The following is a 57671-nucleotide window of genomic DNA, read 5'->3' as shown; positions in this document are numbered from 1 at the left end:
AAGGCGCCGAGAGCCATTGGCCGCGGTCGCCTTCGGGTTGCACGTCGTGGTGCGCGTACAGCAGCACGGTGGGCGCGCCGTCCGGCGCCGGATGATGGGCGATGACCGCGGGTGCCCCGCCCTCGCTGACAATGCGGACATCGCCAAAACCGGCCTGCGACAACAGGTCTGACAGCGCCTGCGCACTGCGGTGCACCTCGTCGCGCCGGCCGGGGTCGGCCCACACCGACTCGATCCGCACCAGGTCCTCGAGGTCTTTCCGGACCGACGGCAACACGTCGCGGACGCGCTCAACCAGATCGCTCATGGGCTCGAGGCTAGTCGAGGGATTCAGCCCTCGGTCGTCTCGAGGATGGCCACCGCGGCGGCGGTGTCCCCCTCGTGACACAGCGAGACGTGGATCGTCACGTCGGCCAGATGCTTAGCGATGTCGCCGGTCAACCGCACCCGCGGCCGTCCCCACATGTCGGTGACGACTTCGATGTCGCGGTGGATGTCCTCCCGCAACACCGGCCGCTGCGAGAAGCGCGATCCGGACCACGCCTTGATCACGGCCTCCTTCGCCGCCCAGCGGGCCGCCAGGTGGCGTGCGGCCGACGAACTCTTGTCCGACGCGTCGCGGCGCTCACCAGGGGTGAACGTCTCGGAAAACGCCGTTCCCGGCTGGTCGACCTGCTCAGCGAAATCAGGAATGGAGACGAGGTCGATCCCCACTCCGACGATGCCCATGGCTAGCCAGGCTAACGGATGACCGAAGTCATCCGGTGTAGGCCTCGTCTTCACCCAGCCGGGCGGCCTCGTTCAACAGCATCATGGCCTCCTGACGCTTCTCCGGTGAGTCGTGGTCGAAGCGACGGTCCGGCGGCCGCTGGTACATCGGCTCGCCGCCGGCGATCGCCGACACCAGCCGGCGTTGGCCGGCCAGCAGACGAGCATCGGCACGCTCGCGGTAGTCCTCGCGCTGCTCCGGGTCCAGCGAGGCGATGAACGCCTGCGGGTGGACCAGCGCGACCAGGCCGGACACGTGACCGAACCCGAGGCTGGTCAACATCCCGGCCTTGAGCGGGAACTTGCCGCCCAGCCGCAGGGTGTCGCGCACCCAGACGAAGTGCGCCGAGCCGGCCAGTTCGTCGTCGACGCAATCCAGGCTGCGGTTCGGCGGGATGACCCCGTCGCGCAGCATCTGGCACAGCCCCATCATCTGGAAGACCGCCGCGCCGCCCTTGGCGTGCCCGGTGAGGCTCTTCTGCGACACGATGAACAGCGGAGCACCCTCGGAGCGCCCCAGCGAGTCGGCAAGCCGCTCGTGCAGCTCGGTCTCGTTGGGGTCGTTGGCCAACGTCGAGGTGTCGTGCTTGGAGATCACCGCGATGTCGTCGGCGCCCACACCGAGCTTGGCCAGTTCGCGCGCCAGCACCGAGTCCTTGCCACCCCGGCCCGCACCCAGCGCGCCCAGCCCGGGGGCCGGGATCGAGGTGTGCACTCCGTCGCCGAAGGACTGCGCGTACGCCACCACCGCAAGCACCGGCAGGCCCATCTTGAGGGCCAGATCGCCCCGGGCCAGCAGGATGGTGCCACCACCCTGCGCCTCGACGAAGCCCAGCCGGCGCCGGTCGTTGGGCCGGGAGAACTTCGAGTCGTGGACACCCCGGCCGCGCATCATCTCGGTGTCGGCGGTGGCCGCCATGTCACCGAAACCGATGATGGCCTCGAGCGTCAAATCGTCCAGACCGCCGGTCACCACCAGTTCTGCCTTGCCCAACCGAATCTTGTCGACGCCCTCTTCGACCGAAACCGCCGCGGTCGCGCACGCCGCGACCGGGTGGATCATCGAGCCGTAACTACCGACATAGGACTGAACCACATGCGCGGCAACAACATTCGGCAGCACTTCCTGCAGGATGTCGTTCGGCTTGTTCCGGCCCAGCAGGTTGCCGTGGTACATGGTCTGCATCGACGTCATGCCGCCCATACCGGTGCCCTGGGTGCTGGCGACCAGGCTCGGGTGCACCCACCGCATCAGCTCGGTCGGGCTGAAGCCGGCGGACAGGAAGGCGTCGACGGTCGCGATGATGTTCCACACCGCCACGCGGTCAATGGAACTCGCCATGTCCGGGCTGATCCCCCACACCGTCGGGTCGAACCCGGTCGGGATCTGTGCCCCAACCGTCCGCGACAGCTTGGTCTTGCGTGGCACCCGGATCTCGGTGCCCGCCTTGCGGACCACCTGCCAGTCCGCGGAGTCGGGCACGGGCCGGATGGCCGTGTGCTCGGGATCGAACTCGGCGAACGCGCGGGCATCGGCCTCCGACGACACGACGAAACTGAAGTCCTTGTCCAGGAACACCGAGACCAGCAGCGGCGACGCGTGATCGGGATCGATCGCGCCGTCGTCGACAAACTCACGGATGCCGGTTCGTTCCACCACGGCGTCGTGGTAGCGCTCGACCAGCTCGGCCTCGTCGACCAGATCACCGGAAGCCGTGTCGTACCAACCCGGTTGGGGGTCGTCTTCCCAGCGGATCAACCCGGTGGTCCAGGCCAGCTCCAGTACGCCAGCCGCCGACAATTCGTTGTCGACCTCCATCTCGAACCGGGTGCGCGACGAACCGTACGGGCCGAGTTCGGCGCCGCCGACGATCACCACCAGGTCGGCCGGGTCGACGTCGAGGTCGTCCCATTCCGGCGGCGGTGCCGGGGTGTAACCGCGCGGCGGCGACGGCAGCGCGGCGATGGTGCCCTCGGCCGCGGTGTCCTCGGCCTCGTCGTCCGATGCCGACGTCGCCTGCTCGCGCGCCTTTGCGGCCAGCTCGGCCATGTCGAGGTTGGCCTCGCCGAGCCCGCCGGTCAGGTCCGCCTCGATCGGCTTGCCGGCCGCGGCGACCTTGGATTCCACATCGCACAGGCTCAGCAGCATCGCAGCCATCTGGTCGGTGGAGTAGGTCGTGACACCGGCCTCTTCGACGGCGGTGACGATGGCGTCGTTGTGCCCCATCAGCCCGGTGCCGCGGGTCCAGCCGATCAGCGCGTGCGCCAGGCTGACCCGGGCCGCCCACGAAGACTCGGCGTGCCAACGACTCACCAGCGCGTCCAACGCCGACTTGGCCTCACCGTAAGCGCCATCACCGCCGAACATTCCGCGGTTGGGCGAGCCGGGCAGCACCACGTGCAACCGCGATGCGATGTCGCGCTCGGCGCCGATGGTCGATAGACCAGCGATCAGCCGCTGCACGGCCCACAACAACACCTTCATCTCCATCTCGGAGCGTGAGCCCGCCTCGGAGAGGTCGCCGACCACCCGCGGTGCCGCGAACGGGAACAGCAGCGTTGGGGTCTGCGCGTCCTTGACGTGAATCGACTGTGGCCCAAGGCTTTCGATTTGCTCGTTGCCAACCCATTCGACCAGTGCGTCGATGTCGGAGTAGGACGCCATGTTGGCCGCCAACACCCACAGCGTCGCGCCATAGCGGGCGTGGTCGCGGTACAGCGCGCGGTAGAAGGCCAGTCGCTCCTCGTCCAGCTTTGAGGTGGTCGCGATGACGGTGGCACCGCCGTCGAGCAGTCGTGCTGCCACTGACGCGGCGATCGAACCCTTCGAAGCTCCTGTCACGACGGCGATTTCGCTGCTGTGCGGGCCGGGATCCGGGTTCTCGGCTCCCGCGGCGATGCGGCCGTACAGCGACGCGTGGATCTGACGACCCGCGGCCAGCGACTTGCCCTGCCACCAGGTGGCTTGAGTGGCGACCACATGGCCGGCACCCTCGAACCTTTCCGACAGCCGCAGCCAGTCGGAGTCGATGTCACCTTCATCGGACAGCCACAGCTTGACCAGGTCCTCGCGGGCGCTGGCCCAGCGGTCGTCGAACACGACGGCCTTCTTCGAGTCGAACACCGGCGCCACCAAACGTGGCCAGTCGGCACCCAATTCGCCGGTGACCAGGTCGATGAGCTCGGCATCGGTGGCCGCAGGCAGCGCCCCGGCCGGCTCGTCGAGACCCAACTGACCCAGCACCAGGCGGGCCGCCGACGCGAGCACACCGTCGCGCCCGGTGATCTGATCGGTGAATTCGGAGAGCGCGGCGGCGTCGACGGTCGCTCCACCGCCACCGCCCGCCGACGGCAACGCCACCGAGATGCCTTGCCGTGCAGCGACGGCGGCGACCGCGGCGTCGACGACCTTGTCGACCGACCCCGCATCGGTCAGGGCGCCCTCGTGCAGATGGCCCATCGCACCGCCACGAACACTGGTGCCTTCGCGGGTTCCCAGCGCGACTTCGACGGTCACGTGTTTGGCCCACCCCGCGCCGAGCTCCCAGGTCTTGGTGACCCGCTCGGTGATGGCGGCAGGCCGCTTGCCCGACGGCCCGAGAACCGTCTTGAGCTGATCGTTGATGGCGTCGGAAAGCACTGGGCCGTAAGGCTTGTAGGTGCGTGCCAGCTTGGTGACCTGCGCCCGCAGTCCCGCCAGGTCGGCCTCGGCGGCACCGTCGATGGCTCCCAGGTTCAGCTCAGAACCCAGGTCGACCAGCAGCTGGTTTCGCCGCGATGACGCCCCGTCGGTGATGGACTCGATGGAGTCGAGTTGCTCGATCTGGTCGATCCGCATCTTGGCCGACAACGCGATCAGCGCCAGGGTGGCGTCGGCGGCGTCGAATCCGATGTCGTCGGGGGCCGCACCCGAGGGGGCCGTGGGCGTGGGGGCCGGTGCGGCCTGCACGCTGGCGGCACCTTCCGCCGCGGCCGACTCGGCGGCGGGCTCCGACGCGTCGTCGGGCTCGGGCTCGGGGTCGGTGTCGTTGGCGAACAACACCGCGGCGTCACGCTCGGCGTTGAGCACTTCCACTGTGCTGTGGGCGTATTCGGGCAGCTTGAGCGTATTGGCAGCCAGTCCGGCGACGGTCGGCGCGGTCTTCACACCGATCTCGACGAACCGCTCCACACCGAGACCGCTCGCGGCCTCTTCGATGAACAGCAGGTCCTGGGTCTCGATCCAGCGCACCGGGCTGGCGAACTGCCATGCCAGCAGCTCGATCAACACCGTGCGGGCCATGTCGCGCGGCCGGTCGCGCAGCCACGAGTCGTAGTCGGCGAGGATCTCGTCGAGCGGTTCGGCGGGCACCAGGTCGCGGATCTCCTGGATGAAGTCGCGGTCCAGGGTGAACGGCCGCGGCACCAGGTTGGGAATATAACGCCCGATGATGATGTCGGGGTCCTTGTCGCGCGGCATGACCCGCTCCAGCGAGCGGCGGAAGTCGGCCACTCCGACCCGCAGCACGCGGGAGTGGAACGGCACGTCGATGCCGGGCACCAGAATGAAAGAGCGCTTCCCACCGCTGATTTCGCGGCGGCGCTCCACCTCGGCCTCGAGCGCCTCCAAGCCCCGCACCGTGCCGGCGATCGCGTACTGCGAACCACGCAGGTTGAAGTTCACGATCTCTAAAAACTCACCAGTATTCGCCGCGATTTCGGCGACGAAGTCGGTGACCTCGTCGTCCGGCAGGTCGATCTGCGACGGCCGGATCGCCGCCAACCGGTAGTTGGAGCGGCCCAGCTCGTCGCGCGGCACGATGTCGTGCATCTTGGAGCCGCGGTGGAACACCATCTCCAGCAAGGCTTCCAGCTTGTAGATGCCCGTCACGCAGGCCAGGGCGGTGTACTCACCGACCGAGTGGCCGCAGGCGATGGCGTCCTCGACGAAGGCGCCCTGCTCACGCATCTCGGCGACCTGCGCAGCGGCCACGGTCGCCATGGCGACCTGGGTGAACTGTGTCAGGTACAGGACACCTTCGGGGTGGTTGTAGTGCACGCCGCTGGCGATGATGCTGGTCGGGTTGTCGCGCACCACGTGCAGCACCGAGAAGCCCAGCGTGTCGCGGGTGAACTTGTCGGCGGTGTCCCACACCTTGCGGGCGGCCTTGGACCGGGCCCGCACCTCCATGCCCATGCCCTTGTGCTGAATGCCCTGACCCGGGAAGGCGTAGACCGTCCTGGGCGCGGCCAGCCGCGCGGTGGCCGACATGACGAGGTCTGTTCCGATCTTGGCGGTGACCTCCAAAATCTCTGCGCCCTGGTCGATTCCGACGCGGTCGACGCGGAAGTCGACCTGATCGCCGGGACGCACCATGCCCAGGAATCGCGCGGTCCAGCCGACCATGCGGGCCGGCGGGCGGGCCTGGCCGTCGGCGGCGGTCACCGCGTGCTGCGCGGCGGCCGACAGCCACATGCCGTGCACGATCGGCGATTCCAGGCCGGCCAGCAGCGCGGCGGCCCGGTCGGTGTGGATCGGGTTGTGGTCGCCGGACACCACCGCGAACGGGCGCATGTCGACCGGCGAGGTGATGCTGACGTCGCGGCGGCGACGGCGCGGGGTGTCGGTCGCGTTCTCCGACACCGCGCCACCGGCCCGGACCGGGTCGGTGAGCTCGGCGGCACCGGTGCGGCCGAGGATCGCGAAGCGCTCCGCGAGGGTGGCGATCGTGGCGCCGTCGGGACCGGTCACCGTCACCGAAACGGGAACGACCCGGCCCATGTCGGTGTCGATGGCCGCCGAAGCCGTTGCGGCGACCGTCAATTGGGCCGGCGTCGCCGGCAACCGGCCGACCATGTCCGCGGCGTGGTCCAGATGCACCAGGCTCAGCAGGCCTTCGACCACCGGCACACCGGCCTCGGTGATCGCCGAGCCGATGGTGGCGAAAACCGCCGGCCAGCAATGCCCGACGAGCGCGTCGGGCACCGTGGTGAGGCTGGGCGCCAACGGCTCGCCAAAGGTCGCGGTCACACCGGTGTGGTCGGCGACGCGCTCGGGGTCCCAGTCCACCGTCGCGGTGGCGGTGCCGTCGGTGACCGGCGGCAGGAACTCCGGCCCGTCGACGCCCGCGGCGATCGCCAGGACCGCGCGCATGGCGGTGGCGGCGTCGTCGGTGGAGACCATGGGAATGCCACCGTCAATGGTGTTGGCGCGCAACGTGAATGGGATGTCGATCCAGACGCCGGAGATCGGCACGCTGAGGACGACGTGCTCACCATCCGGGTTGACCTGCAACCGTGCCCCGGTGGACGAGTGGGTGGCCCGCTGGCTTTCGGGTCCGTCGTGCACCAGCCACTCGGCCGGCTCCGCGATGCGGTGCACCGGGTTGGTGGTGGTGCGCCCGGCCCACAGCACGTCGGGCGCGTCGAGCACGACTGCCAGCGGCCCGGTCACATCCGGACGGCCCAGCCGGCGCGACCGGACGGCCTTCGGCTCGGCCCCGGACTCCAGCACCTCGTCGACGGCGGCCTGCTCGAAGCGGTCGAGCAGCTCGCCGACCGGCTCGTCGAGTCGGGTGATGCCCGCGACCGCTGCGGTGCCGGGGATGATGCAGACCTGGTCGGCGTCGTAGCGGGCATCGTGTGCCTGCCACAGCGAGTCGCTGCGCCACCAGCGCCGCACGTCCTTGTCGATGACGGGGACGAAGTTGACCGGCTTGCCCAGCGTCTTGCACAGCGTGACGAAGAACGGCACGTCGGCGGGGTGCAGCACGGCGGTGTCGGCGTCGGGGTAGCCCGCGAGCAGCGCGGCGATCGCGGCCTCCGGGTTCTCCAGCAGCGCCTCGTCGTTGTACAGGGTGTCGATCGGACCGTGGTCCTGGGCGTGCAGGCGCGCCTCGGCGCGCTGCAGCATCTGCTGGAACCGGTCGCGCCAGGTGTCGGCCAGCCAGGGGCTGCCGGGCGACGCGGTGTCGGCGGTCGAGTCGCCCTCCCCGATGGCCAGTTCGACGTAGCGCCGCAGCCACTGCAGGTAGGTCATCTCCTTGACGTCACCGAAGTACGGCTTGGCGGTGTTGGCCATCGCCGCGATGATCTCGTCGCGGCGCTCGGCGACCGCGTCGGCATCACCGGCGACCTCGTCGAGCAGCCGGCCGCACCGCGAGGCGGAGTTGTCGATCTCGTGGATGTCCGCGCCGAGCTGGCTGCGGCTGGAAGCCATGCCGCCCTGGGCTTTTCCGGCGCCGATCCACTGGTCGGTGCCGTTGGTCTCGACCAGCATCCGCTTGACCGACGGCGAGGTGGTGGCCTCCAGCGTGGCCATCGCCGCGGTGCCGACGAGGATGCCGTCGATCGGCATCGACGGGAAGCCGTAGGACTGCGACCACCGACCGGACAGGTATTCGGCCGCCCGCTCGGGGGTGCCGATGCCGCCGCCGACGCAGACGGTGATGTTCGCGCGCGACCGCAGCTCCGAGTAGGTCGCCAGCAGCAGGTCGTCCAGGTCTTCCCAGGAGTGGTGGCCGCCGGCCCGCCCGCCCTCGATGTGCACGATCACCGGCTTGGTGGCCACCTCGGTGGCGATGCGGATGACCGAGCGGATCTGCTCGATGGTGCCCGGCTTGAACACGACGTGGCTGATGCCGACGTCGTTGAGCTCGTGGATCAGGTCCACGGCTTCCTCGAGGTCCGGGATGCCGGCGCTGATCACGAGGCCGTCGACGGCCGCGCCGGACTGGCGGGCCTTCTGTACCAGCCGCTTGCCGCCGACCTGCAGCTTCCACAGGTACGGGTCCAGGAACAGCGTGTTGAACTGGTAGGTGCGGCCCGGCTCGAGCAGCCCGGACAGCTGGTCGGTGCGGTCGGCGAAGATCTCCTCGGTGACCTGCCCACCACCGGCGAGCTCGGCCCAGTGCCCGGCGTTGGCCGCGGCGGCGACGATCTTGGCGTCGACGGTGGTCGGGGTCATGCCGGCGAGCAGGATCGGCGAGCGCCCGGTCAGCCGGGTGAACTTGGTGGAGAGTTTGACCCGGCCGTCGGGCAGGCGAACCGCGGTCGGGGCGTAGCTGGACCAGGCGCGGGCCACCTCGGGGGTGGCGCCGACGGTGAACAGGTTGCGCTGACCGCCGCGGGTCGCGGCAGGCACGATGCCGACGCCGAGGCCGCGGATCACCGGCGCGGTCAGCCGGGTCAGGATGTCGCCGGGACCCAGGTCCAGGATCCAGCGGGCGCCTGCGTCGTGCACCCGGGTGATCTCCTCGACCCAGTCGACGCCGCTGACCAGGATGGCGTCGGTCAGGTGGCGGGCCAGCTCGACGTCCAGGCCGACCTTCTCGGCCCAATTGCCGACGATGTCGATGCCGTCGGCCAGCCGCGGCGTGTGGAAGCCCACCTCGACCTGAACCGCGTCGAAGACCGGCGCGAAGACGTCGCCGCCCCGCAGCTTGTTCTTGCGGTCGGCTTCTTCTTTCTCGGAGATCTGCTGGCAGTACAGCTCGAAGCGGGACAGCTGCTCGGGGGTGCCGGTGATCACGACCGAGCGCCGGCCATTACGGATGGACAGCACCGGTGGCAAAACGGTCCGCACGTCCTGCGCGAACTCCTCGAGCAGGTGGCGGATGCGCTCGGGGTCGGCGTTGGTGACCGACACCATCGGCGAGCGGTCGCCCAGGATGGAGATGCCGCGGCGACGGGCCACCAGCGTTCCGGCCGCGCCGATTAGCTGCGCCATCGCCAGCAGCTCCACGTCGCGAGCCCCACCGGCCTTGAGCGCCTCGACAGCCAGCACGCCCTGGGAGTGCCCGGCCACCGCCACCGGCGGCGTCTCGACGAGGTCCAGGCCCTGGCGGCTCAGCGCCCTGATCGCCGCGATCTGGGTGAGCAGCACGCCCGGCACCGACACCGCGGCGGAGGTCAGGTGCTTGTCCGACGGAACCGGGTCCTCGGCCGCCAGCGCGCGCACCCACCGCAGCGGCTCGAAGCCGATCGGACGCACCACGACGAGTTCCTTGGCCACCGGCTCCAGCAGCAGTTCGACCTCGCCGACCAGCGTGGCCAGGTCGGTCTCGATGCCCGCCGAGGACACCAGCTCTTCCAGCGTTTCCAGCCAGGCGCTGCCCTGTCCCCCGAATGCGACTGCGTACGGTTCGCCGGCCGCCAGACGGTCGACCAGAGCGTGGGTGCTCTGCGGACCACTTCCGTCGCGGTCTGCGGACACCCGGCCATGCTCGTGGATCGTCACGTTCTGTATCTCCCTGTATGCGTCTTTACGTATCGGTTCTTCAGCCGGTGCAGGACCGGCGGGCAGTACCTCGTCGATTCCGCTCTGAATCGCAGCCAAAAAGCAGGTGACCGGTGAGTTGTCGGTGGGCCACTCAGGTGAGCCGGGCGGCGTGGCCGACTCCATCGGCTGTACTAAGAGTGTCATAAGGATTCGCGCGCTTTTCGCGTGCTGATCGGTTACTGGTGAGTTCTACGCGCGGGTAACCGTGTCGTGGGTAACACCGCGATTAACCCCGCCCGTGGGCGTCTCGAACAAACGTCCTGCGTGCAGGTGGTTACGGTCGAGTAGCTATAACTTCGCTGTTCAAGGCCGCATTGTTATCAAATCGTTATGTGAAAATTTTCCACTTCGCGCCGCGCGAGACCGGCCGTCTACTTCGCGCTCGAACGCGCGAGGGCGTTGGCGGCGCCGGACGAACGGCGAACGAGTGTTTGCTGGAATGCGGCCGACGGAGGCGGTGTGGGCGCGATGCGGTACGGGACGGGCCCCGCGATGGTGTACGGGGCTTGTCTAGAACTCAGGCCCACTGCCCGTATTGGGGCTTGAGGATTTCGTTGATATCCACTCCCACCCCGCCGACGCTGCGCTTATCGATCTCCACCTGGTGCAGATTCGCGGCCGGATGGGCGTATCCCTTGGGCGATCCCCAGTTGTGCTGCCAGAAGTAGGAGCCCAGCCCGTCGTGCAGCGCCCAGTCGATGGTCTTGGAGTTGGCGTAAACACCCGTCCGCTGGTGTCCGACCACCGATTCCCAGGCGCGCAGGTACGGCGCCACTTGGTTCTTGTACTGCTCGTAGGACGGGTCGTCGTCGATCGAGGCATAAATCGGGGCGCTGGCGGGGCCGCCGGCCGCGGCGTGCAGCTGCATGCCGCGTTGTGCGTGCTGCTGACCGGCGCCGGCGCCGCCCAGCCAGTCGGAGGTGCTGCCCTTGCCGTACTGGTAGCAGGAGACGATTTGCAGGCCGTTGCTGTTCAGGTCCCGCGCCTCGGAGACCAGAATCGGCTTGCCCAGCATCCAGTTGCCGCCCGGCCGGCGATCCGACACGTACCGGATCGACCCCACCGCGCCGGCGGCCCGGATCTGGCTGGCGGGGATGACCCCTGCCGCGTAATCCAGCAGGGTGCCGAGGGAGGCCGACGCGGGCGCGGCGTGCAGCGACGAGGCCGCGACGCCGACACCGACGAGGGCAGGGGTCGCGGCGGCGAATTTCAGCACGTCACGGCGGGTAAACGACACAGCGATAGGGTACGGCAGAAATAACACTGGACACATTAGACACAGTGGTCACATCTGCATCACATCTCGTGCAGCGCCGGTTTAGCCGCTGGCAGCACGATGACGCTCACGGTTTCCAGGCCCCGCTGGGCCGTTCGGGTGGCGATCTCATCGATGCAGAGCTCAGCGGCCGGGTTGATCGATCGCGCCCAGGCCCGGAACCCCTGCACGATCACGGGGTCATGTTCGAGCAGCGGCCGCACACCCCGCAGCACACGGATCACGTCGTCGGGCAGCGGATCGGCCAGCTGTTGCTCAATCCAGGTGTGCGCGAGTTCTGTTGCAGCCGAAAGATTCTCGCCTAGTGCAATCACATCGCCCGCGAGGGTGCGCAACCGGTCGAACAGCACCCCGCGCCCCGGCGTCTCGGCGAGCTGCTTTAGCAACGTGGTGGCCGCCGGCGGCAGCACCATCTGCCCGAATAGCGCGGGGACCGGCAGTTTCCACTCTTCGAAGAGGTCGGCGTACATCGCGGCGATGGGCGCCGATAGCGGAGCGCTGAGCCGCCCGATGACGCCGATGCTGTCGCGGTGCGTGGTCGCCAGGGTGCGCAAGATGTGTTCGTTGACACCCCCGTCGCCGCAATCGGTGGCCGCATCGATGGCTGCGATCAGCTGGTCCAGCCGGTCCCGCTGATGCACCAGCAGCGTGCGGTGCTCGTCCAGCAGGTCGGCCAAGGTGGTCTGCCCGCCGTCGACGAGTCGTTGGATGTCGTTGATTCCGACGCCGAGGCTTCGCATCAGATCGATGCGTAACAAGTCGAGGACCTGCTCGACATCGAAGACTCGGTAGCCGTTGCTCAGATACTCCGCGCGCAGCAACCCGATTTTCTCGTAATGGCGGATCCGGCCCGCAGCGATGCCGGTCAAGGCCGTGACGTCGCCGATCAGCAACTTCTCAGCCACCCCTTGACCTTACAACTGTGACAAGGTCTGTACTGGGCCGATGGACCACGACCAGCTTGTCGACCTGACCCGACGGGCTTTGAAGTTGGCGCGCGACAAGACGACCGACCTCGCCGCAGGCCAGCACACGGTCGATGCGCGGGACTACTCCTCCCCAGAGCGGCATCACAGCGACCGGGCCCTGATGCTGGCCAGCCCGCAGCTCGTCGGCTACGCCTCCGAACTGGCCGGACCCGGCGCGTACTGCACCAAGACGGTGATGGGGCGGTCCGTCCTGCTGACCAGGACGTCCGACGGGTCGGTCAAGGCGTTCGACAACGTCTGCCTGCACCGGCAGTCGCAAGTGGTAACCGGATGCGGCACCGCCAAGCGCTTCAGCTGCCCGTACCACGCCTGGACCTACGACAACAGCGGCAAGCTGGTCGGGCTGCCGGGCCGCGAGGGCTTCCCCGACGTGGCCGTCAGGTCCGCCGGTCTGACCGAGCTGCCGGCCGCCGAGTTCGCCGGTTTTCTCTGGGTGGCGCTCGACGCCAGCGCCACGCTCGACGTCGCCGCCCACCTGGGGCCGCTGGCCGAGGAGTTGGAGTCATGGGGCATCGGGCACTGGTCGCCGTTGGGCGAGAAGGTGCTCGACACCCCGATCAACTGGAAGCTGGCCGTCGACACCTTCGCCGAGAACTATCACTTCGCGACGGTGCACCGGGACACCTTCGCCACCATCGCCCGTAGCAACTGCACGGTGTTCGACGCCTACGGACCGCACCACCGGCTGATCTTTCCGCTGAACGCGATCCTCGACCTGGAGGACGTCCCCGAGGAGCAATGGGATCCGTTCCACAACATGGTCGTGATCTACGCGCTGTTCCCCAACATCGTGCTGTCGGTGACCATCGCCAACGGCGAGCTGTTTCGCATCTACCCGGGCGACGAGCCCGGACGATCGATCACGGTGCATCAGAATTCGACCCCGCTGGACCTCTCCGAGGAATCGGTGGCCGCCGGCGCCCAAGCCGTCTTCGAGTACGCGCATGCCACCGTGCGCGACGAGGACTACCGCTTGGTCGAGGGTCTGCAGGCCAACATCGAATCGGGCGCGCACGATCATCTGGTGTTCGGGCGCAACGAACCGGGATTGCAGCATCGCCACCTCAGCTGGGCCGCGGCGCTGGAAGCCGCGTCAACCGCCGGCTGACTACTTCTCGGACAGCGCGGCGATCAGGTCATCGAGAAGCGTTGCGAGCGCGCCGTTTTGCGCGGGTGCCGCGCCGGTCAACAGCTCGACCGCTTCGCTGCGACGCCCGGCGGCGACCAACGGCACCAGCCGATCGACCACCGACTGTAAGCCGGAGTCGACGTCGGCGACCGTGGTGGCCAGCACCTCGACCAGCTCCCAGTCCCGATACATCGCCAACGAGCGTTCGTTGAACGCGAACCCGGTCACCGGCTTGCCCCACAGCGTTCCGGTGTAGCGGTACGGGCCTTCCATGTATTCGATCGGCAGGCCGTGCGCCGGGGCGGGCACCAGCGGCTCACCGACCAAGTCGAGTTGCATTGTCGCGCAGGTTATCCGGTGCCGGTCGGGCATGTAGCGGGCCGAGGAAGGGGGGCGCACCAGCGGCCGCACGTTCTCCGGCCAGCGCACATAGCTGCTGATCGTGACCTCGACGTCCTCGGCGCATTGCGGCGGGATGTCGGGATCGGGGTGGCTCATCGTCACACCGGTAAACGGTTGCAGCGCATTGTCGTTCGTGCGGTCGAACTGACGCCAGATGCTCACGTCGACGCCATTGTCGAAGTTGATGGTGCGCCACTCGTGCGACCTGGCCCGCGGGTCTCCGTCGGTTCCTCCCCCGCCCGCATACCTCGGGAACCACTGCCGGTCGACGTGGCCGGCGTCGCCGCTGACCTGCTGGACGACATCGCCCCACCGCAGCGTTCCCGTCATCGCCATCCCGGTCTGGAAGTAGGAGTAGGTGTCGGGTTGGCCGAAGCAGGCGATCTTGCCGTTGTACGTCGACGCGCCCAGCGGCGTCGGCGGGCGCGTCGGGGTGACGACCAGGTCCAGCCGCATCGGCCGCTGCTGATGATCCGTGCCCACCAGGCTGACCCGATAGGTGTAGGGCAGTAATTCGCCGTCACCGTCGAGGCAGGTGGTCCACGACGCGGCGCCGGCGCCGCTCTGGTAGCTGATGTCGAGATGGCCTGCGGCCATGGACATTTTGCGCTGGGATCCCGGCTCCATGTTCTTTGGCGGCATGTCGTAGTCGGTGTAGGTGCCGTAGTCGCCGGTGTCGAGATCGAACAGCGCCAACGTGTAAAAGTCGGCGACGACCGTTCCCCCGGGTTGGTTCTTGTTGAAGATGGTCAGGAAGGCGAACGACCGGTCGCTCTCGGCGGCCTGCAGTTGACCCGCGATGAACCAGGTGTCGGACTCCTGGTCGGGGTGCTCGCCCTCGGCGGCCGGGAAGTCCAGCTGCGGGTCACCCGGCACCAACTGAAACGGGTAACGGCGCCAATCGTTTTTCATGCCAACCTCGTTCTTGCAGGACACAGTGACAGCCGGGGCCTTTTTTCGCTATGTTAGCGTCAATAGCGAATTTACGGCCACGCTCCAGCCCCTTCCGTAGGAAGTGCCCCGATGACAGACAATTCCGGCCACCGTTCCTATAACGAGTTGTTCGTCGGGGGGCAGTGGCGTAAGCCCGCCAATCCGCAGCAGCTCGCCGTGATCTCGCCGCACTCCGAAGAGCCGATCGGGCACGTCCAAGTGGCCGGCCCCGAAGACGTCGACGTCGCTGTCGCGGCCGCGCGGCAGGCCTTCGACCACGGCCCCTGGCCGCGGCTCACGCACGCCGAGCGGATGGCCAAAGTCGAAGAGCTCGCCGCGATTTACGCCGGGCACGTCGACGAGATGGCCGACCTGATCACCGACGAGATGGGGTCGCCGCGCAGCTTCTCCCGGATGGGCCAGGGTGCGGCTGCCGCGGCGATGATTCACCTCACGCTCGCCGCGGCTCGGGAGTTTCCCTGGGTGGAACGCCGCCAGGGTGTGCTCGGCGAAGTGCACCTGCACCGGGCCCCAGTCGGGGTGGTCGGGGCAATCGTGCCATGGAATGTCCCGCAATTTTTGATCATGCCGAAGCTGATTCCGGCGCTGATCGCCGGCTGCGCGGTCATCATCAAGCCCGCGCCCGAAACACCTTTGGACGCTTTGTGGCTGGCCGAGATGATCGAGCAGCTGGGCCTGCCCGACGGGGTGGTATCGGTGCTGCCCGGCGGCACCGACGTGGGCGAGGCACTGGTGCGCCACCCGGGTGTCGACAAGATCGCATTCACCGGCTCCAGCGCCGTCGGTCGCCGCATCGCCACGCTCTGCGGCGAGCAGCTCAAGCGGGTCAGCCTGGAACTGGGCGGCAAGTCGGCGGCAATCGTCCTCGACGACGCCGACTTCGGCAAGACGGTGGCGGGACTGAAGTCGGCCAGCCTGATGAACAACGGACAGGCCTGCGTCGCGCAGACCCGCATCCTGGTCAGCGAAAAACGCCACGACGAATTCGTCGACGCACTGGCCGGGATGATGTCGGAACTGAACGTCGGCGACCCCACCGACGAGAACACCGACATCGGACCAATGTTCGCGAAACGGCATCAACACCAGGTGCAGGAGTACATCCGGTCGGGGCAGAGCGAGGGCGCCCGCATCGTGCTCGGTGGCGTCAACACCACCGAAGAGCGCGGCTGGTACGTGCGCCCGACGCTGTTCGTCGACGCCACCAACGACATGCGCATCGCCCGCGAGGAGATCTTCGGCCCGGTGCTGACGGTGCTGCGTTACCGCGACGAAGAAGACGCGCTGCGCATCGCCAACGAGACCGATTACGGCCTGGCCGGTTCCGTGTGGACCGCCGACATCGCGCACGGCCTGGAGGTCGCCGCACGGGTGCGCGCCGGCACCTACGGCATCAACATGTACACCCTCGACATCGGCAGCCCGTTCGGCGGTTTCAAGCATTCCGGCATCGGGCGCGAGTTCGGGCCGGAGGGCCTCGACGAGTACGTCGAGCTGCAGACGGTGATCGCCGGCGGAAAGCTGCCTCCGCTATAAAGCATTCGGCCAGAACGGATTCCGGCCGAGCAGCGCGAGCAGCCGCACCTGCGGATCGCCCTCGCCGCTCACCGCGACCGGGGCGCTGAACATTCCGGACGCGATCAAGGCGTCGTGATCGGGCGGCAAGCCGGCGCAGAACGATTCACACCAGCCAGGGTCCAGCCGGTCGTCGGCCCCGACCGCGCGGGCAAGATCCCAGGTGTGCACCAGCACGTCGCGCGTCAGATTCGGCAGCAGCGGGTAGGCATCCGAGCGCACGGCCCGGCCGGAATCGAAGGCCGCCGCCAGCGCGGCGTAGGTCGCCCGCCACCGCGCCTGCGGGTCGTCTCGCGGTCGTTCGGGTTTGAGCCCCAAGGGCCGCAACAGAAGTACGTCGTGAAAGCCGATCACGTGTTCGAGGACTCCCCTGGCGTCCCACTCCTCGCAGGGCGAGCGACGCTGCCAGTTGCCGTCCGCCGCCGCAACCGCGTCACCGAACCGCCGGCATACCGCCAAGTGCCTTAAGGCGAAGTCATCCATCGCCCGGCAGCTGCAGCGTGAGTTCGACCGGACAGCACAGCGCGCCGTGCTGGTTGGTCACCTCGATCTGGATGTCGACCAGGCAGCGCGGCGGATCCACCGACTCGTCGCAGCGCTTGGCCACCGCGCGGCCGCGGCCGATCATGGTGTCCCCCGCATACACCGAGGCGGCCAGCCGCAGGGATCGGCGCACCACCCGACTGCGGGGGCCCGCCCAGTCGGTCGCGACCCGGTCGGCGAACCCGGCCAGGTGCATAGTGTTGACGTAAATCGTTGGGCTGCCTTGGCTTTGGGCGTAGTTGGGATCGAAATGCCCGGGGAAATAATCCCACGTGGCCCCGGGGTTTTCGACCACGCGCTGATAGCTGATGTGGTCCACCACCTCGGGCAGCTCTACGGGAACGGCGATCTCGCTCCAATTCAGGTCCGCGGCGCTCATCCCGGCGCCCCGGGGGTGAAGCGGAACAACGTGTTGCGGCAGGTGGCGACGACGGTCCCGTCCTCGCGCCGATAGGTCTCCAGCGTTTCGACGAAATGGCCGACGCCCAGGCGCGTCCGCTTCTCCGGCGACACCGACACCAGCTCCTCGACCGCGGTGAGCACATCGCCCTCGAGGATCGGATGCGGAAACTCAACGTCGTTGGCCGCGTTGATGAATGTGGTCCCCGGCAACGGCACCCGCAGGACGAGGGATGCCGCCGGTGGCCTGCCGCCCGGCTGCCACGGCGGGGGTATCAGCCAGCCCATCAACAGGGCCGGCGGGGCCAGCAGGCCGCCCCAGGTTTGGCGCGCGAACTCGGCATCCCAATACGAACGGTTGCCGTCTTGCACCATGGCGGCGAACAACTGGATGCGCGCACCGCTGACCGGTGTCGCAGCGGTGCGTGGCGGGCTCGCCTCGCCCACCATCCGCAGCGCATCCTCGTAACTGCCAAAGGCCATTTGGTAGCTGAGGTCCTGATCCACGTATCGGACCTCTTACATGACGAGCGGGTGCCGGCTGGGCACCAAGTCCCACGCCAACTGGCGGGACGTGAAGTACCAGCCGCCGCGCTCGTAGGTCAGTTCGTCGGTGTACGTCCCGGTGGCCCGCAACGTGGTGTCGCCGTAAACGGCCGCGAAAAGCACAGCGACACAACGCTGAGTGGCGTTGACGCCGTCGACGTGAATCTCATGATCGACGGTGACCAGCCGCGCACCCTCGCCGCCATCGAAGGCCTGGCTCAGGTCGGTAAACGACTCGCCGTCACGCACATACGAGGCGCCGGAGTGGCGGAAGGTGGCGATCCAGCGATCGCGGTCACCGGCGGAGTAGGCCCGGTTGTGCCGCGCGTCGAGGTTCAGGATGCCGTCTCGGCCCATCGCGCCCTGCAGGAATTGTTCTTGCTGATACGTCAACGTCATCGCGGCACGCCGGCCTCTCTACGAAATGCCATGGAACAACTCATATGTAACCTCAATTTAACTCATGTCAGCGGCTCACGATATAGCCGCAACTTTCCCGATCCCAGGCTCCCGGAGTCAATCCTTGAGCGCGCAACAAGTCTTTACGTACGCGCCCAATAACGTTCTTCGGAAGTTCATTTACCGCCTCGACGTAGCGCGGCACGCAGAAGTAGGGCATGCGCGCGGCACAGAAGTCGAGCAGCTCGACGCAGTCCAGCTCGGCCCCGGGCCGCAAGACGACGACCAACAGGATGTCGTCTTCGCCCAGCTCGCTGGGCACCCCGATCGCGGCGGCCTCGGCGACGGCCGGATGGCCCATCACCACCGTCTCCACTTCGACCGAGGAGACGTTTTCGCCGCGCCGGCGCAGCGAATCCTTAATCCGGTCCACGTATGTCAGGTTCTGATCCGAATCGAGCCGACCGAGGTCGCCAGTGCGAAACCATTCCGGATGGGCATCCAGTCGCGCACCGTCGCCGACATAGCCCTCGCTCATCACGTGCGGATACCTTGGCCGGCAGGCGATCTCGCCGACCGCGCCCGCGGGCAGCGGATTGCCATCCGCGTCGACGATGCGCACGTCGAAGTTCGGGTTGGCTTGACCCGACGTTCCCGGAACTCCGTCGTCGGCAACGCCTTTGACGGCGATCGGAAAGGCCTCGGTCATCCCATACATCGTGACGATGCGACAGCCGTAGCGCCTTTCGATCTCGCGATAGGAGTCCGCGCCGATCGGCGCGGCCGAGATGAACCGCAGCGGCAGCTGGGCGTCACGCGGATCGGCGGGCAGATTCTGCAACATCGACACCATCGCCCCGGCGCCGGCGAAACCGACCGCGCCCCGGGCCCGCACGTCATCCCAGACCTCGCCGGGATGAAAAGCCTGCGCCAGCACCGTCGTTCCGCCGACCAGCATCGGGGCCAGCACGCTGGGCGCCGCGCTCAGATGGAACAGCGGCATCGCCGTCCACAGCGCCTCGCCCGCCGCGAACTGCCACGCCGAGGCGGCCGTCGCGGCCACGGTGAACAGGTAATTCCAGGTGGTGGCAACGGCTTTCGACGGCCCGGTGGTACCCGACGTGTAGAACAGCGCCCCCACCTCGTCGGGCGTCACGCCGGCGTCGGGCCCGGGGCCGGTGGCACCGCGCTCCAGCGCGTCGCACAGCGAATCATCCGCCACCACAACGTCTGTCACAGTGTCCAGGGCGCCGGCGACCTCGTCGACGCGGGGCCGGCGTTCGGCGTCGGTGAGGATGACCTTGGCCCGCGACAGCCGCAGGGTGTGCAGCAGGAACTCGCCCTTGTTGGCCGCGTTGACGGCCGCGCTCACCGCCCCGATGCGGGCCGCACCGAGCCAGAAATACACCCATTCCGGGCAGGTGCCGGTGAACAGCGCCACGCCGTCGCCGCGGCCCACACCCAACGAGGTCAGCACGGTCGCCGCCGCGACGGAACGCTGCCGCATCTGCTCGAAGGTCACGTCCGTTCCGGCAATCGACATCATCACGCGGTCGGGGTACTGCTCGGCGCGGCGATCGAGCACCGCGGGCACGGTGAATCGGTCGACGCCGAAATCGGCGGGCCCGGGCGGTCCGCTCCGGTCAGCGCACATCAGGCCTTCGCGGCCGCCGGGTCCGGGTCGCCCGACGCCGTGTAGCCGAAATCGGTGGACGAGGGCTCGGTGCCCGGGTAGAAGCGATGGGCCCAGCGGCGCAGGGCGGCGTAGTCGTGTGCCTCTTCGGGGGCCAGGTTCGGCTTCTCCAGGTACTTCATGTTCTCCCAGGTGAAGAAGTCCTGCTTGATGACCTCTTGCTGCAGCGCCAGGAATTTTCCGGCGCGCCCGGTGGGCACCTCACCGCTGTCGCCGGGCTCGCGGATGGACGCCTGGGTGAAGAAGTAGTCGGTGTAGTCCTCGTCCACCGGGGTCTGTCCGGTCACCTCGATGGTGGCCACCAATTCGCTGGGGAAGCGGACGATTCCGAGGCCCAGCGAGTAGTTGTCGTAGATGATCTTTGCGTCGACCGGGCCGTCGGGGGTCAGCCACGTCGCCTCGCGGCCGCCGCCGAAGTGGGCGCTGACCGTGGCGTGCAGGTGATACCCCGAGACCTCGAACGACGTGGTGTTCGCCGGGTTGGCGGCCTTGTGCACGTATTGCACGTGATACGGGTCGGCGGCGTTCTCGATGATCATCTGCGCGTGCACCTTGACCCTGTTCAGCATGCGGGTGTGCGGGTGCAGCGGGTAGTACTCGCCGGTCTCCAGTTCGGGCAGCACCGGCGGCTGCCAGTACGGCGCCCTGCCGTGGCGTTCGTGCCAGACCAGGATGTAGCCGTACCACTCCACGGTCGGGTAGGTGCGGACGCGGATGTTGTTCTTGCAGCCGATCTTGCTGTACGGGATCAGCGCGTTGGAGCCGTCGCCGCGCCACTGCCACCCGTGCCAGGGGCAGACGATGTTCTCGCCTTCCACTGTGCCGCCGACACCCATGTTGGCGCCCAGGTGCAGGCAATAGGCGTCCATCACCTGGACCTTGCCCGATGCGGTCCGGAACGCCACCAGTTCCTCGCCGAAATAGTGCATGCGCTTGACCTGACCGACGGCCAGCTCGGAGGCGAAGGAAACGATGAACCACCCCGTCGGAAATCGGTAGGTGGACAGCGCTATGCCGGTCGGACCGAACTCACGTTCCGACGGGTCTTGCTCTGACAATGTATCTGTCACGACTGCTCCGTATCCCACGCGGCCCGAGCGCAACTGGGCCGCCCTTGACTCACCGCGGTTCGACCGCAAGGTCTATTTTTACTATTTTAAGCATTGAACGTCAACGCGGGCGCCAGCGGGTGGCGCCTCGAGGTGCAAGTGTCGAGTGGAGTGTGGTTGACATGACAGCGGCTGCCGCGGTGGACCTATCCGATTTCGCCCTGTGGCGCAACGGTTTTCCCGACGAGTTGTTCGCCGACTTGCGGAGTACCAGGCCGCTTTTCCGGCACGAGCTGACGCCGGGTGTCGCCGACACGGTGAAGCGCCAATTCTGGGTGACCACCAAGCACCGGCATGCGGTCCGCCTGCACCGCGACGCCGACTCGTTCACCGCGGCCGACGGCCCGCTCATCCAGCCGGTCGCCATGTTCTCGTCGTTCCCGACGATCATCACGTTGGACCCGCCGGACCTGAACAAGCGCCGCAAGCTCATCTCGAACGCCTTCAATCCGCGGGCGATCGCCAAGCTGGAGGACGGCATCCGGGCGCGTGCGGCGCGGATGATCGACGCGCTGCTCGCCAAGGGCGGCGGCGACTGGATCGACGACGTCGCCGACGCGTTGCCGATGACGGTGATCGGCGACATCATCGGAATCCCGGACGACGACCGGTCGCGAATCTTCGATATCTTCGACCGCATCCTGAAGGTGCTTGCGCCCGAGGCGGGCCCGAGCGGACAGGTCGAACTCGAGCTGTTCGGCTCCGTCTTCGCGTACGCGATGGAGCTCACCGCCGACAAGCGGGGCAGCCCGACGGACGATATCTGGAGCACGCTGGCGACCGCGGTGATCACCGGCGACGACGGCGAGCAGTTCAGCCTGCCCGAAAACGAGCTGGAGTTCTTCTTCTTCGTGCTGGCCTTCGCGGGCAGCGACACCACGAAGAACGCGTTGGCCACCGGGCTGCAGGCGTTCGTCGCCAACCCGGAGCAGATCGAGCGGTATCGCGAGCAGGAAGCGTTGCGGCCCAGCGCTATCGAGGAGGTGCTGCGCTGGGCGTCACCGGTGGCGTACTGGACGCGCTCGGCCAAGGTCGACGTCGAGATGGACGGCCAACTCATTCCCAAGGGCGACCGCATCGTGTCGATGCTGCGGTCGGCCAACCGCGACGAGGAGGTCTTCGACTCACCCTTCGCGTTCGATATCGGCCGTCAGCCCAACCCGCACGTGGCGTTCGGCGGCGGCGGCCCACACCACTGCCTGGGCGCCATGCTGGCGCGCGCGGAACTGCGGGCGGTCTTCGACGAGCTGCTGCTGCGATGCGACGACATCACGCTCGGGCCCGCGAAGGTCGCGCATCCGAACCTGCTGACGAATATGTCGATCTACGACGAAATGGCGATCTCGCTGACCGAGCGGCGCTGATTCACTCCTGGATTCGCAGCGCGGCCTTCGGGCATTGCTCGACGGCGGCACGGACATCGATCTCGCGGTCCGGCGCCACCGGGCCGTCCGCGATCTGCACCACGTCCTCGTCCCCCAGCTCGAACACGTCGGGGGCGAGGGATTCGCAGAAGCCCTGGGCCTCACACAAGGTCTCGTCGACGGTCACGCGCATAGTTGCCTCACTCTCATAGACCCTTGGGGCGGGTCCCGATCACTTCGGTGGTTGCAAGGTTGGCGAGTTCTTCATCCGTCAGCCCGCAGCGATCGCGCAGTACCTCCCCATTGTGCTCCCCCAGGGTCGGCGGAGGCCGCAGCAGCCACCGGTCCTGGCCGGCCAGCAACGCGAACGGTGGGCAGGGATACAGCGCGGACCCGATGCTGGAGTGGTTCAGCGTCTCGAAGAATCCCCGGTCGCGCAGCTGCGGATTCTCGGTGACCAGCGAGGGCGACAGCGCGGGCGCGGCGGGAATGCCCGCGGCGGCCAGCCGCTCCACCGAGGCGGCGAGCGGCTGCCCGGCAAACCATTCCTGCAGCCGCAGGTCGACGTCGTCGGCGTGTCCTCGGCGCCCGGCGACCGTGGCCAGGCTCGCGTCACACCACGCCGGCCGCCCCATCAGTTCGACCAGCGCCGCCCACTGCTCATCGTCGCGGACGGTGACCGCGATCCAATCGTCGTCGCCGGCGCAGCGATAGAGGTTCTGGATCGCGTCGCCGAAGCCGCGATTGCCGCGGCGGCTCAAGGTGACTCCGAAGACCTCGGACTCGATCGCCTGAATTGCCGTGGCATTCAACACCGTTTCGAGCATCGGCAGTTCGACCAGCTGGCCGGTTCCCGTGCGTTCCGCGAAGCTCAGCGCGGCCAGCACCGCGAACGCGGCATGCACGCCGGCCAGCGGATCGCAGGCGCCGCGCGGCGTCACCGGCGGACCGTCGGGCAGGCCGGTCACCCAGGCAAGGCCGGCGATCTGTTCCATGGTGGGGGCGAACCCGACGCGCTCGCGCCACGGGCCGTCCAGCCCGAACGCCGGCATCCGCGCGACGACGAGCTTGGGATTGACCTTCAGCAATTCGTCTGCGGTCAGCCCGAACTGGTCCATCACCCGCGGGGAGAAGTTCTCGATGACCACGTCGGCGTCGGCCACCAGCCGCAGGAACAGCGCGCGTCCCGGCTCGGAACCCAAATCCAGGGTGACCGAACGCTTGTTGGTGTTCATCGCGTGGAACACCCAGCCGTACTCCCACCAGTCGTCCACGTCCTTGCGCATCCCACCCGAATACCGGATGCCGTCGGGACGCTGGATGGACTCGACCTTGAGCACGTCGGCGCCGAACGCGCCCAGCAGGTGTGTCGCGGCCGGCCCCGCCCAGAAGGCGGTGAGGTCGACGATCCGAACGCCCTCCAGCGGCCGGCCCGGGGCGGCCCCCAGGGGACCGAGTTCGCGTCGCTGCCAAGGAGATTCGTCGTCGTGGGCGCCGGCGGTCGCGGTGTCGCGCACCGGCGCGGCCGCGCATGCCGCCATCAGCCACGGCGCGCGTGGCTGCCGGAACCCGGCGGGGTTGTCGACGAACACGTCGCGCTGCCGCACGTACTCCGAATCCCGGATCGTCGAGCCGTTGCCCAGCGCGGCGATCGGGAGCCGGAACAGCTGCCCGAGTTCGACGATCTCCGCAACGGTCCGTGCGGTGAGCCAGGGACCGATCTGTTCGCGGATCAGGTCGCGGTAACCCCAGCGACCGATCTGAAAGCGCAGCTGCTCAATCTCTTCGAGCTGCGGGCACTCGACCATCGACAGGAAGTCGAGCCACTGCTGGCCAGTGACCATGGTGATGCCGACGTAGCCGTCCTTGGCCGGCTCGATCGACGGTACCTCGGTGGTGCGACGGACCGGCGGCACGCGCAGCAGCTGCGAATGCAACCATTCGCTGCTCTGCATCAGCGTCATCGCCTCGAGCATGGACAGGTCGAGATGCTCGCCGGGGCCGCCGTGCTCGACGCGGCGGCGCACCGCTAGGGCACCGAACGCGGCGAACACGCCGCCCATGTACTCCCCCAGGTCGCCGCCGATCGAAATCGGGGGGCCGGCGGGATCGCCGCGAAAGCCGGGCGAACCCGCCCACGCCTGCAAGGTGAATTCGCTGGCAGCGCGGTCGGCGAACGGCCCGGTCCAGCCGAAGTCGGAGATGGAGACGACGATCGCCTGTGGCGAATCGGCCAGCAACTGCCCCGGATCGATGCCCAGCGCGGCGGCCCGGGATCGACCGGCCGTGACGACGACCACGTCGGCGCCGGCCAATTCGGCGCGCAGCCGCCCCGGGTCTCCCGCGATGGCCAGGCTCTGCTTGCCGGCGTTGAGGTAGCTGTAGAACGGCGAGCCGGGCCCATCCGGGATCGGGGAACCGGTGGCGGAATAACGCCGCAGCCAATCACCTTGCGGGGGCTCGATTTTGCGCACCTGCGCGCCCGCGTCGACGAGCAGCTTGCCGCAGTAGCTTCCGGCGATCCGGTCACTGATTTCGACGACGCGCAAATCGCGCAGTGGCGTCGGCCGATTGCCGGATCCCTCGCTCACTCGCACCCGCCCTCGAATCAGAGAGGCTATTTATACCATTACTGCTAAAATAGCTAAGCCAGACGAGTGCGCCGGCCGGTTGCTGCCGCGGGCTCGCTCCCGATGTTTTCCTGCGAGGATTGGATGACCGCCCTGGGGATGGGTCCCGATGCCCGGCGCCGGCTCTCGGCCCCGCGTATCGCTGAAATCGTAGCCGACGAGTTGCGCCGTCAGATCATCGACGGCGACCTCGCCGACGGCGACCTGCTGCCCCGGCAGGAGGTGCTCGTCGAGCAGTTCAACGTCAGCCTGGTCTCGTTGCGGGAAGCGCTGCGGATCCTGGAAACAGAGGGCCTGGTCTCGGTGCGGCGCGGTAACCGCGGCGGCGCGGTGGTGCACGCGCCGGCCAAGACGAGCGCGGCCTACATGCTGGGCCTGCTGTTGCAGAGCGAGTCCGTCGAGGTCGCTGACCTGGGCATGGCGCTGCAGGAACTCGAACCGGCCTGCGCCGCACTGGCGGCCCGGCGGCCCGACCGGGCGGAAACGTTGGTGCCGGAGCTCAAGAAGATCAACGACGCCATGGCCGAGAACCTCGAAGACGGGCGGCTCTTCACCGAAATCGGCCGCGAATTCCACAATCTCGTCGTTCAAGGCTGTGGCAACCACACCATCATCGCAGTGGTCGGCAGCCTGGAGACGCTGTGGACCAGCCACGAACGCCAATGGGCGGACGAGAGCGCGGCGCGCGGCACCTATCCCTCGCTGACCCAGCGGCGCGCGGCGCTCAGCACCCATATCAAGCTGGCTGAGATGATCGCCGAGGGCGACGTCGACCGGGCCCGCCGCATCGCCGGCCGCCATCTCGCCGATACGCAGACGTACGTGCTGTCCGGCCGGCCCAAGCAGCGGATCTATGCGCTGTCGCCGCAGGCGTTGTCGCGCCCCCGCGATATCCGGCGCTAGGGGCCTGTCACGTCCAAGCGAACCGCATTGGTCACCGGCGGCAGCGGCGGGATCGGAAAAGGATGCGCCGCCAAGCTGTGTGAACTGGGGTACGACGTGGTGCTCGCGGCGCGCCGCGAAGCGCCGCTACGCGCGGCCGCCGACGAGATCGGCGCGCGCTACGTTGTGGCCGATGCGTCGGATCCCGACGGATTCGGTTCCGCGATAAGCGGATTGGACACCATCGACCTGGTCGTACACGCGGCGGGCACACTCGGCGGAACGTATGCGCGCAAGCAGACATTCGAGCAGTGGCAGACGATCATCTCCGCGAACCTGGACTCGTGCTTCGTGGTGACCGCAGCAGCGCTGCCGCGGATGCGCGCCGGATCGCGATTCGTGTTCATCTCGTCGTCGGCGGCGCACGAACCGATGATGGCCCGCACGGCCTACTCCGCGTCCAAGGCCGGCATGAACGCGTTCGCCCGCGCGTTGGCCCTCGAGGTCGATCGCGACGGCATCGCCGTGCACATCGTCACGCCCGGACCGGTGGAAACCGAGATGCTGCAAGATGTTCCGTTCGAGATGTACGCGATCCAGATCGCCGACGTCGCGGCGGCCGTCGCGTGGCTGGACACCGTCGATCCCGCGGTCGACCTGCCGGAGATCCGGCTGTCCGCGGTGCAGCGCGGCCCGTATGCCCGGCCGCCCGTCGTCCCTACCGAGGCCCGGCGCCGGCAGGGAACGGCTTGATCACCGACTCCCCGAATTCGTGCAACGAGTCCGGGGCGGCGAAATCGGCGAACCACACGTAGAAACGCTCGACGCCCTGGGCGGCCAGGCCGGCGAAGTGGGCGATCAGCGCGTCGGCGTCGCCGCAGACCAGTCCGGGTCCGAGGTTGCCGAAGCGCCGGGTGCTCACCTCGCGCACGGTGTCCACATCGTCGCCCGAGCGCGCGAAGCCGATCATCTGCTGGACCGACACCCGGGCGCCGCCCGCCTTCGGGGCCAGCCTGGGCAACCGATCGATGCAGTTCGCCTGCAGGTTCCACCAATCCGCGTGACTGCGAACCAGTTCCATCATGCGGGGTCCGCCGCCTCCCAGGACCAGCGGTATCGGGTGGTTGCGCTTCGGTAGCTGAACCGTTGCGCCCTCGGCGGCGTCGTCGCCCCAGTACTGCCGCAGCAACGCGAGGTGACGGCCGAGCTGCTCGACCCGGGCCACCGGATCAAGCTGGCCGACATCGAATCTGGTGAATTCCGCGGGCCAGGATCCCGAGCCGAGACCGAGATCGAACCTGCCTTCCGACGCGTCCGACAGGGTGACGGCCTGCTTCGCGAGCACGGCGGGATGCCGGAATGCGTCGCACAGCACCAGATGGCCGATCCGCAGTCGCTCCGTTTTGGCCGCCACCCACGTGGCAGTGGCCATTGCCTCCCAAATGCTTTCGTTCGGCAGGCCGGGCGCTTCAAGGTGATCGATGAACGCGATTCCGTCGAACCCGCTGGCTTCGGCGTGACGCGCGCGCTCCGTGATGTCGGCCGCCGACAGCCGCACCTGCGGCAGGAACAGATACCACTCGACCATGCGCCCGCCTCTGGGTGAGGTGATGTTGATCTCAAGCGCGATTGCGCCCGGATGGCTAGTTTACTATCTTTGCTATGTTAGGGCTCTTATGGATGTCGGACTAACTTCGGAGCAGCTGTCGCTGCGGGACACCGTACGCGACATTCTGCGCACCGAAAGTCCCACCGACGCAGCCCGCCAAGCGATGACCGATCCGGAGCGCTGGCGCGCGCTGTGGAAGACGGTAGTCGACCTGGGCTGGACCGAACTTGCCGCACTCGACGCCGACGGCGACTTCGGGCCCGTCGAGCTGACGCTGGTTCTCGAGGAGTGCGGCGCCGCGCTGGCACCGATTCCCTTGCTCAGCAGTATCGGACTGGCCGCGGGGGTGTTGCGTGCGGCCGGGCCGTCCGTCGAACCCCTGCTCGCCGACATCGCCGGCGGCGCCGTCGCCACACTGGCCGCGCATGCCAAGGGCTCCCGCCTGCCCGGCGCGACGGCGACGCTGCGGCAGGGCCGCTTGTCCGGACAAGCCGTTGCGGTGCCCAACCTGACTCGCGCCGAGCTGCTCGTCACCCTCGCGACGGCGGATGACGGATTGGTGGTCGCGGTGGTCCGCTGCGGCGACGGCGTGAGCGTCACGCCGCACGAGTCCACCGATCCCGCCCAACCGACCGCCGACGCCGAAATCGACGCCGAGCCGTTGGCCGTCGCGCCGATCGACCTCGAGGCGGCCTTCACCACGCCGCTGGTGGCCGCGGCCGCGGAGCTGATCGGCACGGCCAGCGCCGCCCTGCATCTCTCCGTCGAGCACGCGAAGGCGCGGCGGCAATTCGGCGCCCCGATCGGCGCCTTCCAGGGGATCAAGCACGCGCTGGCCGACAACTACGTCAGCATCGAGCGCGCCCGCAGCCTCACCTACGCGGCCGCCGCCCGGCTCGGCGAACCGCACACGCCCGACGTGTGGACCGCCGCCGCGCTGGCCAAGGCCGCGGCCTCCGACGCCGCCACCAATTGCGCGCGCACCGCGGTCCAGGTGCACGGTGCGCTAGGGCAGACCTGGGAGCACGACGCCCACCTCTATGTCCGGCACGCCTGGCAGGGCGCCACGATGCTGGGCGACAGTCGCGCGCTGTACAACGAGGTCGGCCGCCGCTTCGCGGGAGGTGCCGCATGACGACCACGACCGCGCCATCGGAGATCGTCGCCGAGTACACCGGCTGGCTGGCCGATTTTCTGCCGGACGACTACTACGAGAACTACCACCGGTACCGCTGGGACATCCCGCTGCGCCGCGACCATCAGCGCGCCGCCTTCGAGGCCGGATGGCTGCAGCCGACCTGGCCCCGCGAGCACGGCGGCCGCTCGCTGGGCCTGCGCGACGCGATGGAGATCCGGATCGAGGGCGCGCTGCGGTCGGCGCCCAAGCTGCCCAACGTGCAGGGCCCCGGCGTCGCCGCGCCGGGCATCCGGCAGTTCGGCACGCCCGCCCAAATCGAGCGGCTGCTGGTGCCGGTGCTGCGCGGCGACGAATGGTGGGCGCTGGGCATGTCCGAGCCCGAAGCCGGGTCGGACTTCGCCGGCCTGCGCACCCGGGCCGAGCGCGACGGCGACGTCTTCCGGGTCAACGGCCACAAGATCTGGACCACCCAGGCCCACGAATCACGCTGGTGCACTTTGTATGCGCGCACCGATCCCGACGCGCCCAAGCATCGCGGCATCTCCTGCCTGGTCCTGGACCTGACCGCCCCCGGCGTGCGCGTCGAACCGATCCGGATGTCCTCGATCTCCGACGAGACGTTCTGCGAGGTCTTCCTCGACGACGTCGAGGTGCCCGCGGAAAACCTGCTGGGGCCCGAGAACGGCGGCTGGAACGTCGCGCTGGCGTCGCTGCACCACGAGCGCCAGATGATCTGGATCATGAACTGGGTCGAGATCAGGCGCGGCCTCGACTCGGTGCGCGGCGGCAGCGAACTCGGCGGCGACAGCCCGGATCTGCACGCCGAGCTCGGATCGCTGCTCGCCGACGCCGAGGCGCTGCGGGCCACCGGCTACCGTGCCCTCGACAACGAACTGGCCGGCCGGCCCAGCCCCGAAGCCGACATCCTCAAGCTGCTGGGATCGGTTACCTTGCAACGGGTTTGGGAGCTCGCCGCGGCGGCCCAGGGACCCTCTTCCACCAATGACCCGGATCTGCTGTTCGAACGCCAGGACGCGCTGGCCGCGACCATCTACGGCGGAACGTCGGAGGTCCAACGCAACATCATCGCCGAGCGGCTGCTCGGGCTGCCGAAAGGGTGAGCACGATGGACTACGACCTCGGTGACGACGCCGTCGAACTGCGACACCGGCTGCGCGAGCTGATATCCCAGCACGTGCCCGCCGACTTCCTGGGTGCCTGCACCGAGGATCCCGAAGACCTGGCCACCACCGAGACGTTCTGCAAGCTGCTGGCCGCCGAGGGGCTGCTGGCCCTCGCCTGGCCGAAAGAGCATGGCGGCGGCGGCGGTTCGGTGTGGCAGCAGACGGTGCTGCGCGAGGAGATGTGGGCCCAGCACGAGCCGCGCGGCCCGCAGTACATGGGCATCAACTGGGTCGGCCCGGCGCTGATGCGCTACGGGACAGCAGAGCAGAAGGCCAAGCACCTGGCGGCCATCGCGTCTGGTGACGTGATCTGGTGCCAGGGCTTCTCGGAGCCGGAGGCCGGAACCGACCTCGTCTCGTTGCGCACGCGAGCCGTGCCGGACGGCGACGGCTGGCGCATCACCGGCCAGAAGGTGTGGACGTCTTACGCCCAAATGGCGTCGTGGTGCGTGCTGGCGACGTGCACCGACCCCGATGCGCCAAAGCACAAGCGGCTCACCCTTTTCCTGATCCCGATGGACCGGGCCGGCTTCACCGTGCGGGGGATCCCGTCAATGCTGGGGCCGCATCACCTCAACGAGATGTTCCTCGACGACGTGCAGGCGTTCCCCGGTGACGTGCTCGGCGAGCCCGGTGACGGCTGGCGGGTGATGCGGGAAGCCCTCGCGTTCGAGCGCGTCGGCATCGCGCGCTACGCGCGCTGCGAGTCGCTCCTGCACCGCATGCAGCAGCAGCTGGGCGACGACTGGGACCGGCTGCCCGAAACCATTCGGGCCCGCTGGGTCCGGGCGCTGGTCGACCTGCGGGTGGCCAGGCTGCTCGCGTATCGGGCCGTGTCGCTGCAGGACGATCCGTCAGCCGGGGCGGCGGCCAGCGCCGCCCGCATCGCCACCACCACCTGCGATCAGCAAGTGGCCGAGCTGCTGTTCGACGTGCTGGGTCCGACCGCACTGGACAGCGGTGTGTCGTCAGCCCTGCACGGGGCGATCGAAGACCATTGGCGCTACGCACAAGCGGCCACCGTGGCGTCCGGCACCATCGAGGTGCAGCGCATGGTCGTGTCACGAGAGGCCCTGGGAGAACGCCGGTGAAAACCACACTGCCACAAGACATCAGCGACTTCGCGGCGGTCGCCGCCAAGCGATTCGACCGGCTGGGCGGACCGCAGGCGGCGGTGCGTGCCGAAACCGACGACAGCGTTCGCGACGCGGCACGGGCGGCGCTCGGCGAGCTCGGCGCGTTCGAGCTCGACGTCCGGTCCGGGCCCGACGACCTGCTGGCCACGGCCGTGCTCTGTCAAACCGCCGGCGCGCACGCGCTGCCCTATCCGCTCGTCGAGGAGTTGCTGGCGATCGAAGGGGCCCGGCTGGCCCTGATCAACCCCGAAGCGCCACGCATCGACCACGGCGACCTGCCCGGCGACTGGACCGCCGCCGACCTCGACGGCAACCGGTACCGCCCTCAGCTCGGTTCGCGGACCGGCGCCAAACTGGGGCCGTTCCTGGTGCCGGCCTCGCTGGGCGGGCCCGACGGGACAGTCCCGGCCGCCGACGTTAACCTTCATCTCGTGCTGGGATCATGGCGGATTCTGGGAGCGATGCAGCAGTCGCTGCGCGTCGTGACCGACCACGTGCAGGCCCGGATCCAGTTCGGCAAGCCGCTGGCGGACTTCCAGGCCGTCAGGTTCGCCGTCGCTGATGCCGCCGTCGCGGTGCGCGGGCTGCACGAACTCGCCAAGTACACCATCTGCCGGCCCGAATCGGCTCCGCCGCAGGTGCATTCGGCCGACGCGCTGGTGCTGCGGTTCAAGGCCACCGACACCGCGCGACAGGTGCTGCGCACGTCGCACCAATTGCTCGGTGCGCTGGGCTTCTGCGACGAGTCCGACGTCAGCGTGCTCGACCGGCACACCCAGCCACTGATCCGCCATCCCCTGGGCGCCGAGGCGCTGGGGCTGCGGCTGATCTCCGACGTCCGCGACGGTTCCCTCGAGACGCTGTTCAGCGAGCCGGTCGCGGAGCCTGCGTGACCCGCGCCGGCGACGATGCAGAGCGGAGCGATGGGGAGGAGCGGCGCCCGTGACCACTGAATCCGCCACGGCCGGGGTGACGCCCAACCCGTTCGAAGACGGAGTTCCGTTCGCGACCAAGCTGGCCGAGATCGCCGAGGAGCAGCCGGACAAGGCGGCCGTGACGATCGTCGCGCTTGACGGCACCGCCGCTACGCTGACCTTCAGCGAGCTCGACACAAGCGCCAATCAGTGGGGCCGGGCGCTGGCCGCCAGCGGCGCCGAGGTGGGTTCGCTTGTCGCGCTTGCCATTCCGAATTCACAGCACCTGGTGCTGGCCACGCTGGGCTGCTGGAAGATCGGCGCGGTGCCGATTCCGATGCACTGGGATCTGCCCGAATGGGAGCGCGACCGGGTGCGCGGGGTGATCAACCCCACCGTCGTCGTCGACGAGACGACCCGCTGGGAGCTGGACGCGCGCGCGGCAGGCGAGTCGTCCGACCCGCTACCGGAAGCCGTGTCCCCCGCCGCGAACGGCATCTGCAGCAGCGGTTCCACCGGCGTGCCCAAGGTGATCCTCACGTTGGCGCCGTCGCTGTGGATCCCCCAGCAGGGTGACCCGTTCTTGTCCAACTGGACGCCGGTGGCCAAGCCGCAGACCATCCTGGTGCCCGCGCCGATGTATCACACCAACGGCTTCGCGACCTTCCTGATGCTGCTCAGCGGCGATCATCTGGTGATACTCGAAAAGTTCGATGCGGCAGTGTTTGTCGATAGTGTCGAGCGCTACCGGATCACGAACTTCACGGCCACGCCGACGATGCTGTCGCGCATCGCTGCCCTGCCCGACATCCGGCAGCGCGATTTCTCGAGCGTCGTGTTCATCCTGCAAGGCGCCGCGGTGATGCCGCCGTCGCTGCTGCACACCTGGTTCGAGCTGCTCAGCCCCGAACAGATCGTGACGGCCTACGGCATGACGGAGAATCTCGGCCTCACCGCGCTGCGCGGCGACGAGTGGCTGTCGCATCCCGGCAGCGTCGGCCGCGGCTTCCGGGACACCGAGATCCGGATCCTGGACGCCGACAAGAACCCCCTGGGCCCCGGCCAAGACGGCGACATCTACCTGCGCGCGGCGATGAGCGCGGGCTACCGCTATCTCGGTGGGGCGGCGCCGCTGCCGTCGACCGAGGACGGATTTCGTTCCGCCGGCGACATCGGCCACGTCGACGAGGACGGCTTCCTCTACATCGTGGATCGCCGCGTCGACATGATCGTCAGCGGCGGCGCCAATGTCTTTCCCGCCGAGGTGGAGTCGGCCCTAGCCGGGCACCCCGGCATCGCCGACGTCGTGGTCATCGGCCTGGCCGACAAGCAGTGGGGACGCCGGGTGCACGCGGTGGTGCAAGCCGCCGACGGCGCCGGGCTCACCGAGCAGCAGGTGATCGAGTACGCCAAGAACCGGCTCGCGCCGTACAAGGCGCCCAAGACCGTCGAGTTCGTCGACGCAATCCCCCGTACGGCGGCGACCAAGGTCAACCGTTCGGCGATGATCGCCGCCCGGGGGGGCTGAATCCGGCAACGCGAGAGTTGTCGGACCCGCTCCCTATAATCGAATGTATGTTCGATTCACTGTCCACCGACGCGTCCTCCGTGGTCGACCGGATCTGCGCGGCGTCGCGTGCGGAGAACCGGGCGGCCGGCGCCCGGCTGACGGCGATCGGCGAACTCGACTTGCTGCGGCTGCGCGAATGTGGGGAACGGGAGTCCTGGGTCAGCGATACCTGGGACGCCATCTCCGCAGAGGTCGCGGCGGCATTGAATATCAGCCAGGCGTTGGCGTCGAGTTATCTGAACTATTCGCGCGCCATGCGGAATCGGCTCCCGCGCGTAGGCGCCGCATTGGTCGCCGGCGACATCAGCTATTCGACCTTCCAGACGATCGTCTACCGCACGGACCTGATCACCGATGCCGACGTGATGGCCGCTGTCGATGCGGAACTCGCGGCGAAGGTGTGGCGGTGGCCGTCGATGACTCGCGGCCGGCTAAGTGCGTCGGTGGACCGAGTTGTTGCGCGAGCCGACCGCGATGCGGTTCGGCGCGCTCGTGAACAGCTGGCCGATCGCGAGTTCTCGCTCTGGGACGCCGGCAATGGCTTGACGGAGCTGTTCGGCCGGCTGGCCACTCCCGACGCCCACGTGGTGGACGCGCGGCTGAATGCGTTGGCGCACAGCGTATGCGAGGAAGACCCGCGCACCGCTAAGCAACGCCGCGCGGATGCATTGGCGGCATTGGCAACCGGGGCACACAGGCTGCCATGCCGCTGCGGACAGCCAACGTGTCCCGCCGCGACAACTCCGGTACCGAGCCCGGTGGTCATCCACATAGTCGCGAACCAGTCGACCGTTGCGGGCACTTCACCGGAGCCCGCCGCGATCATCGGCACCGATGCCCTCATCCCGGCCGAACTGGTTGCGCAACTGGCAGGCTCGGCGCGGATGCGGCCTCTGGTGCATCCCGGCGATGCGCCGCCGGAACGCGGGTACGTCCCGTCACGGGCGCTGGCCGATTTTGTGCGCTGTCGCGACCTGACCTGTCGGTTCCCCGGCTGTGATCGCCCCGCTGTCGAAGCTGATCTCGACCACACCATCCCCTACTCTCAAGGCGGCCACACACACGCCGCGAACCTGAAATGCCTTTGCCGTCTTCATCATTTGATCAAGACATTCTGGGGATGGCGCGACCAGCAGCTACCCGACGGCACGGTGATCTGGACGTCACCGTCCGGGCGTACGCACGTGACCACTCCTGGCAGCGCGTTGCTGTTTCCGGACCTCTGCGCACCCACCGGCGAGGCTGATCCGCGGCCTCAGCCGGACCACTGCGCCGATGGGCTCGTCATGATGCCGCGGCGGCAGCGCACCCGGGCCCAGAATCGCGGTGACTACATCACGGTCGAGCGACAGCGAAACCGGCAGGCACGCCAGACGGCTTCGGCTGCAACACAACTCACGCCACAAGGCAGTTCGCCCGACGGCGAGCCACCGCCCTTCTAGATGTGGTGGCCGAAGACGTCAGTTCGGCGAGTAGATGCTCCGGCACGCGGGAGCCGGACCCTGACCCAACGGGTACAGAATTGTGTGCGGCTCTCCTAGCGGCGCGTGACAGTAATGGTCGACAACGCTCACCGGGACGCACGCCACCATTGGCGAATGCGGATTGGCCGGAAAGACGATGGCCGTCGTGAACGCGGGATCCTGACACTGAGCGTCCGGTCCCGCAGCCGCTCGCGGCGCACCGCCAAGACCCGCGATTGTCAAACCGATGCCGAGAACACCCGACGCGGTAATCACAGCGAGTGACGTCTGCACCGATGCCCCTTTCGACGGCCCGACTTGGGTCACTTCACGATTACACGTCACGGCCCGCATGGATATCGGACAAACGGGCGACAATGGAACACTGTTTTGCCAAGCCGCGAACCTCGGTACGGTCGGACCGGTGTCGCGGTAACCTCATTCTCAAAGCGCAGACGGTGCGCGGCGGAAGGGGACATGGCGCTGATGACCGACCTCAGCGAGGACGCTGAAGTGACGCGCGGCGACCGCTTCATCAAGACCGCGGTTGCCATCTTGGGCGAGACCGGCCGCACCGACTTCACCGTGCAGGAGGTCGTGGCCCGCTCCAAGACGTCATTGCGGGCCTTCTACCAACACTTCAGCAGCAAGGACGAATTGTTGTTGGACCTCCTGGACCGGACGATGCTCCAATCGGTCCAGGCCTGGCGCGCCGAGACAACGGGACTGGACAGCACGTCGGCGCTGAAACTCGTGATCGACCGCGTGTGCCGGCAGCCCGAGTCGACCACCCAGGACAGCCTGAACCGGGCGCTGAGCCTGTACAACCAACACCTGGCCGAGACCCGTCCCCGTGAATACGCCCGGGTCCTGTCCCCCTTGCACCAACTCATCCGCGACGTCATCGGACAGGGCATCACCGAGGGCATCTTCAACCCGGGCCTCGACGTCGGGGCGACCGCCGCGATCATCCTGCAAACCGTCGTCAATGCGCAGCGATTGCATTGGCTGGGAAGCGAATTGAACGGGACGCCGATCGACGCCGGCCAGCTGTACGACTTCGCCAGCAGCGCGCTCGGCATCCGCGACGAGCCGGACCAAACGGCCAAACCCACCTTGGCCGAACTGTTCGCTCAGATCGGCATGCGACCGGGCACCCGCGACGGCGAGTTCGCGATGACGATGCCGGTCAGCCCGCATGTGGTCAACACCTCCGGCGCGCTGCAGGGCGGCCTGATCGCCACGCTGATCGACGTCGCGGGCGGGCAATACGGCCTGGATTTCCTGACGCCGGGCACCACGATGACCACCGCCGACCTCTTCGTCCGCTACCTGCGGCCGATCCGGCAGGGCTCGGCCTACGCCGTGCCCCGAATGCTGCGCTCCGGGCGCCGGGCGATGGTCATGCAAATCGACATCTACGGCGACGGCGACGACGAACTCGCCGCGACGGCCACCGTGAATTTCGCCGTCATCAACGGCGAGACACCCAAGGGAGTCCGGGCCGCCACGTAGCCCTGTTGATGTCGCTGCACGCGAGGTAACGTCATTACCGTCTTCCGAGAACCTAGCCCTCTCAAAGGAGATCGCCATGCCGTCCCGCGAGCTTCCCTTCCCCGTCTTCGACGCCGACAACCACATGTACGAGCCGCAGGAAGCGCTGACCCAGTTCCTGCCCGACAACCGCAAGAACGTCATCGACTACGTGCAGGTCCGCGGCCGCACCAAGATCGTGGTGCGCGGCCACATCAGCGAGTACATCCCGAACCCGACCTTCGAGAAGGTCGCCAAGCCCGGCGCCCAGGAGGACTACTTCCGCAACGGCGCGCAGGGCAAGAGCTACCGCGAGATCCTCGGCGAGCCGATGAAGGCCATCCCCGCGTTCCGCGAACCGGGCGCGCGGCTGGAGGTGATGGACGAGCTCGGCATCGACTACGCCCTGATGTTCCCGACGCTGGCCAGCCTGGTCGAGGAGCGCCTGAAGGACGACCCGGAGATGACCCACGACGTCATCCACGCGCTCAACCAGTGGATGCACGAGCAGTGGACGTTCAACTACTCCGACCGCATCTTCGCCACGCCGGTGATCACGCTGCCGATCGTCGACCGCGCGCTGGAAGAGCTGCAGTGGTGCCTGGAGCGCGGCGCCCGCACCGTGCTGGTACGCCCGGCGCCGGTGCCCGGCTTCAAGGGCAGCCGATCCTTCGGGCTCGAGGAGTTCGACCCGTTCTGGCAGGCCTGCATCAAAGCCGATATTCCGGTGTCGATGCACGCCTCCGACAGCGGTTACGCCGAGTTCGCGAACGTGTGGGAGCCCGGTGACGAGTACCTGCCGTTCAAGCCGACCGCATTCCGCAGCTTCGTGATGGGACACCGTGCGATCCTGGACGCGATGGGTGCGCTGGTGTGCCACGGCGCACTGTCACGCAACCCCGAGCTGCGGATCCTGTCGATCGAGAACGGTGCCGACTGGGTGCCCGACCTGTTCAGGGGCCTCAAGGGCGTCTACAAGAAGATGCCGCAGGCATTCCTCGAGGACCCGGTCGAGGCGTTCAAGCGCTGCGTCTACATCACCCCGTTCTGGGAGGACCGGTTCACCGAGATCGTCAACATGGTCGGCACTGACCGGGTGATGTTCGGCTCCGACTGGCCGCACCCCGAGGGCCTGAAAGACCCGATCACCTTCGTCGACGAGTTGACCGACTTCTCCGCAGAGGACGTCGCCAAGATCATGGGCGGCAACCTGATGGAGCTCATGAAGGTGTCCAAGCCGGCCAAGAAGCCGGTTTCGGCCTGATCCCGCGGCGAAGCCGGTAGACGCGAGGCGCGACCTTGCTATAGAAAAGAAGCTCTGCTCAGCACGCCTACGACTAGGAGTGCACGATGAACCGGGCTCCCGCGGAGTCGTATCTGTCCCCTGTGACGCTCAGCGCCCACCTGCTCTCTGAGCTGGGCGACCCGCACAGCACGCTGCGAGCGGCGATTCAGCGCACCGGACCAACCGTGATCGTCCGCGCGGGCGGCGAGGTCGACGGCTCCAACGAGGACACCTGGCGCCAGCTGGTCGGCGAGGCCGCCGCGGTCGCCACTGCGCCGGGCCGGTTCATCGTCGACGTCAGCGGCCTGGACTTCGTGGCGTGCTGCGCCTTGGCCGTCCTGGCCGACGAGGCCGAGCGCTGCCGCCCCCGCGGCGTCGATTTATGCCTCGTGAGCTGCGATTCTGCCGTCGCACGGCTGGTCGAAGCCGGCAATCTGAGCGCCGTCTTGCCGCTCTACCCGACCACGGATTCCGCGCTGTCGACGGCGGACGCCGCCGATCCCGCCCAATCCGCGCACGGACCGTTGACGGGTCGTTAGCGAATTGATGCCATGTGCAGCTAATAGACGTTGCTACGCTAGTTACTCTGCGCGTGACTAATAAGCCCGCGCCTGGTTCATATTCTGGACTCGGTCCATAGAAAGGTCCGCAGGAGGGACCGTAGGAGGGACGGCCAAATGGTGGCCGAAAAGGACTGGGACAAAACCGTTGGTACGGCCGACGACGTTCGCCGCATCTTCGAGAAAGTCCCCGCGATGCTCATTGGGCTGGAAGGGCCCGAGCATCGCTTCATCGCGGCCAATGCCGCCTATCGCGCCCTGGGCTTCAGCCCGGTCGGGATGGTGGCACGCGACGTCTATCCCGAATTGGAAGCCCAGCAGATCTTTCAGATGCTCGACCGGGTGTACGAGACCGGTGAGCCGCAATCCGGCGCGGAGTGGCGCCTGCAGGCCGATTTCGCCGGTGCTGGAGTCGAGGAACATTACTTCGACTTCCTCGTCACCCCGCGCCGCCGAGCGGACGGATCGATCGAGGGTGTGCAGATCATCTTCGACGACGTCACCAAGCGCGTGCAGGACCGGCTGGCCGCCGAGACTCGCATGGAGGAGCTCTCCGAGCGGTACCGCAACGTCCGCGACTCGGCGATCGTCATGCAGCAGGCACTGCTGGCGGCCACGATTCCCGTCGTGCCCGGCGCCGACGTCACCGCGGAGTACCTCGTCGCCGCGGAGGACACCGCAGCGGGCGGCGACTGGTTCGACGCGATAGCGCTCGGCGATCGCCTGGTTCTCGTCGTCGGCGACGTAGTCGGTCATGGCGTCGAGGCCGCGGCGGTGATGTCGCAATTGCGCACCGCGCTGCGGATGCAGATCGTCGCGGGCCACAGCATCGGCGAGGCGCTCGAGGCCGTCGACCGCTTCCACGAACACGTGCCCGGATCGAAGTCGGCCACATTGTGCGTCGGATCCCTCGACTACGCGACTGGCGAATTCCTGTACTGCACCGCCGGACACCCGCCACCGCTGCTGGTGACCGCAGGCGCCGATGCCCGCTACGTGGAGCCATCGGGCGCGGGCCCGCTGGGCAGCCACACGGGGTTCCCGGTGCGTACCGAGATCCTGGAGATCGGCGACTCGGTCCTGATGTATTCCGATGGCCTCATCGAGCGTCCCGGCCGGCCGCTGGTCGCCAGCACCGCCGAGTTCGCCGAAATGGCGGGAAACATCGCCCGGGGCGCGGGCGGCTTCGTCATCGGTGAAGCGCCGCGACGCATCGACCGGATCTCTTCGGAGACCCTCGAACTGCTGTTGCGCGAGACCGGTTACGCCGACGACGTGACATTGCTTGCGGCGCAACGGCGTACGCCGCCGCCGCCGCTGCACATCACCCTGGATGCGACGATCCACGCCGCGCGCGCTGTTCGTTCCCGGCTACGCGAATGGCTGACCGACATCGGCGCCCACTCCGACGACATCTCCGACGTCGTGCACGCGGTCTCGGAGTTCGTCGAGAACTCGGTCGAGCATGGCTACGGCACCGAGGTGCCCGACGGCGTCGTGGTCGACGCGTCGTTGACCGGCGACGGCAATCTGCACGTCGCGGTGATCGACCGCGGCCGGTGGAAGGACCACCGCATCGGGGGGCACGGCCGCGGCCGCGGCCTGGCGATGGCCGAGGCGTTGGTGTCGCAGGCGCACGTCACGCGCGGCGACCACGGCACCACCGCCAGCGTCACGCACCGCCTCACCCGGCCGGCGAACTTCGTCACCGACGCAATCGTCAGCCGGGCGCCGTATCCGCGCGCCATCAGCCCCGAATTCACCTCGGTGGTCAGCGATGCGGGCCACATCGTGGTCAGTGGCGACGTCGACTCCACCACGGCATCGACCCTGGACCGTCAGATCGCGGTCGAAAGTCGTTCGGGCATAGCGCCTTTGACAATCGACCTAACTCAGGTCACCCACCTGGGGTCGGCGGGCGTCAGCGCCCTGGCCGCCGCCCGCGACCGCGCGCTCCGGCAGGGCGGCGAGTGCGTGTTGATCGCCCCGCCCGGCAGCCCGGCACACCACATCCTGTCGATGGTGCAAATCCCGGTCGTTAGCGGCGACAACGAGAACGTCTTGGTCGACGAATAGGCTCTAGCCCGCGATCAACGCGTCTGGCCGTGCTTGACCTGATTGAACGGCACCCCACGATCGGCGGCGTATTCCCGCGGGAAGCCCAGCACCCGTTCGCCGATGACGTTGCGGGCCATCTCGGTCGTGCCCCCGCCGATGGCGACGGTCTGGCGCGACAGGTAGCGCAGCCCGGCCTCCAGGCCGTCGCCGACCTCCCCCACCGCCGAGGCAGCTCCGGCGATGGCCAGCGCGGTGTCCACGTCCAAAGCCACTGTCTCGGAATGGAAAAGCCTGATGAGGGTGCCGCCGGTCGGCGGCAGCGCGCCGTCCCGGACCCTGTGGTAAACGTGGTCGATCAGCTGGTCGGCGACCGCGCGGTGAACGAGCACGCGGCCGGCCATCTCCCGCACGCGTTCGCTGTCGGCCTGGCCCGTTTTCTCCGCAAGTTCAACGTAGTCAACGGGACTCATGCTGCCGCCCTCGCTGCCACTGCCGCTGGCGAACTCCGAACCCTGGCCCACCGCCCGGCGCTCGTGGTAGAGCTGACGCGACGCGACCGCCCAGCCGCCGTTCACATCGCCCACCACAGCGTCGTCGCCGACGTCCACGCCGTCGAGGAACTCCTCACAGAACTCCGTGGAACCGCTCAGCATCGTGATGTGCCGCAACGTGATTCCGGGGTGCTTGATCGGCACCAGGAACATGGTCAGCCCCTCGTGCTTGGGCACATCCCAATCGGTGCGGGCCAGGCACAAGCCATAGTCCGCGGCGAACGCACTGGTGCTCCAGGTCTTGGCGCCGTTAATAATCCAGCGATCACCCTGGCGCTCGGCGCGGGTGATGACACCGGCCAGGTCCGAGCCGCCGCTGGGCTCGCTCAGCAGCTGCACCAACACGTCTTCGCCCCGCAGCGCCGCGGAGATGTGCCGTGTCTTCTGCTCCTCGGTACCGGTGTCGAGCAAGGTGGCGCAGCAGATGGCGAACGTCGGGACGTTGAGGATCAACGGCATCTCGTAGTTCAGGGATACCTCGTCGAACGCCTTCTGGTATGCGTAGTCCAGCCCCAGGCCGCCGTACTCACGGGGAAAGCAGATGCCGGCGAATCCGCCTGTGTAGAGCCGCTTTTGCAGTTCGCGGGCCCTATTCCAGGCGCTCTCGTCATCGCGCGGCGCGGGCGGTGGCGAGTCGGGGTCGATGGCGGGCAGGTTGTCGGCCAGCCACGCTTTGGCCCGGGCGGCGAACTCCACGACGGATTCGGTTGGGGTCACTTGATCAGCCGTCATCGCGCCGAGCGCGCCGCCTTCTCCGCCTCGTACACCCGCAGGTTGTGCTCCTCCGGCGTGCCGAACATGGAGCGGTACAACGCAACCCGCCTCAGGTACAGGTGCAGATCGTGTTCCCAGGTGACGCCAATGCCGCCGTGCATCTGGACGCACGCCTGCACCAGCCGGCCGGCCATCTCGCCGACGTACGACTTCGCGATGCTCGCCGACAGGCCCGCCGAGGCCGAGCGCGCGGCGATGTCGGCGACGGCCGCTCCCGTGGTGGCGCGGCAGGCCTCGAGCCACAGCTTCATGTCGGCGAAGCCGTGTTTGAGCGCCTGGTAGGACGCCAGCGGGCGCCCGAAGGTGTGCCGGTCCATCGCCCACTGGCTGGTGAAGTCGAACACCGTCTGCAGGATGCCGACCACCTCGGCGCACTGCAGCACCTGAGCGATCTGGCTCTGCCGCTCGATCAGGCCGGGGGTTTCGGCGGCGCTGCCGACGACCGCGGACTGCTCGACGACCACGCCGTCGAATTGCACCCGCGCGTATTGCTTGACCAGGTCCACCGACTGTTGGGGCAGCACCGTCACTCCGGGTGCGTCCGCAGGCACCAGCAGCTGGCGGACGTCGTCACCGCAGCGGGCGACGACCAGCAGCAGCTCACTTTGGCCGCCGGCCTCGACGCGGTCCTTGACGCCGTCGATGCGGAAGCCGGAGTCGGTAGGGGTGGCGGTGACCGACGGATCCAGTGGCGCCCAGCCCTTGTCGGGCTCGCAGACCGCCCATGCGGCGACCGTCTCCCCGGACATCAGCGACTCGACGGTGGCGGCGTGGGCCTGCGCGTCGGCGCTGTCGACGAGCGCGGTAAGCACCACACTCACCGGGTACAGCGGCCCGGGGGCCACCGTCTTGCCCAGCTGCTCGGCGACCATCGCCAGATCCGCGACACCGCTGCCCGAAACGCTGCCGCCGCCCAGCTCCTCGGGAACCAGCAACGCCGTCCACCCGAGTTCCGCGGCGCGCTGCCACCACGCGGGGTCGAAGGACACGCCCGCGGCATGCAGTTCTCGGACGCGGCGCAGCGGCGCTTCCTTTTGGAGGAACGACTGCGTCGTGGACGCGAACAGCGCTTTTTCGGGGGAATCGACGACGGTCATGGTGTCGACAAACCCTTCCGCGACATTCGGTCGCCGCCGCCAAGAATCACGTTCTCGATATTAGCAAACGGCAATACCGTAAGAGGTACCGGAGCTCGGTGGAGAAGAGAGTCGTTACATCGCGAAGACGCGGCGGACCGACTGCGCGTGCAGCGCCCGGTTCTCCTGAGAGACAACCCAATCCGGTACCAGCGCGTCGAAGCCGTTGAAAGTCGCTGCGATGACGTGCAATTCGGTGTGGACGAAGGCATGCAGCAACCGGTTGGCATAGTCGATCGCCTCGTCGCGGCAGGGGTCGATTTCCGAGCAGCTGACGAACGTGGGCGGCAGCCCCTCCAAGTTCGCCCGGTGCGCGGGGACGTGCTGGCCGCTGGCGCTGTCGGAACCCAGGTAATGCCCCCACGCGCGGCTCACTGCGGGCCCGTTGAGCCCGGGCGTGCGCTGGAATTCGCGGCGCGACGGCGTGGCGTCGCTGTCGAGCATCGGCTGATGCAGGATCTGCATGCGGATCTGCGGGCCCTCGTTGTCGAACATGCGCTGGGCCAGCCCCGCGACCAGGGCGGCACCCGCATCGTGGCCCATCACGGCCAGGCGGCTCGGATCGACGTCGAGTTCCGCGCAGTTGCGAATGGCGTAGTACATGCCCGCCTCGACGTCGTCGAGTGCCGCCGGCGCCGGATTCTCGGGGGCCAGCCGGTAGTCGACCGAGACCACCAGGCAGCCGCCCTCGCGGGCCAGCTCCACGCACTGCGCGTGGTCGGTGTCCAGGTTGCCGGTCACGAAGCCGCCACCGTGGGCGTACACCAGCAACCCCGCTCCCTGGCCGCCCTCGATCTGGCCGCGGTAGAAGCGCAGGTTCAGCTGCTGGCCGCCCGGACCGGGGATGGTGCGCGATTCGATGGTCACGCCGTCGGTGTCGACCACGGCCGCGCGCCCCGCCGCCAACCGGTCAGCGTGTTCGCGTTCGGCGGCCAGTGTCTCGATACGGTATTCGACGATGCCCAGCTCGCTCGCGGCGTCACGCAGCACCGGGTCGATGCGGTTAATACCTTGCGGGCGGCTCAGGTCCGTTTGTGTCATACCCTCTCAACTTCCGGGCTCAGGGCGCAGGCTGGGCGTCGTGGCCCGGCGGGTCGCCGGGTCCGAGGCCATCTCCAAGGTAGACCTGCGATTCCATGTGGTGAACGATGAGGTATCGGTTGCCGCGACGGGTCAGCAGCCAGGTGATCCAGCTGGTGCCCGAGTGGGCGGTATCGGACTCGCGCCCGGTGAAACTCCAGCGGCTCAGCACGACGCACCGGGCCAGTCCGCCGGCGAGGGTTTCGGCAGACCACAGCCGTGACGTCACCGACGCCCGCTTGATGCGGCCGGCCATCCGGGCCCAGTGCCGCTCCAGCGCCTCGGCGCCGGCCAGGGGCTCCGGGTATTCGTCGCCGAGATAGATCGGCTGCGGGGTATGGCGCTCCCACAGAGCGGCCAACCCGGCGACGTCCAGGGACGACCACTTCTCGTCGTATTCGCTGATCAGGGCCGTCACCCGGGCGTGCAAGCCGGGCTGCGCCGATTCAGGCGTCGGGGGCAACGCCGCCGGGCCGCTCACCGGGTAGTGCCTTGACGGTCGAGGGCAGCCCGTACAGCGCCATCGCGTTGCCGCGCATGATCCGCTCGCGCTGCTCAGCGGGGAACCGGTTGATCGCGTAGGTCGGCGAGTCGTAGCTCCAGTGCGGATAGTCCGTCGAGAACATCAGGTTGCCGCCGAGGTCCATCATCTCCAGGTACTCACGGAACTCGACGGTGTCGACGTCCTCGATCGGCTGCGTGGTGAACCTGACGTGTTCGCGCACGTAGTCCGATGGGCGGCGCCGGACGTGCGGCAGGTCGCCGCGGCGGGCCTCCCAGATCCGGTCCATCCGCGTCATCACCGGCATCGCCCAGGTGAAGCCGCCCTCGATGAAGACCACCCGCAATTCGGGATGCCGATCGAAGGCTCCGTCGAACACCAGGCTCATCAGGTGCGAGACATAGAGCAGCGGCCAGGCCGCGAAGAAGTCGTGCCAGTGCGCGGGGTTGCCGACCGGATAGATCGGGATCAATTCGAACGGAGTCTGCCCCATCAGGTGCGTGGAGATCGGCAGCCCGTTGCGCGACGCGGCCTCGTAGAGCGGATCGAAATGCGGGTTGCCGAACGGGATTCCGCGTGTCTGCGGCGTCATCAACACCTGGGCCATGTAGGGATGTCCCGCCCACCGCTCGACTTCGCGCGCCGCCTGCTCCGGAGTCTGCGCGCTGACGCTGATCGACCCGCGCCAGCGGCCGTGCGCGTTGTGATTGTCCAGCCACACGTCGGCCAGCCAGTCGTTGTACGTCGACTTCAGCACGTGCTCGGCCTGCGGCAGCTGCGCGTCGCACATCGGCTCCAGCGACGCGATGCTGACGCCGGCATCGACGAGCAACTGTTTGGCGGCGAAATCGGGGTCGCTGCCGGCCGCCCCGCCGCCCGGCGGCCACGAGTCCATGCGCAGCGACGACGTCTTGTACGCGTCGGGGGTGTCGTAGAAATACGACACCGGGCTGGCCTCGTTTCCGGTCGCCCAGATCTTGTCCACCCACTCGGCGGGCGCATACGACTTGAGCACGTCGGCCGAGACGGGCAGCGGGTGCACGTCGGTGTCGACGATGGTGACCGCGATTTCGTCGTTTTGATCCGTCGTCGACTCGACCCGTTCGATCGTTGTCATCAGACACGCTCCTTGAGTCCGTACAGCTCACTTGCGTTGCGCCACAGCATCTTTTCGCGCTGCTCGGTGTCGAGACCGTCGGCCGCAGCTTCGGGTGCCGACGTGGACCAGTGTGGGTAGCCCGATCCGTACATCAATAGGTCGGACTTGCCGGTGAAGTCCATCCAGCGCTGCGTCTGGCCCGGCTCGGGCGCGCCGTCGAAGGCCGACGAGCAGAATCGCACATGGCCGGGCAGGTACTCGCTGGGATAGCGGTCGACCCACGGTGTCTGGTCGCGCATCGAGAGCCAGAAAGTGTCCAGCCGCCACATCAGCGGGGTGAGGATGTCGTAGCCGCCGTCGGCGAAGACGAACTTGAGTCCGGCGAGGCGGCCGAACACGCCCTCGACGATCAGCGTGGCCAGATGCACGAAGTAGTTGAGCGGCATGAAGGCCGCATAGCCGGGGTAGGTGTGCGCGTGCCCGGCGAACGTGGGTGCGTAGTCGACGCCGTTGCCCCCGTTGATGTGCACCGCGACAGGAAGCCCGTGGGCGGCGGCGGCCTCCCAGATGGGTTCGAACATCGGCTTGCCGTAGGGCTCGCGCGACTGCATGGGAACCCCGACTTGCACGAGCTTGGGGTGGTCGGCGAGGCGCTCGATCTCGGCGACGGCCGCCCTGGGGTCTTCGGGGTTGACCCGGATGGTGCCGCGGAACCGGTTGGTGGTGTCGGGTTCCAGCCAGCGGTCCAGCTGCCAGTCGTTGACCGCCGCGCATATCCTGCTGTTGAGCAGATAGTCGGCGATGTTGCCGCGGGTCAGCGGATTCAAAAGGCGTAGTCGACACCCATGTCCTCGAACAAGTGGCGGCCGACGGTCTCGGGATCCGATCCCGGGTAGCTGTCGCCGTACAGGTCTTGCCGGTAGTCGCCGCCGGGCGCCTGGTACCACTGCCGCTCGACGTCGGGGATCGCGCGCAGTTTGTGGGGTTCGGGGAGGTAGCGCCGGACCTCGGCGTTGTAGCGAAAGTGTGGCTGCACATTGGTATCGATGATCATGCCGTCAGGAACACTTCCCCGTCGCTGACGTCGACCTGATAGGTGCGGATGCGCCGCCGCGGGTCGGCGACGTTTTGACCCGTGGTGACGTCGAATTCCCAGTTGTGCCAAGGGCATCGCACGATCTGCCCGTCCCGCACCCGGCGCATCCGGTCGGGCGACTCGGGGGCCGATTCGTTGGTGCCGCCGATCAGGCCCAGGCACAGCGGGGCGCCCTCGTGCGAGCAGTAGTTCACGATCGCATACAACGCGCCGTGCACGTTGTACACGCCGACCCCGAACTTGCCGACGTCGACCAGCTTCATCCCGCCGGGCGGCAGCTCGTCGAGGGAGCACACGAATTGCCGGGTGGGCACCTGTAGGTCACCGCCTCTACGACTGGGCCGAAGTTCATCCTGTGCCTATTACGGTAACCCCGACAAGGCGTTGGGCTTCGTTGCTATTTATACTATGATAGCGACATTCCCTCGGCATGTAACCGCCCATCCTGGCTGCTCAGAAGGAGCGCTGATGACGCTCGGCACCGACCCCGTCACCCTCGACACCACTGGTGAAACCAGCCCCTACCCGTATTTCGAATACATGCGGCGCACGGATCCGGTCTGGCATGGCACCTTCATGGACCATTCTCAGATGCCCGAGGAGCTGCGACCGAACGACGAGTGGGTCTTGTTCGGCTACGACGGTGTGTTCCAGGCGTTCCGCGACGACCGAGTCTTCACGTCGGCCGCCTACGACAAGTCCATCGGATTGGTCATGGGCCACACCATCCTGGCGATGGGCGGCAAGGAGCACCATGACCACCGCAGCCTGGTGGCCAAGGCCTTTCGGGCCACCGCGATGGAACGCTGGGAGCCGTCGGTCATCGGGCCCGTCTGCAATCAGCTGATCGACGAGATCAAATACCAGGGCCACGCCGACCTGGTGAAGGCGCTGACGTTCGAGTTCCCCACCCGGATCATCTCGGTGCTGCTCGGCCTCCCGCCGGAGGACCTCGACATGTTCCGGCGCTTGTCGCTCGACCTCATCTCCATTCCCACCGACATCGTGGCAGGGCTGAACGCCGCCGCGGAGTTGCACGGCTACTTCCTCAACCAGGTCGAGCAGCGGCGCCGCAAACGCACCGACGACATCATCGGCGACCTGGTGGCCGCCGAAATCGACGGCGAGAAGCTCACCGACGAGGCCATCATCGCGTTCCTGCGCCTGTTGCTGCCCGCCGGGCTGGAGACCACCTACCGCTCGTCGGGCAATCTGCTCTACCTGCTGCTGACGCACCCCGAGCAGCTGTCGATGGTCCGCCAAGACCGGTCGCTGATCCCGATGGCGATCGAAGAGGGCCTGCGGGTGGAAACCCCACTCACGATGGTCATGCGGACCACCACCGAAGAAATCAAGGTGGGCGACAAGACCATCCCGGCCGATGCCCAGGTCGACCTGTGCATGGGTTCGGCCAACCGCGACGAGAGCCGGTGGACCGACGCCAACAAGTTCGACATCCGCCGCCCGCGCCAAGCGCACATCGCGTTCGCCGGCGGCATCCACATGTGCCTCGGAATGCACCTGGCGCGCATGGAAACTCAGGTGATGCTCAACAGCCTGCTGGACCGCGTCAATGACCTGACCTTCGTCCCCGACGACGGCAGCGGCGACGAGGCCAGGATCGTCGGCCTCACGTTCCGCTCCCCCAACAAACTTCCGGTCACCTTCACCCCCGCCGCATGAGAAGCCAAGCAGCGATTCTGCACGACGTCGGCGGGCCCTGGTCCGTCGAGGAATTCGAGCTCGACGCGCCCCGGGCGGGCGAGGTCCTGGTCGAGATGGCCGCGGCGGGAATGTGCCACTCCGACGACCACATCCTGCAAGGTGACATGTCGGCCCCCAACGAGCTGCTGCGCTCGATGGGTTTGCCCACGATGTTTCCGATGATCGGCGGCCACGAGGGTTCGGGCGTCGTGCGTGAGGTCGGCGACGGCGTAACGGAATTCGTGCCCGGCGACCACGTGGTGATGTCGTTCGTCGCCGTGTGCGGACGGTGCCGGTGGTGTGCCAGCGGCATGGAGTACATCTGCGACATGGGCGCCAGCGTCCTGACGCCCGGCATGCCGACCGACGGCACCTTCCGCCACCACACCTCCGAGGGCAAGCCACTCGGCCACCTGGCCAAGGTCGGCGCGTTCGCCAAACACACTGTGGTGTCGACCAACTCGCTGGTGAAGATCGAGCCGCACCTGCCGTTGGCGTCCAGCGCGCTGCTGTCGTGTGCGATTCCCACCGGGTTCGGCTCGGTCGCCAATCGCTCCAACATGCGCCCCGGTGACACCGTCGTCGTCATCGGTGTCGGCGGCATCGGCACAGGCGCGATTCAGGGCGCCCGGATCGGCGGTGCCGCACAGATCGTCGCGGTCGATCCCGTTGACTTCAAACAGAAGTCGGCGCTGCAGTTCGGCGCCACCCACACCGCCGCCACGGCGGAAGAAGCGCTCGACCTGGTGCGCGACCTGACCTACGGCGTGATGGCCGACGCGGTCGTGGTCTCGCCGTCGCTGATCGTGCCCACCGACGTGCGGGACGCGGTGAAGCTGACCCGCAAGGGTGGCACCTGCGTGCTCACCGGTATGACCTCGCAGCTGACGGCGTCAGTCAAGATCGATCTGCAGGAATTCATCCTGATGAACAAGTCGCTGGCCGGCACCGTATTCGGTTCCTGCAACCCGAAGGCCGACATCTTCCGGCTGGCCCGGCTCTACCAGACCGGGCAGCTCCAGCTCGACGAGATGATCACCAGGCGTTACCGTCTCGACGACATCAACGAGGCCTACGACGATCTCCGGAACGGCAAGATCATCAGGGGCATCATCGACTACGGGATCGAGTGAATCCCGGCCCTGGAAGCTCATTTGCGGTCGCCCTTTCCCATCACCCGTTGGAGTTGACCGTAGGAGTCGATCGGGCTGTGCAGGGCCAGACCACCGTCGGCATGCACGACTTGCCCTGTCACCCAAGGTAATTCGAGCACGCCGACAATGGCCCCCGCCACGTCGGTGGCCTCTCCCAGCTCGCCCAGGGCCGTCCGCTCGGACAGTCCTTCGACCCAGCCCGGCAGTCGTTCCGGGTTGGGCAACATGGGGGTTCGGGTGACGCCGGGTCCCACCGCGTTCACCCGAATGCCGTGGCTGCCCCACTCCACCGCGGCGACCTTCACCAGCATGTCCACCCCCGCCTTGGACACGCAGTAGGCACCCATGTCGCGATCGGCGAGGGTGCCGCTGATGCTGGACACGGCGACCATCGAACCGCCCACCGCGGCATCGATCATGGCCCGCGCCGCGGCGCGCAGCGTCAGCCAGGTGCCGGTCAGGTTCACCGCAAGCACCCTCTCCCACTCAGCGGGCGACAGCTTGGCCAACAGGCCGGACGCGCCGATCCCGGCGCATGTCACCACCCGGGTGGGCACGCCGTACTCCCGCACGGTTCGTGCCATCGCCGCCGACACCGCATCGGGATCGCTGATATCGCAGACGATGTCGGCATCGGCGAGATCCCACACCACGACGTCATGGCCCGCGGCACGCAGGCGCCCCACCACCTCGCGACCGATCCCCGACGCTCCTCCGGTCACCAACGCGGTCACCGGGCCGGCCCGATCAACTCGACGAGCACGCCGTCGGGCGCGCTGATGACCGCCATGGGGACCGTCTTGCGGCCCGGGGCCGGCATGATGATGCGTCGCACACCGTCAGTGAACCCCAATTCGGCCAGCGTGGAAAGCGTTTCGTCGACTTCGCGCTGCAGTGAGAGCAGGAAGAAGCCGTGCCGGGGACGCTCGGGCGCAGCCGCGGCGTCGTCGGCGCCCTCGAAGACGACCAGTTCGACGATGCCGGTGTCGGGTGCCTTCGGATCGCCCAGGAATATCGACCGCAGCCGGTCGGACGGGGCGCCGAACAGTTCCGGCCAATCCCCGATGAAGGTGTGCTCGAACAGCTGTGTCAATCCCAGCCCGTCACGCCAGAACCGCAGCGAGCGCTCGACGTCGGAGGTGCAGATCGCGGCGTGGTGGACACCTGACATGGGCTTCCTTTGGCTATATCTTGATCGCGGGGATCAGCCTGCTGAGATTCCAGAGTCGGTCTCGTCGGGCGGACAAGGACGAGATCGCCAGCGAGACGGCCGTGATGATGGCGAGCACGATGACCGCCTGCCAGAGCCGGGCGTCGATGCCGCCGAGGATGAGCTGACGAAGTCCGTTGACGCCGTAGGTCATTGGGTCGAAGCGATGCAGGACCTGGAAGGGCCGTGACGTGGTCTCCACCGGGTACATGCCGCCGGCGCTGACGAGTTGCAGCATCAGCAGCGCCATGATCAGCACGCGGCCCACCGCCGGACCGACGAGCGCGTTGATCGCCTGCGTCGCGGCCACGAATGCGCCGGAAACCAGGATCATGAACCCCAGCATCGCCACCGGGTGTACCGCGTGCATACCCAGGCCGAACCGGACCACGCAGTAGAGAATGATCGCCTGGAACAGCGCGATGGCGGCCGCGGGCAGGTAGCTGGCGAACACCACGCGGATCGCGAGCACCTCTGCGGCGATCGCACGACTCTGTAAGGGCCGCAACACCATCCACAGCACCAACGCACCGAAGAACAAGGCCAGCGTCAGGAAGAACGGGGCCATACCGGTGCCGAAGTTGGGTGCGGCATTCTCGTGCGAGGCTTCGAGTTGCACCGGGCCGCCGATGGTGTCGGCCACCGCGTCCTTCTGCTGGGTTGTCCAGTTGGGCAGCTGCTTGGCCCCCTCGGCGAGCTTGTTCGACAGCTCCGCCGATCCCGCCTTGAGCTGGTGCGCGCCGTCATCGAGTTTGGCTATGCCGCTGGCCAATTCGGCGTTGCCGGAGGCGAGCTGCTGGGCCCCGTCGCGGAGCTGGGTGAGCTTGTTCGTCAGCTCCTGCCCCTTGCTGCCGACCTGGTCGAGCGCCGACCCCAACGGGCTGCCGGGCGCGCGCAAGCCGGAGGTCATCGCGATCGCGGCGTTCTGCGCGTCGGTGAGGCGCTGCCGGATCTGGGGGCTGAACTGGTGACCCCGAAGCTGATCCTGGATGCCGCGCAGGTTGTTCGCCAACGGATCCTGCCGCGCGGAGAGCTGATCGATCACCGGCGAAAGGGAATCAGCCGCGCCATCCTGGGCCGTGGCGATGGCGCCGATCTGATCGTTGGCCTGCTGAAGCGCGGCCGCCCCCTGCTGCAATTGCTGCGTGTTGCCGCTGATTTGGGACAGTGCCTTGGTGATCGTGATCAGCGGGTCGGTGGCCTGGTTGATTCCGTCCGACAACTGCTGGGCACCGGCGGCAAGCTGCGCCGAGCCGGACCGGGCGGTGTCCAGGCCGGCCCCCAGCTGACCGACGCCGTCATCGAGTCGGGCGGCTCCGTCGGCGGCCTGCTTGATCCCGGCCCCAGACGAAACCACCACCGAGAGCATGTGATTGACCGCCTGCCCGGAGATCCGGCTGGACACGGCGTTGAGTACCTGGCTGATGGCGGTGCGACCGATGCTCGTCGAGATGTAGTTGTTGGCATCGTTGTAGACGGCGATCAGGTTGGCCTTCTTGGGCTGCCCGGTCACCGGCGACGCGATCGCCGCGCTGAAGTCCGGCGGCAACTCGACCATGAAGTAGTACTTGCCGTGATCGACGCCGTCGCGGGCTTGTTGCAAGTCCACGACGTGCCAGTCCAGGCCGCCGTCGGCGGTCAGGCTCTTGGCGATCTCATCGCCCGCGTTGAATTGTTCCCCGGACACGACGGCGCCCCGGTCCGAGTTGACCAGCGCCACCGGCATTTTGTTGGTGTGGCCGAAGGGATCCCAGAACGCCCACAGGTACAGCGCGCCGTACACCAGCGGCAGCAGCATCAGCACAACGATGGCCACGCGCGTCAATCGGCTGCGGCCGAAACGCTTTATCTCCGAGCCGAATGCGAGTCCAGCCAGCATCGTCAGTCCCCTTCGGTCAGGATGCGGTGATCGTGAAGTTCGTGGTCGGGGGCGTCGATGCCGAGTGGGTTGGTGACCCCGACGACGACGGTGCGCCGCTGTGCGATCGCGCCGAGCCGCTCCACCGCGGTCGCCCGGCGGGAATTATCCCGAACCTGCTCGAGGTCGCCGATCACCAGGATCGGGCGATTCGACAGCCCCGCCAACGTGATTCGCAGCAAGAACAATTCCAGGTCCGACAATTCGACGATGTAGGCATCGGAGGAAGGCGGCGGGATGTCGCCGAAAACCTCGGCCAGCTCGGCCTGCCCGGCCTCGAACGGCACCGACGAATACCACCGCGTCAGCCACCGGCGTTGCTCGGCGAACACGGTCGCCACGGTCACCGAATCCTCCAGGTCGTCGATATCGGGGAACGCCGCGATCGAGCAGTGCCTGCGGATCGCGCGCGGGGTCGTTTCGCCGAGGACGGTCACCGTGCCGTGGGTGGCCTTGAAGCGCCCCGCGAGCGTCAACAGCAGCGCCGTCTGTGCCGGGCCACCCGGCATCTGAATCGCGTGAAACCCCGGGGGGAGCGAGAGATCGACACCCGCGAACAGGGTTCCGTGCTCGCCGTCAACCCCCAATCCGCTGGCGGTGATCACCGGCGCAGTGGGTTCCGACTCGTCTTTCGTATCCATCTCGTCTTTCGCATCCATGGTGTGGCTCTCCCTAATCGCCGGAAACCGGAACCGATTCCAGCAGTGCGGTGATCAGTTGCGCGAGCAGGTTGGGGTTAATGCTGCCGGGCCGTAGAACCTCTTCCATCGCGACGCCCAGGTTGAGGGTCACGACAAGCTGGGCGAGATCGGCGAGCTGCCGATCGGACTGCACGGTGTCGCTCGATTCGACGATGCGTACCGCCTCGCCTGCGGCGGCGCGACGGCGACCGATCAGGCGCTCGCGCAGCCGCGGATCGCGCTGGGCGCGCAGCCAGTACTCGACGAACAGGACGTAATAGTCGGAATGGTCGCGGACCGAGTCGAGCACCGACCGGCTCACCTCGCGTGCGGCCGCGCCCGTGTCGCCGTCGCTGCTGTCCAGCGCGATCGCGATCTGCTCGCCGCGCAGCTCGAACTCGCGGTCGAGCAGCGCCAGGAACAGTTCGTCCTTGGACCCGAAATTCGAGTAGACCGCACCCTTGGTGAAGCCCGCGGCCTGACCGATCGCGTCAATGGTGGCACCCGCGAACCCTTCGGCGGCGAATACTTTCGAGGCCGCGTCCAGGATCCGGTCGCGAACCTCACCGCGGGTGGGGCGCGTCCGGTGCGGCTTGACGGGCGACATGGTCAGCAGCATACTCCTCAGTATCGGTTCGATACCAGCCGGTATCGAATGGTCCAGTGCCTGTTGCCGAGCGTCGGCGCGCAGTGGACGAGTCAATCCCAATGCGGGATCGTCATGTGCAAAGCGATCGCCGGACAGACCCAGAGAGGACGGCAGGGATGACGACCGTCGCCGACCACATCATCGCCGCACTGAAAGCCAGTGGCATCCAACGCGTTTACGGTCTGCCTGGTGACAGTCTCAACGGGTTCACCGACGCGATCCGTCGCGCGGAGAACATCACGTGGGAGCACGTGCGGCACGAGGAGGCGGCCGCATTCGCGGCGGCCGCCGACGCCGCCCTGAGCGGGGAGTTGTCGGTATGCGCGGGCAGCTGTGGGCCGGGCAACCTGCACCTGATCAACGGGCTCTACGACGCGCAGCGCACCCGGGTCCCCGTGCTGGCGATCGCGGCGCAGATCCCGCTTGCCGAAATCGGATCGGACTACTTCCAAGAGACCCACCCCGAGCAACTGTTCAAAGAATGCAGCGTTTATTGCGAGCTGGTCAGCACACCGGAGATGGCACCGCGCATCGTCGAGATGGCGATGCGCGCCGCGGTGGAGGAACGCGGAGTCGCTGTTGTGGTGATACCCGGCGAGGTGCTGTTGAGCCGAGTGGCGCAGAACGCGTGGGACATTCGCCCCGTGCTACCCACCCGGTCGGTGGTGCGCCCCGACGACGAATCCGTGCTGGGCGCGGCCGGGATCCTCAACGCGTCAAACGGGATCACGATCCTCGCCGGCGCAGGCGCGGCCGGTGCCCACGATGAACTGATCGGGCTGGCGGCCACGCTGCAGGCGCCGATCGTTCATGCCCTGCGCGGCAAGGAATACATCGAGTACGACAATCCCTACGACGTCGGCATGACCGGGCTGTTGGGTTTCGCCTCCGGATACAAGGCGATCCGCGAGGCCGAGGTGCTGCTCATGTTGGGCACGGACTTTCCCTATCGGCAGTTCTATCCCGAGAACGCCACCGTGATCCAGGTGGATATCCGCGGACGCCATCTGGGCCGGCGCACCCCCGTCGATGTCGGGTTGGTCGGCACGGTCAGGGACACCCTCGCGGCGCTGCAGCCGTTGCTGCACCAGAAGACCGACCACGATCACCTGGACCGGGCAGTGCGGCATTACCGGAAGACCCGCGCGTCGTTGGACGCGCTGGCGGTCAACGACCGAGACCGCACCCCGATCCGGCCCGAGTACGTGGCGGCAACCGTCGACCGGCTCGCCGCCGACGACGCGGTGTTCACCTACGACGTCGGATCCCCGGTGATCTGGGCGGCGCGGTACCTGACCATGAATGGGCGGCGCCGCCTGATCGGCTCATCCACCCACGGCACCATGGCCTGCGCGCTACCGCACGCCATCGGAGCCCAAACCCCCGACCGCGGTCGCCAGGTGGTCGCGCTGGCCGGCGACGGCGGACTCACCATGCTGTTCGGCGAGCTGCTGACCCTGGTGCAGAACAAGCTGCCGGTCAAGGTCGTGGTGTTCAACAACGCCTCACTGAGCTTCGTCGAGCTGGAGATGAAGGCCGCCGGCTTCGTCAACTTCGGCACCGATCTGCACAACCCCGACTTCGGGGCGGTTGCCCGGGCACTGGGAATGTTCGGTGCCCGCGTCGAAAAGCCCGGCGAACTCGAGTCGGCACTGGCCGGCGCGTTCGCCCATGACGGGCCCGCCCTCGTCGATGTCGTCACCGCGCGCCAGGAACTGAGCATCCCGCCGACGATCTCGGCCGAACAGGCCAAGGGCTTCACCCTCTACGCCATCCGCACCATCCTCGCCGGCCGCGGCGACGAACTGCTGGATCTGATCACCACCAATGTTGCCCGTCGAATCCTCGACTGATCGCCTTGGGGGCGAACGACTTTCGAGGACGGCCGGGCGACTCTCAGCCGAGTCTGGCCAAAGTGCGCTCCCACAGCTCGCCGGCAAGGCGCGGGTTAACTGCCAGCCGGCTGGTTTTGGCGATCTTGTGCTTTGCGTAGTACTCGCCGGGCGTCCACTCCGAACCGGGCGTGGTCGACGCCAATCGCACCAGCTCGTCGGCTCCCTCGTCGGGGGTCGCGATGAATAGCACTGCCGGGGTGTACCGCTGCATGAAGACCAGGAACTTTGAGCCCGAGGCGACGCCGATGTTGGAGTTGACGTTGCCGGGATGCACGGTCGCAACGGACAGCCCGCCGGCATGGTGGCGCCGGTGTAATTCCTTGGTGAACAGGACGATCGCCAGCTTCGAGAACGCGTAGGCGGCGGCGGGCCGGCGGCTGGCGGTGTCCTCGAGGTCGTCCACGGTGGCCCGGAAGATCAGCTTGTGCGACGAACTGGTCGTGTTGACGACGGTGGCGCGCGAATCCACCAGGACGTCGAGCAATTGGGTGGTCAGCAGGAACGGTGCCAGGTAGTTGACCTGATAGGTGCGCTCGTAGCCGTCGGGCGTCAGCTCGATCTTGCTGGCCATCCTCCCGGCATTGTTGAGCAGCACGTCGATGCGGGGGTATTGCGAACGAATCTTGTCCGCCAGCGCCCGAACCTGGGACAGGTCGGCGTAATCGACGACGAAATAGTCCGCGTCCAATTCGGCGGCCACCGCGACGGTCTTGGATTCCGAGCGGCCCACCACGACGACCTGGTCGCCACTGCGGCTCAGCCGACGCGCCGCCGCCGCGCCGATGCCGTCGCTGGCGCCCGTGATGAGAATCGTCCTACGCGTCATTGCCCAGACCTCCACGGGGAGTTTAGCGACGGCGCGTTAAGCGAGCCGCTCAACGACTCGAGGGCCAGGGTCCTCCTGGCGGACAGGCGAACTACTCGAGCTGATCGAGGCGGGCAACATCTCGGTCACGGTGAGTGCGCACTACCCGCTGCGCGGAGCCGCCCACGCGCATCGGGACCTACAGGGCCGGAAAACCACCGGATCGGTGGTGCTCACGCCCTAGCGTGCGCCAGCCCGCCGACTACTGACGGGATTAAACACACGCCTAATGACGTTGAAAGCCAAAGAAGCAGGCAGTGCTATGCGTCTGACTTCGGCTTCAGGGTCATCGGTGCTCCTGTCAGCGGCCAAGTCAGCCTGTCCGCGTCGAGGTATGAGGTTGAAAATGAAGACTGATATAGCCGGATCGCGTGGGAACGCGGCGTGCGAGTCTCAGGCGTCTGACACGACGGTTCTGATCACCGAGGCACAGGTGGCGTTCGGCACCGCGGCCGCGGCGGGTGTACGCCCCAAGGAACGTCGGTGGCTTGGGCCAGTGGGCCGGATCGCCGGAACGTTGAGGGGCTCACGCGCTGCGCGGCCTCCCTTCCAGACCCGCGCGGCGTACCTGGAACCTGCACGAATGGCGCGTGAGATGGAGCGCCTGTAAGCGCAAGGCGCACCTGCCGGCTTGGCGCTACGCCAATGAGTAGCGCACCGGCAAGTGCTTGAGGCCGCCCACGAACGTCGTGGCGACCAGCTCCGGATCACCGGTCAGCTCAATCGACTTAAGCCTGGGCAGCAGCTCCGAAAAGAAGCTGTTGACCTCCATGCGAGCCAGGGCCGCCCCCATACAGAAGTGCACGCCGTAGCCGAACGCTAGATGCTTGTTGGGATCGCGCCCGACGTCGAAGCGGAACGGATCGGTGAAGACGTCCTCGTCGCGGTTGGCCGAAACGTAGGACAGCAGAACGGAATCCCCTGCCGCGATCGGCACCCCGCGCACGGTGGTGTTCTCGTTGGCGGTCCGCATGAATTCCTTGACCGGGGT

At 67.7% G+C, this 57671-nt stretch carries 46 protein-coding genes and 3 pseudogenes (2 of these 49 cut by a window edge); 20 read left to right on the top strand and 29 right to left on the bottom strand.

The genetic code is table 11. The annotated features are described in order from the left end of the window. The 5 genes from MRAB57_RS18070 to MRAB57_RS18045 all read right to left on the bottom strand — a co-directional run. Positions 1–307, bottom strand: partial view of a dipeptidase gene (locus MRAB57_RS18070; protein WP_077088567.1) — the beginning only. It extends 1019 nt beyond the left edge of the window; 307 of the gene's 1326 nt are visible here — the first part of the coding sequence; the start codon lies at positions 305–307; its stop codon lies beyond the left edge, outside the window. Between the two features lie 23 nt (positions 308–330). Continuing rightward, complete coding sequence (gene acpS / locus MRAB57_RS18065) at positions 331–729, bottom strand: holo-ACP synthase AcpS (protein ID WP_077088566.1); 399 nt, start codon at positions 727–729, stop codon at positions 331–333. A gap of 28 nt (positions 730–757) precedes the next feature. Further along, positions 758–9985: a type I polyketide synthase gene (locus MRAB57_RS18060; protein ID WP_077088565.1), complete on the bottom strand. Its 9228-nt coding sequence runs from the start codon at positions 9983–9985 to the stop codon at positions 758–760. Between the two features lie 559 nt (positions 9986–10544). After that, positions 10545–11264 carry a DUF1906 domain-containing protein gene (locus MRAB57_RS18050; RefSeq protein ID WP_108637960.1) on the bottom strand — a complete coding sequence of 240 codons (720 nt, stop codon included), beginning with the start codon at positions 11262–11264 and terminating at the stop codon, positions 10545–10547. A gap of 59 nt (positions 11265–11323) precedes the next feature. Then, positions 11324–12208, bottom strand: a complete 885-nt coding sequence (locus MRAB57_RS18045; RefSeq protein WP_077088563.1) for a MerR family transcriptional regulator — start codon at positions 12206–12208, stop codon at positions 11324–11326. A 40-nt stretch (positions 12209–12248) separates the two neighbouring features. Between MRAB57_RS18045 and MRAB57_RS18040 the strand changes: the two genes are divergently transcribed. Then, positions 12249–13400, top strand: coding sequence for an aromatic ring-hydroxylating oxygenase subunit alpha (locus MRAB57_RS18040; protein WP_077088562.1), 1152 nt, complete (start codon positions 12249–12251; stop codon positions 13398–13400). On the opposite strand, the gene MRAB57_RS18035 is transcribed toward MRAB57_RS18040, so the two are convergent. Further along, positions 13401–14735, bottom strand: a complete 1335-nt coding sequence (locus tag MRAB57_RS18035; protein WP_077090671.1) for a lipocalin-like domain-containing protein — start codon at positions 14733–14735, stop codon at positions 13401–13403. It abuts the gene before it with no gap. Positions 14736–14846: 111 nt separating this feature from the next. On the opposite strand from MRAB57_RS18035, the gene MRAB57_RS18030 reads away from it, so the two are divergent. After that, complete coding sequence (locus MRAB57_RS18030) at positions 14847–16313, top strand: aldehyde dehydrogenase (protein ID WP_077088561.1); 1467 nt, start codon at positions 14847–14849, stop codon at positions 16311–16313. Here the strand turns inward: MRAB57_RS18030 and MRAB57_RS18025 are convergent. The 6 genes from MRAB57_RS18025 to MRAB57_RS18000 form a co-directional block, all read right to left on the bottom strand. Continuing rightward, positions 16308–16835: a maleylpyruvate isomerase family mycothiol-dependent enzyme gene (locus MRAB57_RS18025; RefSeq protein ID WP_077088560.1), complete on the bottom strand. Its 528-nt coding sequence runs from the start codon at positions 16833–16835 to the stop codon at positions 16308–16310. The two genes, MRAB57_RS18030 and MRAB57_RS18025, sit on opposite strands and share 6 nt — an antisense overlap. Beyond that, on the bottom strand, positions 16828–17274 hold the full coding sequence (locus MRAB57_RS18020; protein ID WP_077088559.1) for a MaoC/PaaZ C-terminal domain-containing protein: 447 nt from the start codon (positions 17272–17274) through the stop codon (positions 16828–16830). Before MRAB57_RS18020 ends, MRAB57_RS18025 begins: the two co-directional genes overlap by 8 nt. Continuing rightward, on the bottom strand, positions 17271–17777 hold the full coding sequence (locus tag MRAB57_RS18015) for a MaoC family dehydratase (RefSeq protein ID WP_425436817.1): 507 nt from the start codon (positions 17775–17777) through the stop codon (positions 17271–17273). Before MRAB57_RS18015 ends, MRAB57_RS18020 begins: the two co-directional genes overlap by 4 nt. Before the next feature lie 36 nt (positions 17778–17813). Then, entirely contained in the window at positions 17814–18239 is a 426-nt protein-coding gene (locus MRAB57_RS18010; protein WP_077088557.1) for a nuclear transport factor 2 family protein, read from the bottom strand. 67 nt (positions 18240–18306) lie between these two features. Next, positions 18307–19893: an AMP-binding protein gene (locus MRAB57_RS18005; protein ID WP_077088556.1), complete on the bottom strand. Its 1587-nt coding sequence runs from the start codon at positions 19891–19893 to the stop codon at positions 18307–18309. Beyond that, entirely contained in the window at positions 19893–21002 is a 1110-nt protein-coding gene (locus tag MRAB57_RS18000) for a Rieske 2Fe-2S domain-containing protein (RefSeq protein ID WP_083743446.1), read from the bottom strand. The genes MRAB57_RS18005 and MRAB57_RS18000 overlap by 1 nt, the downstream gene beginning before the upstream one ends. Positions 21003–21163: 161 nt before the next feature. Here MRAB57_RS18000 and MRAB57_RS17995 point away from each other — a divergent pair, with 161 nt between their 5' ends. Then, positions 21164–22405, top strand: coding sequence for a cytochrome P450 (locus tag MRAB57_RS17995; RefSeq protein ID WP_077088555.1), 1242 nt, complete (start codon positions 21164–21166; stop codon positions 22403–22405). A gap of 1 nt (position 22406) precedes the next feature. Here the strand turns inward: MRAB57_RS17995 and MRAB57_RS17990 are convergent, their stop codons facing one another. Together MRAB57_RS17990 and MRAB57_RS17985 are read right to left on the bottom strand one after the other, a co-directional pair. Beyond that, entirely contained in the window at positions 22407–22598 is a 192-nt protein-coding gene (locus tag MRAB57_RS17990) for a ferredoxin (RefSeq protein WP_077088554.1), read from the bottom strand. A gap of 13 nt (positions 22599–22611) precedes the next feature. Further along, a complete protein-coding gene (locus MRAB57_RS17985) occupies positions 22612–25002 on the bottom strand; it encodes a CaiB/BaiF CoA-transferase family protein (RefSeq protein WP_077088553.1) in 2391 nt (796 codons plus the stop codon). Positions 25003–25119: 117 nt separating this feature from the next. Here MRAB57_RS17985 and MRAB57_RS17980 point away from each other — a divergent pair, with 117 nt between their 5' ends. Both MRAB57_RS17980 and MRAB57_RS17975 read left to right on the top strand, forming a co-directional pair. After that, on the top strand, positions 25120–25938 hold the full coding sequence (locus tag MRAB57_RS17980; protein WP_077090669.1) for a FadR/GntR family transcriptional regulator: 819 nt from the start codon (positions 25120–25122) through the stop codon (positions 25936–25938). Positions 25939–25965: 27 nt separating this feature from the next. Then, the gene (locus tag MRAB57_RS17975; RefSeq protein ID WP_077088552.1) at positions 25966–26670 is read left to right on the top strand and encodes an SDR family oxidoreductase; all 705 of its coding nucleotides are present in this window, start codon (positions 25966–25968) and stop codon (positions 26668–26670) included. Here the strand turns inward: MRAB57_RS17975 and MRAB57_RS17970 are convergent. Next, entirely contained in the window at positions 26636–27505 is an 870-nt protein-coding gene (locus MRAB57_RS17970; protein ID WP_077088551.1) for an LLM class flavin-dependent oxidoreductase, read from the bottom strand. The two genes, MRAB57_RS17975 and MRAB57_RS17970, sit on opposite strands and share 35 nt — an antisense overlap. 88 nt (positions 27506–27593) lie before the next feature. On the opposite strand from MRAB57_RS17970, the gene MRAB57_RS17965 reads away from it, so the two are divergent. The 11 genes and pseudogenes from MRAB57_RS17965 (at position 27594) to MRAB57_RS17920 (ending at position 40385) form a co-directional block, all read left to right on the top strand. After that, complete coding sequence (locus tag MRAB57_RS17965; protein WP_077088550.1) at positions 27594–28661, top strand: acyl-CoA dehydrogenase family protein; 1068 nt, start codon at positions 27594–27596, stop codon at positions 28659–28661. Beyond that, a pseudogene (locus MRAB57_RS29650) lies at positions 28658–29299 on the top strand (acyl-CoA dehydrogenase family protein); the annotation flags it as partial. The gene MRAB57_RS17965 and the pseudogene MRAB57_RS29650, both read left to right, overlap by 4 nt. 15 nt (positions 29300–29314) lie before the next feature. Continuing rightward, positions 29315–29785, top strand: coding sequence for an acyl-CoA dehydrogenase family protein (locus tag MRAB57_RS29645; protein WP_425436816.1), 471 nt, complete (start codon positions 29315–29317; stop codon positions 29783–29785). Positions 29786–29790: 5 nt separating this feature from the next. Next, the gene (locus MRAB57_RS17955; RefSeq protein ID WP_077090668.1) at positions 29791–30939 is read left to right on the top strand and encodes an acyl-CoA dehydrogenase family protein; all 1149 of its coding nucleotides are present in this window, start codon (positions 29791–29793) and stop codon (positions 30937–30939) included. Next, positions 30936–31877: an acyl-CoA dehydrogenase family protein gene (locus MRAB57_RS17950; protein ID WP_077088548.1), complete on the top strand. Its 942-nt coding sequence runs from the start codon at positions 30936–30938 to the stop codon at positions 31875–31877. Before MRAB57_RS17955 ends, MRAB57_RS17950 begins: the two co-directional genes overlap by 4 nt. A 49-nt stretch (positions 31878–31926) precedes the next feature. Then, positions 31927–33426 (top strand): class I adenylate-forming enzyme family protein, encoded by a 1500-nt coding sequence (locus tag MRAB57_RS17945; protein ID WP_077088547.1) that lies wholly within the window; start codon positions 31927–31929, stop codon positions 33424–33426. 47 nt (positions 33427–33473) lie between these two features. Next, complete coding sequence (locus MRAB57_RS17940) at positions 33474–34910, top strand: HNH endonuclease signature motif containing protein (protein ID WP_077088546.1); 1437 nt, start codon at positions 33474–33476, stop codon at positions 34908–34910. A 507-nt stretch (positions 34911–35417) separates the two neighbouring features. Continuing rightward, the gene (locus tag MRAB57_RS17935) at positions 35418–36446 is read left to right on the top strand and encodes a hotdog fold thioesterase (RefSeq protein WP_077090667.1); all 1029 of its coding nucleotides are present in this window, start codon (positions 35418–35420) and stop codon (positions 36444–36446) included. Between the two features lie 76 nt (positions 36447–36522). Next, complete coding sequence (locus MRAB57_RS17930; protein WP_077088545.1) at positions 36523–37728, top strand: amidohydrolase family protein; 1206 nt, start codon at positions 36523–36525, stop codon at positions 37726–37728. An 86-nt stretch (positions 37729–37814) separates the two neighbouring features. Beyond that, complete coding sequence (locus MRAB57_RS17925; RefSeq protein ID WP_077088544.1) at positions 37815–38288, top strand: anti-sigma factor antagonist; 474 nt, start codon at positions 37815–37817, stop codon at positions 38286–38288. A 138-nt stretch (positions 38289–38426) separates the two neighbouring features. Further along, positions 38427–40385: a SpoIIE family protein phosphatase gene (locus tag MRAB57_RS17920; protein WP_077088543.1), complete on the top strand. Its 1959-nt coding sequence runs from the start codon at positions 38427–38429 to the stop codon at positions 40383–40385. A gap of 14 nt (positions 40386–40399) precedes the next feature. Here MRAB57_RS17920 and MRAB57_RS17915 read toward each other — a convergent pair whose 3' ends face one another. The 7 genes and pseudogenes from MRAB57_RS17915 to MRAB57_RS17885 form a co-directional block, all read right to left on the bottom strand. Further along, positions 40400–41650 carry an acyl-CoA dehydrogenase family protein gene (locus MRAB57_RS17915; protein ID WP_173813944.1) on the bottom strand — a complete coding sequence of 417 codons (1251 nt, stop codon included), beginning with the start codon at positions 41648–41650 and terminating at the stop codon, positions 40400–40402. Further along, entirely contained in the window at positions 41647–42789 is a 1143-nt protein-coding gene (locus MRAB57_RS17910) for an acyl-CoA dehydrogenase family protein (protein WP_077088542.1), read from the bottom strand. The genes MRAB57_RS17915 and MRAB57_RS17910 overlap by 4 nt, the downstream gene beginning before the upstream one ends. A gap of 114 nt (positions 42790–42903) precedes the next feature. Then, the gene (locus MRAB57_RS17905) at positions 42904–43869 is read right to left on the bottom strand and encodes an alpha/beta hydrolase (RefSeq protein ID WP_077088541.1); all 966 of its coding nucleotides are present in this window, start codon (positions 43867–43869) and stop codon (positions 42904–42906) included. 19 nt (positions 43870–43888) lie between these two features. Continuing rightward, positions 43889–44389: a nuclear transport factor 2 family protein gene (locus MRAB57_RS17900; RefSeq protein ID WP_245835947.1), complete on the bottom strand. Its 501-nt coding sequence runs from the start codon at positions 44387–44389 to the stop codon at positions 43889–43891. Further along, on the bottom strand, positions 44355–45527 hold the full coding sequence (locus tag MRAB57_RS17895) for an amidohydrolase family protein (RefSeq protein ID WP_077088540.1): 1173 nt from the start codon (positions 45525–45527) through the stop codon (positions 44355–44357). Before MRAB57_RS17895 ends, MRAB57_RS17900 begins: the two co-directional genes overlap by 35 nt. After that, positions 45527–46563 (bottom strand): annotated as a pseudogene (locus MRAB57_RS17890) (amidohydrolase family protein). Before MRAB57_RS17890 ends, MRAB57_RS17895 begins: the two are co-directional and overlap by 1 nt. Next, positions 46560–46919, bottom strand: a complete 360-nt coding sequence (locus tag MRAB57_RS17885; RefSeq protein WP_077088539.1) for a Rieske (2Fe-2S) protein — start codon at positions 46917–46919, stop codon at positions 46560–46562. The pseudogene MRAB57_RS17890 and the gene MRAB57_RS17885 overlap by 4 nt, the downstream one beginning before the upstream one ends. Positions 46920–47073: 154 nt before the next feature. Between MRAB57_RS17885 and MRAB57_RS17880 the strand changes: the two genes are divergently transcribed. Then, a complete protein-coding gene (locus MRAB57_RS17880) occupies positions 47074–48288 on the top strand; it encodes a cytochrome P450 (protein WP_077088538.1) in 1215 nt (404 codons plus the stop codon). Further along, positions 48285–49442: a Zn-dependent alcohol dehydrogenase gene (locus MRAB57_RS17875; protein ID WP_077088537.1), complete on the top strand. Its 1158-nt coding sequence runs from the start codon at positions 48285–48287 to the stop codon at positions 49440–49442. The genes MRAB57_RS17880 and MRAB57_RS17875 overlap by 4 nt, the downstream gene beginning before the upstream one ends. Before the next feature lie 17 nt (positions 49443–49459). On the opposite strand, the gene MRAB57_RS17870 is transcribed toward MRAB57_RS17875, so the two are convergent. The 5 genes from MRAB57_RS17870 to MRAB57_RS17850 are packed head-to-tail and all read right to left on the bottom strand — an operon-like array spanning position 49460 to position 53890. Beyond that, positions 49460–50197 (bottom strand): SDR family NAD(P)-dependent oxidoreductase, encoded by a 738-nt coding sequence (locus tag MRAB57_RS17870; protein WP_077088536.1) that lies wholly within the window; start codon positions 50195–50197, stop codon positions 49460–49462. Further along, on the bottom strand, positions 50194–50634 hold the full coding sequence (locus MRAB57_RS17865; RefSeq protein ID WP_077088535.1) for a VOC family protein: 441 nt from the start codon (positions 50632–50634) through the stop codon (positions 50194–50196). Before MRAB57_RS17865 ends, MRAB57_RS17870 begins: the two co-directional genes overlap by 4 nt. Positions 50635–50647: 13 nt before the next feature. After that, on the bottom strand, positions 50648–52552 hold the full coding sequence (locus MRAB57_RS17860) for a YhgE/Pip domain-containing protein (protein ID WP_077088534.1): 1905 nt from the start codon (positions 52550–52552) through the stop codon (positions 50648–50650). Between the two features lie 2 nt (positions 52553–52554). Further along, the gene (locus MRAB57_RS17855) at positions 52555–53250 is read right to left on the bottom strand and encodes a hypothetical protein (RefSeq protein WP_425436757.1); all 696 of its coding nucleotides are present in this window, start codon (positions 53248–53250) and stop codon (positions 52555–52557) included. 13 nt (positions 53251–53263) lie between these two features. Then, positions 53264–53890, bottom strand: coding sequence for a TetR/AcrR family transcriptional regulator (locus MRAB57_RS17850; protein WP_077088533.1), 627 nt, complete (start codon positions 53888–53890; stop codon positions 53264–53266). A 146-nt stretch (positions 53891–54036) separates the two neighbouring features. Here MRAB57_RS17850 and poxB point away from each other — a divergent pair, with 146 nt between their 5' ends. Beyond that, on the top strand, positions 54037–55773 hold the full coding sequence (gene poxB, locus MRAB57_RS17845) for a ubiquinone-dependent pyruvate dehydrogenase (protein WP_077088532.1): 1737 nt from the start codon (positions 54037–54039) through the stop codon (positions 55771–55773). A gap of 43 nt (positions 55774–55816) precedes the next feature. Here the strand turns inward: poxB and MRAB57_RS17840 are convergent, their stop codons facing one another. Then, the gene (locus tag MRAB57_RS17840) at positions 55817–56641 is read right to left on the bottom strand and encodes an SDR family NAD(P)-dependent oxidoreductase (protein WP_077088531.1); all 825 of its coding nucleotides are present in this window, start codon (positions 56639–56641) and stop codon (positions 55817–55819) included. A gap of 97 nt (positions 56642–56738) precedes the next feature. Here MRAB57_RS17840 and MRAB57_RS17835 point away from each other — a divergent pair. After that, positions 56739–56864, top strand: a pseudogene (locus tag MRAB57_RS17835) (zinc-binding dehydrogenase); the annotation flags it as partial. Between the two features lie 453 nt (positions 56865–57317). On the opposite strand, the gene MRAB57_RS17825 reads toward MRAB57_RS17835, so the two are convergent. Then, positions 57318–57671, bottom strand: the 3' end of a protein-coding gene (locus MRAB57_RS17825) for a cytochrome P450 (protein ID WP_077088529.1). 867 nt of this gene lie beyond the right edge of the window; the window shows 354 of its 1221 coding nt (coding positions 868–1221); the start codon falls outside the window, past its right edge — the gene reads right to left on this strand; its stop codon occupies positions 57318–57320.

Source organism: Mycobacterium rhizamassiliense, from assembly GCF_900157375.1.
GTDB classification, from domain to species: Bacteria; Actinomycetota; Actinomycetes; order Mycobacteriales; family Mycobacteriaceae; genus Mycobacterium; species Mycobacterium rhizamassiliense.
This window is presented reverse-complemented; position numbering and strand designations above follow the sequence as displayed.

Excerpts from the sequence above, each read along its gene's own strand:
- poxB (WP_077088532.1), top strand. The coding sequence starts at position 54,037 with ATGACGACCGTCGCCGACCACATCATCGCCGCACTGAAAGCCAGTGGC.
- MRAB57_RS18035 (WP_077090671.1), bottom strand. The coding sequence starts at position 14,735 with ATGAAAAACGATTGGCGCCGTTACCCGTTTCAGTTGGTGCCGGGTGAC.
- MRAB57_RS17965 (WP_077088550.1), top strand. The coding sequence starts at position 27,594 with ATGGATGTCGGACTAACTTCGGAGCAGCTGTCGCTGCGGGACACCGTA.
- MRAB57_RS17995 (WP_077088555.1), top strand. The coding sequence starts at position 21,164 with ATGACAGCGGCTGCCGCGGTGGACCTATCCGATTTCGCCCTGTGGCGC.
- MRAB57_RS17955 (WP_077090668.1), top strand. The coding sequence starts at position 29,791 with ATGGACTACGACCTCGGTGACGACGCCGTCGAACTGCGACACCGGCTG.
- MRAB57_RS17875 (WP_077088537.1), top strand. The coding sequence starts at position 48,285 with ATGAGAAGCCAAGCAGCGATTCTGCACGACGTCGGCGGGCCCTGGTCC.
- MRAB57_RS17895 (WP_077088540.1), bottom strand. The coding sequence starts at position 45,527 with ATGACAACGATCGAACGGGTCGAGTCGACGACGGATCAAAACGACGAA.
- acpS (WP_077088566.1), bottom strand. The coding sequence starts at position 729 with ATGGGCATCGTCGGAGTGGGGATCGACCTCGTCTCCATTCCTGATTTC.
- MRAB57_RS18010 (WP_077088557.1), bottom strand. The coding sequence starts at position 18,239 with ATGACGTTGACGTATCAGCAAGAACAATTCCTGCAGGGCGCGATGGGC.
- MRAB57_RS17925 (WP_077088544.1), top strand. The coding sequence starts at position 37,815 with ATGAACCGGGCTCCCGCGGAGTCGTATCTGTCCCCTGTGACGCTCAGC.
- MRAB57_RS17970 (WP_077088551.1), bottom strand. The coding sequence starts at position 27,505 with ATGGTCGAGTGGTATCTGTTCCTGCCGCAGGTGCGGCTGTCGGCGGCC.
- MRAB57_RS18030 (WP_077088561.1), top strand. The coding sequence starts at position 14,847 with ATGACAGACAATTCCGGCCACCGTTCCTATAACGAGTTGTTCGTCGGG.
- MRAB57_RS17990 (WP_077088554.1), bottom strand. The coding sequence starts at position 22,598 with ATGCGCGTGACCGTCGACGAGACCTTGTGTGAGGCCCAGGGCTTCTGC.
- MRAB57_RS17940 (WP_077088546.1), top strand. The coding sequence starts at position 33,474 with ATGTTCGATTCACTGTCCACCGACGCGTCCTCCGTGGTCGACCGGATC.
- MRAB57_RS17910 (WP_077088542.1), bottom strand. The coding sequence starts at position 42,789 with ATGACCGTCGTCGATTCCCCCGAAAAAGCGCTGTTCGCGTCCACGACG.
- MRAB57_RS17880 (WP_077088538.1), top strand. The coding sequence starts at position 47,074 with ATGACGCTCGGCACCGACCCCGTCACCCTCGACACCACTGGTGAAACC.
- MRAB57_RS17905 (WP_077088541.1), bottom strand. The coding sequence starts at position 43,869 with ATGACACAAACGGACCTGAGCCGCCCGCAAGGTATTAACCGCATCGAC.
- MRAB57_RS17860 (WP_077088534.1), bottom strand. The coding sequence starts at position 52,552 with ATGCTGGCTGGACTCGCATTCGGCTCGGAGATAAAGCGTTTCGGCCGC.
- MRAB57_RS17920 (WP_077088543.1), top strand. The coding sequence starts at position 38,427 with ATGGTGGCCGAAAAGGACTGGGACAAAACCGTTGGTACGGCCGACGAC.
- MRAB57_RS18025 (WP_077088560.1), bottom strand. The coding sequence starts at position 16,835 with ATGGATGACTTCGCCTTAAGGCACTTGGCGGTATGCCGGCGGTTCGGT.
- MRAB57_RS18015 (WP_425436817.1), bottom strand. The coding sequence starts at position 17,777 with ATGGCCTTTGGCAGTTACGAGGATGCGCTGCGGATGGTGGGCGAGGCG.
- MRAB57_RS17865 (WP_077088535.1), bottom strand. The coding sequence starts at position 50,634 with ATGTCAGGTGTCCACCACGCCGCGATCTGCACCTCCGACGTCGAGCGC.
- MRAB57_RS17935 (WP_077090667.1), top strand. The coding sequence starts at position 35,418 with ATGACCGACCTCAGCGAGGACGCTGAAGTGACGCGCGGCGACCGCTTC.
- MRAB57_RS18020 (WP_077088559.1), bottom strand. The coding sequence starts at position 17,274 with ATGAGCGCCGCGGACCTGAATTGGAGCGAGATCGCCGTTCCCGTAGAG.
- MRAB57_RS17980 (WP_077090669.1), top strand. The coding sequence starts at position 25,120 with ATGACCGCCCTGGGGATGGGTCCCGATGCCCGGCGCCGGCTCTCGGCC.
- MRAB57_RS17850 (WP_077088533.1), bottom strand. The coding sequence starts at position 53,890 with ATGCTGCTGACCATGTCGCCCGTCAAGCCGCACCGGACGCGCCCCACC.
- MRAB57_RS18005 (WP_077088556.1), bottom strand. The coding sequence starts at position 19,893 with ATGTGCGCTGACCGGAGCGGACCGCCCGGGCCCGCCGATTTCGGCGTC.
- MRAB57_RS18040 (WP_077088562.1), top strand. The coding sequence starts at position 12,249 with ATGGACCACGACCAGCTTGTCGACCTGACCCGACGGGCTTTGAAGTTG.
- MRAB57_RS17930 (WP_077088545.1), top strand. The coding sequence starts at position 36,523 with ATGCCGTCCCGCGAGCTTCCCTTCCCCGTCTTCGACGCCGACAACCAC.
- MRAB57_RS17855 (WP_425436757.1), bottom strand. The coding sequence starts at position 53,250 with ATGGATGCGAAAGACGAGATGGATACGAAAGACGAGTCGGAACCCACT.
- MRAB57_RS17840 (WP_077088531.1), bottom strand. The coding sequence starts at position 56,641 with ATGACGCGTAGGACGATTCTCATCACGGGCGCCAGCGACGGCATCGGC.
- MRAB57_RS17915 (WP_173813944.1), bottom strand. The coding sequence starts at position 41,650 with ATGACGGCTGATCAAGTGACCCCAACCGAATCCGTCGTGGAGTTCGCC.